This is a genomic window from Bacillus cereus group sp. MYBK108-1, from assembly GCF_051917185.1.
GTDB lineage: Bacteria > Bacillota > Bacilli > Bacillales > Bacillaceae_G > Bacillus_A > Bacillus_A cereus.
This window is the reverse complement of the sequence record NZ_JBQAHZ010000004.1, coordinates 1-57671: the sequence shown is the minus strand read 5'-3', so window position 1 is coordinate 57671 and position 57671 is coordinate 1. Positions and strand designations below refer to the sequence as shown.

Genomic DNA, 57671 nt, shown 5'->3' with positions numbered 1-57671 from the left:
TCTCCTCTCACTCTTCTTTACATTTTCATCTTACACAATGAAAATCTCTTTTTTCTTACCTCTTCCTTACAAATTCCTTACGTTCAAAATCTCTTTTATAATTGATTATTTTTTATTTTAATAACATTTAGTTGTATTAATTTGATAGGAATTTGACTTCACATAAAAGTTTATTTATTCCGAAAAATGAATTTAAATACAAATTTACTATTTAATATTCAACATCTCACCTATACATGTCCTAACATAAGTTTCTATCATCTATATGTATTATTTATTACAACAGCTTTCACGCTAAAAATAAGATATTTCAAAAAAGAGAAATATAGGTATCTCAACAAGAGATTACCAATATAAACAATGTGAAAATGTAAGAACCCCTGTATTACTGCTGATTTCCCTCTAACTAATACAGTTTCAAACATTAGACACAAATACTACATGTAATGTTGAATTTATTACCTATTCAAAATTCTGTTTGTTCATTTTTTCTTAAAATACAAAAATATTTAACTTATAAATATACAAGCTATAATAGGGACGTCTAGGGATAACCTATTAGCACCTTAGAAAATATCAACTTTCTAAAATTGAACAAGATGAAAAAATCACTCAAAGAAAGGTGTGTAATCAAAAAGAAAATTCATTAAAAATTCTTTAGTAGCAAAAGACATCGTATTAGCTATGCCTTAGCACTGTCTACAATGTTGACGAGGTTATTGAAGCGATATAAAGGGATGGAAGTCAGATGTCTCACGAATTAAAAGCAATAGTTTTAGGGGAATTCTGGACATACTTACAATTTTTTAATCCTTATTCACTTAAATACACTCATCTACAATCAAAAGATTTTGAAAACGTTAACAAACATTGGTTTTTAGATTCAATTAGAGAAGAACACACGATTTGAGGAACTTGTAGGAGATTCATTTTCCAGAACGACTTATATTCCTAAGACTTAAGAATAGGATACAAGGAGGATTTATTATATGAATGGGAATACTGCTAAAAAAATAGAATTGCAATCTGAAAATACTGTGATTACAAACGAGAAATATTTGGATCCTAAAAAGTGGCATAAGCAAGATACTACGTGGGCATTGAGCCTTTTTGGGACAGCAATTGGAGCAGGAGTACTCTTTTTACCAATTAATGCAGGTTCAGGTGGTTTATTATCATTATTACTCATTACATTACTTGCCTATCCAGTTATGTATTACTCACATAGAGCGCTTGCTAAAATGATATATGCTTCCAATTCTGCCGATGAGGGAATTACGGGTACAATAAGAGAGTATTTCGGAAATAAGGCGAGTATTATTTTTAACATCGTATACTTCGTCTCAATTTATACAATTGTCTTGATGTATTCAGTTGCACTTACAAATACTGCAAGTAGTTTTATTGTGAATCAATTACATATGAAAGAGCCCTCAAGAGCCATTTTATCGCTTGTCTTAGTGCTGGGTCTTATCGCTATACTAAATTTTGGTCAAGATATCACTGTAAAAATTATGAGCTTGCTAGTATACCCTTTCATAGCTTCTCTACTATTTATCGCAATATCTCTAATTCCTCAGTGGAACACATCAATGCTTAGTTTTTCAGATGTCTCTACTGCTTCAACCGGAACAGGTTATTTGGGAACGATATGGATGATACTACCTATCATAGTGTTTTCATTTAACCATTCTCCAATGATTTCGTCTTTTGTGATAAAACAAAGATCTACGTATGGCATAGAAGCAACTGATGCTAAATGTGCTCAAATACAAAAGATTTGTTATATCATGACGTTCGTTGTTGTTATGTTCTTCGTTTGGAGCAGCGCACTGAGTTTGACTCCAGATGATTTAAAAGTGGCAAAAGAGCAGAACTTATCAATCCTATCCTATCTCGCTAATGAACTTAATTCGCCAGTAATTACGATTGCAGCTCCTATTATTGCTTTTATGGCTATAACAAAGTCTTTCCTTGGTCATTATATAGGATCATATGAAGTAATGCGTGACATGATTATCAAATTTGGTAAAACACGTGGAAAAGATATAGAAGAAAAAACAGTTAAGACAGTAATTCTTACTTTTGTCGTATTAACATGCTGGTACGTTGCTTATGCAAATCCAAGTATTCTTGGGCTCATTGACGCTCTAAGCGGTCCATTAGTTGCTGCTATCTTATGTCTATTACCAATGTATGCGATCCGTAAAGTACCGGTATTAGCTCAATATAGAGGTAAAATGAGCAATGTATTTGTTATTATTGTAGGAGTACTTACAATCTTAGCAAGTATTAAATCTTTATTCTAACTTACTAGTTAATTATCGTTATTACAAATCAGAATAACAAATTATCAAAACGAAAAGAAGTTGACGAACGATGTGTACAAACATAAAAAATCTATATATATTCAAAACTTAATTTACGTTTGTCTATATTAATATACTAGGATTAACCAAGAAGCATCCAACAAATTATTATTAATCGCTACATTTTCTTTCATAGTATGTCAACGTATAAAAAGGCACTTTCTATAGTGTCTTTTTATACGTTATAAGATGAATACACTAACTACATACTTATAATTGGAGAGCTTTTGTGAATATCTTCTGTGAGTTGCTCTTTTTCTTTCCCCGTTTATTTCTTCTTTTGAAAAGGTACCACTATATGGACTAAATATCATAAAATGTTAATTTTCTTTTACTTGCCTATATATTCAATCGCCATCCAGCCATTTTTGGGTATGTTCGATAAAACGTTTTGTCGCTGGTAATGCGTGTTTAATTGAAGTAAGTGACAACCCAAGCGATCGTTTAGGTTTGTCTTCCAATTCCACAACCGTAACATTTTCGCATTGTCCTTGTAATGCGAGTTCAGACATGACACTGATTCCAAGCCCGTTCTCCACCATCGCGACAATCGCATGATCATCACCGGTTTCAAATTGGATATCGAGATGAACCCTAGCAGCTTCTAATACTTTCCTAACATCGTAACCACATGAAGAAGCAGGCATAATAAAAGGCTCTTTCTTGAGCTGATCGTACTGAATTATAGATTGTTTACTTAATGAGTGATTTTTAGGAAGGACACATAGCATTCGATCTTTTCTTAGTGGAATAGATTCTAGATGGCCCGACGACGGTAGTGACATAAAACCTAAGTCAATCACCCCTTGTTGAATCCACGTTTCAATCATTCCATAATCACCTTCCATTAATTTGATTTCAATTCGAGGGTATTCCAAGTGAAATCGATGAATGATTGCAGGCAACCAGTGAATAGAAACGCTTGTAAAGGTTCCGATGCGCAAGGTTCCTGCCACTATCCCATTAATCTCTGCAACAGTTTGCTTCAATCGCTCATTATGATTTACTACTTCACGAACATGCGTTAAAACACGCTCACCATTTTCTGTTAATCGAACGCCCGTTTTATTCCGGGATAACAGTTGAAAACCATACTCCAATTCAAGACTTCTAATCGCATGGCTGACACCTGACTGAGTCACATTCAGTGCTTCGGCCGCTCTTGATAAGTTCCCCATTTCAACCGTCTTCAGAAAGATTTCTAACTTAGTCAGACTCATCGATTCTCCTACTTTCTCATGTATGAATTTTGTTCAAGTATAACATTACATATATTCGTTTTACTAATACTTGAATCACAATTAAACTAAGTACATAAAAATTTTAAAGGAGAACTAAAAATGAAACCAATAAAGGCTAATCTTATGATCTTACTTGTTACAATGACCTGGGGTACTTCCTACCTTTTTATGAAAATCGGATTGGAAACTGTCCCTTCATTTTCTCTTGTTGCATTACGCTTTGGTATTGCTTTTTTGGTTTGTGCTGCTGTTTTTTTTAAACAATTTCATTCAATTCATTTTGTCACCTTAAAATACGGCTTTATTCTAGGATTTTTACTTTTCTTTGTATCTGCTTCAGTCATCTTAGGTTTAAAAACGACATCAGCTTCAAATGCTGGTTTTCTAGCCAGTTTGACCGTAATCTTTATCCCTTTATTATCTATCGTTCTGTTTAAGGATCGACTGAGCTACAGACTAATCATTAGTTCCCTTGTTGCAATGACTGGAATTGGTTTACTGACTTTGAATAATCAATTAACACTTAATTCTGGAGATTTACTCTGTATACTCGCTGCTCTCTTTTATGCTTTTCATATTATTGTCACCGGAAGGGCGGCTAAAGTGGCCAATACATTGCAGCTTGGAATTCTTCAGTTGGGATTTGCAGGAGGGTTTGGCGTACTCTCTGCCCTGATTTTCGAAGAGCCGCAACTTCCATCCACTAAAGAAAGTTGGATCGCTGTACTGGTATTAAGTATATTCTGCAGTGCTTTTGCCTACATCATTCAGGCGATGGCACAGAAATACACAACACCGACACATACAGGACTCATTTTTTCATTAGAACCTGTATTTTCTGCACTATTTGCATACCTGTTCATGAACGAAGTATTGTCACTCAAAGGGTATATTGGAGCATTACTTATTCTAAGCGGTGTTATACTTGCTGAGATAAAAGTAAAACGAAAATCTACATTATTGCTCTAAACCTAATCGTTCTTAACATAACAGAATCAGCAATTACTGTCTCTGGTTTATATATTATTAGGGCTTTATCAACATTGTTTACTAATATTTGGTCAAGAAGTCTTGTAGATCGTTCAAATAAAAAATGTCTCATGATAGCACTAGGTTTATTTTTTATACGAGCCCCCTCACCATCAATTTAAGAATTAAAAAAGAGGGGATTATCCCCCTCCTTTTTACGCTTGCTCCGACTGTCGGAATTATTTAATAAAACCACGATTCAACTTAGTTAACTTTTCATTGATGTTAAAAATTCTTACTCTAATATCTTTAACACCAGCTGTTTCAAGTCTGTTCTTGTGCATTTCCGCGTATTTTTCAGCATCTTGTTTTTCTTCAAATACATAAATGCCTCCAGCTTCTTTTGTTTCTTCATTCTCAGTCCATATTTTCCAGTGGAATCCTTCTTCTTCGTTAATACTATTTGCTAAATCCCAAAATCCTTTTTCCATTTCTTCACCAAAAGGACCTTCAAACGGAAAATCAACTTGTAATAAATATGCCATTTTCACTCACTCCTATTTTTAATATAAAATTCTTGCCATTCTTTTACTGATTATGATCCGAATGATCGTAATGTCTAAATTCGTATTGCTATTATTATTCAAGCACTAATTGGAGAATCCCCCTATTTGTAACATAATCACAAAACGATAGTAACTTGAACGCATAAAGTGAAAGTTTAATAGTTTTCAGTTATGTTTAAAAAATATGATACAAACTTGCCCCTAAACTAAGGACAAACAAAACAAGCGCAGGTATTGCTTTCTTAAAAGGATCTCTCGCTAATACAATTAGAGTTAATGCGGCTGCAAGCATCGTACCGCCTAATAACAATCCTGCCCATAAAGCTACTGTTGGAATCCAAATTCCTATCAACATTCCAATCGCTCCTACAATCTCAAAAGCTCCAGTTAAGAAATTAAAAAACGAAGGTAAACCAAATCGTTTGAATTCATCTGCCATTTTCCCCGATATAATTTTCGTTCCTGTCATTAAAAAGAACAGAAACAACACTACTTTTACAATATTGATGAAAATTAAAATAGTAATCACACCTTTCTTATTATTTGATAAAAACTCAGTATTGTTCAGGTAGTAGTCACTACCTTTACCCTATTTCCTGAGATTCCCCGTATGGAAGTCACTTCCATTTACATTACCCTTCTCAATATTAAAGGGCCAAAAATTATATATGCTATAGCATATATAATTTGAAAATTTGACTGGCACTAAGCAAAAAAATGAACCTGAATCAGATATGATACAAAATAAAGTTATCTTCCCATTCGTCCAAACAAAATTACATGCTATAGCACATATAATATCTAAAACAAAGTTTGTTCCTTATGAATAGCATAGCATCAATAAGGAACAAATATTAATAGTGTGTATCATACAATTTGTTTAATAACGATTGTAATACTTTAATTTCTTCCTCGCTCAAATTACTCGTAACAAAATGGTGAGCGTCTTTCACTACAGGCAAGATTGTTTTCTTTAATTCGTCACCTTTTTCAGTTAAAAAAAGGTTATGTGAACGCCTATCTTGGTCATTCAAAGCCTTCTTTACAATCCCTTTTCTCTCCATTGACTGTATCATTCTAACAACAGTAGTTTGATCTTTATCAATAGCTTCCGCCAACTCTTTTTGAGTAGTGCTCCTTTGGCTACAAAGAACACTAATGATCCCCCACTGCTCTGGCGTAACTCCATAAGGCTTTAATTTCTTCGTAAAATAATTGGTCATTTTCACATCAGTACGATGAACAAGATAGCCTATTAAATCATGTAAGTTCATATATCACCTCTATAAATTAAGATATAAAAGGATACAGCATACCAGTCAATCATTCACAATGAATGTATTTGTTTCACCACATATATGCTATGGCACATATATTAAAGTAGATTATTTTAATTGTCAAATGATTTACCTATTATTTTGCAAAAACAAAATCGCCTCCTTAGATTATAGAAGGAATGACTAATTTGACGTATCTCTCTGACGATTTCTCCCTTATCGTTTTATGATATTCTAATAACATTTGATAAAATATGGTATCGATAAATAGTCAAACACCTTTAAAGATACCTCGTCCAGTTCTTGCTGTTACAAGATAAACAGCATATAATCAGTTAACCACCCACATTAGTAACGAAAACATAAAGAAAAGGCATTCCAAATATGAAACACCTTCTTTCGTTTTATAAAACCATCCAACACGCTGAACTTTTCAATTTAATATAATCACTCGTTTAACTAAAGAAATTGATTACGTGCATAACGCTCTTCTCACTTTTCTTGCAAAATTTAGTGGATCATCAACGTCTTCGATATTAACGTAAATCAAATTTGGATCATCACATAACCACTCATTGTGTATAGACGAAACGATTATTCCTTGTTTAATAATTGTCGCCACAAATTCAGTGACTTCTTTTTGTAAGAGTGCTACTCGGCCTAGGCATAATGCCCGTCCAGTTTTATTGTCTCGTGATTCGAATGAAAAAGAAGTGGTTACTCTAAAACGTTTCCCCAAGATTGTTGCTCGTATTTCATCCCTGTTTATTGTTGCCACGCATTTCCCACCGGCGAATCCTTCTTGTCCACCTATGATTCTTGCAAACTGTTGACAAATTAATTCATCATTAAACGCCATACCTTTAATCATCCCCCCTTTTACTGTTAGGTTATGAATGAATACATAGGTCTGAAACGGTAATGAATCTAATCTATTAAAAAAATGATGGCAATCTACCGAGAGCTATTAGCTCAATTATTCTTGATTATTTAAATTAACTCGGCTATATATGTTAAGACATTTTTAAAGAGCATAAAAAAGACACCTTAAGGTGCCATTCTCCGATTTGAGAATCATATCTATGTATGGAGAAATTTAGAAAAGAGAAGATTCTAACTATAATTTATAGAACTCTTATGCCATGAATTACTTACATATTTCCTTATTTACCAGAAGAAGAATCTCAGTTACATTATTTTCTGAACAGTCTCGTTAAAGCCATCCCAAGAAATCCAATGCCCATTCCTATTAGCCATCCAGTTTGGGCATTACCTAACATAGATCCCACTCCTCCACCAAGAAACATACAGCCAACGAATACTAATCCTCCAATTCCCCAATTTGGCCGTTCCATAATTCAATCACATCCTTTCAATAAAACATATGCGATTAGCTCCCTCAACTTTCTTCTATAGGATAGTTCATTATTTTGCTTAGGTTTAGCGCTTCAAGGAATTCATAAGATGTGAAGCTTGAGCCATTTATATAGATTGTAGAAGTATGAAGATTTTCCACATTTTAAAATAGTAAAGTATAAACATGAAAAAACTCCAAACAAATTTTGTTCGGAGTTTTTTCAAATACGCGATATTTATTTAATCTTCATTATTGAGTTCTATTGTACCTGTTCTAGCACTAACTTTTAAAATATTTAACAGATTATCAGGTGTCTTGATTTCCACTTCATATTCAAATTTTGATTGTGCTAAGTTGTCATCTTCTAATTCGAATTCTTTTTTCACATTAATAATTTCTCCATTTGTATGAGCTAAAGAAATTTCACGAACTTGTTTCTCTGTGTAGTTTTCATTCTTTTTTGCATAATTGTAACCCATGCCATAATATCCACTAATAATAGCAATACCACTTACTAAAATAGCAATTACACTTATCATTATTTTCTTTTTATGTTTTAACATTTCCATCCACTCCTTAATGATTAATCCTCTATTCCAAATCTTGCTTCAAGTGCATTTTCTGCTTGTTCTAATTGATCTTCCAGTATATCGTGTTCTTTTTCTTGCGTTTGATATTGTTCAACAGTTATCGTTCCAGCGTGATAATCTGCTTCTAGCTGATTATCAGATAGATCTATCTTGTCATCCAATTGGTCAATTTCTTTTTTTGCTGCTAAGTACGTATTTAAGTTTTCTTCTTTTGCTCCAACTGGTTTCGTTTTATTTGCCTTTTCTACAATAGATGTGACTTCGTTTTTGAAATCTTGTGTTTGCTTCGTATCATTTGTAGCAGCTTGTGTTTTGTTTGGTTCTTGTTGTAGTTGAGCGACTTCTTTTTGTAATTTATCATTTTCCACTTTCAGTTGTTGTACTTCTGTATTGTTATCAACTTGAGTAGAACAAGCTGTTAAGAATAAACAGGACATTGCTCCAATCAGCATCCATTTTCCCATTCTGTTTTCCTCCCTTTACATGTGCACCTTATCCTTGCCTTTATATTACTGAACAAACATTAAAGGAAGATTAATGTACAAAAAAATAAAGTGAAGGCTTTTACAGGCAGTTAATCCCTACCTCCCTCCCTCGCATTCACCGAATTTTGAGGGAGGAGTCTTACTGCCCGTTAATGCGGGATAAAATGATATAATTAACTAGTTTCTAATCTTTCTTTAATGTTTTGGAATTATAGTGATACATATTAATAAGAAGAAAAGGAGAATGTTAATGCGAGTTCTTATCGTCGAAGATGAACAAGACTTACAAAATATATTGGTGAAACGATTAAATGCAGAACATTATAGTGTCGATGCATGTGGGAATGGAGAAGATGCCCTGGATTATATAAACATGGCTACCTACGATTTGATTGTCCTTGACATTATGATTCCCGGAATAGATGGTTTACGCGTATTACAAAGATTACGCGCGGACAATAATACAACTCCTGTCTTGCTTCTTACAGCTAAAGATACAATTGATGATCGTGTAACAGGACTCGACTTAGGTGCAGATGATTATTTAGTAAAGCCGTTTGCTTTTGATGAACTGTTAGCAAGAATTCGAGTGTTAATGCGAAGAAAAACAGGAAATACATCTAATGTGTTTGAAATCGCTGACCTAGTGGTAGATTGCAATATGCATAAAGTAACAAGAGGAGACCAAGTTATCACTCTTTCCAGTAAAGAATTTGCTATTTTAGAATATATGATTCGTAATAAAGAAGTTGTGCTGACACGAGATAAAATTGAGCAACATGTGTGGAATTACGACTATGACGGCGGATCGAATATTATTGATGTTTACGTCCGCTATCTTCGTAAAAAAATTGATAGCCAGTTTGAAACGAAGTTAATTCATACAGTACGAGGAACTGGTTACGTATTGCGAGTAGAATCATGAAAAGACTATCAATAAAAATGAGAGTAACTCTGTGGTATACGGGGCTAATTGTAATTATTATGGCACTCGTGTTAGCTTTTATTTTAACTTCTTCAGATAAAGTTTTGCTTTTTAATATGAAAGATCAATTGAAGAACACAGTAAAAGAAAGCATGGAAGATATCGAATATAAGCATGGGCAGTTAAAGATTGACGATGATTTTGAAACCTTAGAAGATGGAGTAAATATAAGCATTTATAGTAAACAAGGTGAGCTGTTGGTAGGACATAGTCCAACAAGCTTTAATAAAAAGATATCGCTTAAATCCGATGAAATACAAACCATTAAAGACGGCAATAAAGAATGGATAGTATATGATTTTCTCCATAATGCAGGCGGCGATGAGCAAGTCTGGGTTCGTGGAATAATGACTATGAACCAATTATCCTCAACGATGAATACGCTTATCGTGGTAACAATCATCTCATTCCCATTACTTATTCTTATTGCGGCATTCGGAGGATATTTTATTACGCAAAGGGCGTTTCGACCTGTGCAACAAATGAGTGATTCAGCCAGTAAAATTGGTGATGGTAAAGACCTTTCGAAGAGAATTAATTTACAAGGTTCACCGAAAGACGAAATGTATCATTTAGCACAAACCTTTGACAAAATGTTTGAGCGATTGGAGACATCATTCGAAAGTGAAAAACAATTTACATCTGACGCATCTCATGAATTAAGAACACCAACATCTGTTATTATTTCACAATGCGAATACGCATTATCGCAGAGGAATAACCCGAAAGAAATGGAAGAATCGTTAGAAGTAATTTTAAAGCAATCACGTAAAATGTCCGCTCTAATCTCACAACTCTTATTGTTAGCAAGAGCTGACCAAGGAAATCATAATACTTTCCAATTTGAATGTATCAATATGAGTGAATTAACGGAAATCGTTGTAGAAGAACTTTCATTAATGGTTCAAGAAAATTCGATTGAAATAACAACTAATATAGAGGAAGACCTATTTATTAAAGCCGATCAAACATTGATGATGCGTTTATTAATGAATTTACTAACGAATGCGATTGCTTATAGCAAAGCGAGTGGAACTGTGAATATGCAACTATTCCGTGATGAAACCAACATAATAGGTAAAGTCTCCGATAATGGCATCGGCATCAGCGAGCAACATATTACTAAAATATGGGACCGCTTCTATCGAGTTGATGCAGCACGCACATCTTCAAACATCGGAAACACAGGTTTAGGATTGTCGATGGTAAAATGGATTGTCGAACTACATGGAGGAGAAATTACGGTTGAAAGTAAATTAGGAGAAGGCAGTACTTTTACATTTAAACTACCAATTGAAAAAAGAGCATAATTTATACGTGTCTGTCGCTTCAGAATAAAGATTGATTCAAAGGCTCTCTACAATCCTTATGTAAAAATAACTGACGCATTTTAAACATCATCGATTTTATCATTTTGGACAACCTATTCTGTTAAATTAATATACATGCGAAAAAACTATCGAAATAAAACCCCAGAAATCCAATGGTCTCTGGGGCTTCATTATATATTTAGCTCTTTTTGCTTTTTGTTTTGTTTATGTCTATACAGTAACTTTCGACTTATTAGAGAAATCACTAATAAGGTCAGAATTAATAAGATAAGTTGCATAAATGATAAATCAAAATATTTAGCACCTGTAACGATTAAAAGTGTAGAAATCGTGCCTTTTACAACGAAAAAAATAATAACCCATAATCCGCCTTTTTTCCAGTTCATTTTATATTACCCTTTCCTGCGTTTAAATTCTTAAAAGATTTAATGATAGTTCTTAAATGTGAAAACTTAATAGAAATCTATTATATTAACAAAAAATTCATGTCTAATTAAATGCAACGATTCTATATTAAGTGAAAATGATATTCATTGTCAATTTTATTAACTATTTGAATACTTATTCTTAATCTCTTTCTACTTTGTTTCTTATAAGCAATACACTTTTGTATTCAAACAAAAACACCTCCATTACATTTGCACACTTAGTATGCGAATGCAAGAGGTGTTTTTTCATATACCATCAGGTAAGATTTTCTGCTTTGTTTATTTCTAGATACGTAGCTATTTTTTAGTACACAATTACTGGATCATACGTGTTCAAACTATCATAGACAGTTTTTGCAACATTAGGAAGAAGGTTCACACACCCACCTGATCCTCCTGTTAAATAAGCATTATTTCCCCAGTCTTTTCGCCAGCCGGCATCGTGGAATCCTTGACCGCTATTTGTGAATGGAACCCAGTAATCTACTTTAACTGCATAATCAGCTTTTCCTACTGCGTTACCTCTTAGCGTATATGGTGTTCGTTTATATAGGACGTACCACACACCTGGTGATGTATCTTCACCAGTACTATGTTTACCAGTTACTACATTTGTTGTAACAACTAATTTTCCATCTTTGTAAATCCAAATTTGTTGCTCTGCAATTGAAACTTCTGCATAAGTGTCTCCGATGCCATTATTCGATGTTGTTTTATAACCGATACCTTCCTTCTCCCAACCATTTCCGTGAATATTAGAAGCAGAAAGCGACTTTTCGCCTTTCTCAAAGGCTTGTTGAACTTGTTTAGTTTCTTTTTCAACATCTAGTGCCCAGCCGTATCCTTGTCCTTTTACTGATATGACTGAACCGGAATGAGTTTTAAATGAGAAATCTTTATTTAATGTTGATTTGGCATTATTAATTTCAGTAATTTTCTTCTTAATGTCACTCGCATCAATTGTAACTTTCATATCCTTTGACATAGAGGCATTTTGAATTAAATCTTTCGCTTTTAAAGGATAAACTTCATCCTGCACTTTATACTCAACAGACTGCCCAAGAAGATTCTGTAGTGCTTTCTCCTCTTTTTTGACAATCGGGTCGTCTTCTTTAATAGGTTTTATGTATGCAGACTTCAGATGAATTTCGCTTTTATATTTTTGCTTATCGTAATCTTTCAGTAGACTAGTAACATCATACTGTTTTCCTTCAACACTTTTCGAAATAACAATTTTCCCTTGTTCTAGCTTCGCCATAGCATCTTGAGGCGCTTTTAATTTCTCATTCATAGAGATGAGCTTTTCTTCTACAAGCTTTTTCATCGTTTCACTACGATACTGATCTGCCTTCTCTGGTAGCAATGAATAATTTTCTCCCTTTGAGGAAGGGAAAAATGTCCACTGACTTTTTAATAGTTTCTTAACTTGAGGCAAATCTTTTTCCGTAAGTTCCGTTTTTGTATCTTTTTCATCTAAAATTTGTTGTTGATCAACATAGACTTTGTTTGCTAGTCCAGATGTCTTTAATTTCTGTATTGCCTGATCAGCGCTCAGACCACCAACTTTTGTGTCATTAATTGTAACATTCGAATTGAAGTGAGTTGCCTGATAATAACTCATTCCCCCAATAAGAAGTGCAATTACACCAATACCCGCTGCGATAAACTTCCAATTTGTATAACGTTTGTTTGATCTTACTCGTTTTTGATCAATTTCTTCAACTGATTCATTTGTTGTATTGTTGTTCATCAATCTTTCCCCCGTATGCATTAACGTCAAACGATTTTCAACTAAAATCATAGACTAGTGTACCTTATTTTTCCTAAAATTTCATTATTTCCGACCACATTTTATCGCAATTTAATGATTTAATTTAGATTTTTTAATAGTACGATGCATTGAACAGTCACTTACAAGTAATAAATCATTCAAAAGTGTTGCTTCCTTATATCTATCAATCTAACAGAATAAGTTCCTCCCAAAACGCTGCAAACGAACTAAATTCTCATGAATAACAGTTTGTATTCATATTTGGATACTTCAACATATTTAATTGATAAACATGAAAATTCCCCTTTAAGAAAAATATAAAAAATCAGGCAGTATACTTGAATTGCTCTCCGCAAGAGAATATACTAATAAAGCAGGCTATGACGTTCCTTCCTTCTAACTTCTTTGGCGAAATAGGGATGTTACTTTCCTGCTAAACACATAGGCTATGACAATTCTTCCTTCTTTGTAGAATTTTCAAATTGTTTTAGAGTTGTCAATTTCCTATGAAAATAATTAGACTATAAAACCTCTTTCTTCTTTGGGATTGAATAAACTTTAGTTTATCAACCATTGATGTAGAGGTTTTCTTTTCTTAATTAACAAATTACCACTTAACAACTAAATGTTATACCCCTAATTTTTCACTAAAAAATAGCTTTATACCCTCAGTGCATTTCTCTACAATTAGTGTGTTTATGCATGTAAAAATAAAAATCTACCACTGAAAGGAGGACAGTCGGACTATTCCCCCTCTTTTATAAGGAGTGAATAATCGGCGTTCTCATGAAAAATTCTATTTATATAAGAAGAAGTTTGAAAGTAATTATAAAAAGAGAAGAAAATAAACTACCGAACATGTATTTAGCCACTGCTTTAAAAAACTTGGAAAGTTTAGGATTTACTTTTTCTGAGCCTTTAATAGAAGAGTTGCAAACACTTTCGGTTGGTGCATTCACATCGTTTTACAAAGAGTTGGTAAAACATTTAAAAGAAATGGTTGGTGCACATATTCAGTTTACTCCTATGTATCCAAACTTTCCGCAACAAATGATGGATTTAAGTGACGCTGATTTATACATCAATGCCGTTATTCATTATGTGACGTTGCGCCTACCTGTATCAAAAGTAGAAGAACGACTTCCTCTTTTAGATAGCGTTGATTTGAAAGTTATTGACTTAGGAAGTGAAGAAGATTTCAATCAAATGATTTCTCAATTGATTCGTGCAAACAGCTCTATTTCCTCAACTGATAAGACAGATGTAGAATGGGCTATTACACACACTGAAGATGTTTCCTGTTTTCTACCTAATGTAATTCCTCATAAGGAAAATATGTCTTTTATAATTGGGGTTTTATTAATAAACAGAAAAATATCAGCCGATGCTGCTGCAAAGTATTTTAAAACAGCAACTGATGTTCTTCGCCTTGCAGTTGCTTTATCTGAAGGCGATGTGAGTTTAGCATCCTCCGTTCGATTCAAGAAGTTTAACCGAGCAGAAAGACGCTTCCTTTTAGGATTGTTAGAGCAATGCGGAAACATTACCGAAGATATGCTTCGATACAAAAAACGTTGGATTCGTTTAGGTGAAATTCTTCATCCAGCAGAATATCATACTCGTTTCCCAAAAACCCACCGAGCATTTGAGATTCTTCGCAACAACATTAAAGTTGAAACATTTAATGGAAAAATAGAAGCAGCTTTGTTGAATCGTGATATCATGACAGCGAAAAATCTTTTAAAAACTCGCCCGGGGGAATTTGCCAGACGCTTGGATCATTTAATCCGTTTATGTAGTGATACATCAACAGATGTTTTCAATATTCTCGAAGAGTTTCTAAGTATAATAGGAGACGTTTCTACTCCTGTATTACTTCAACTCACGGCTCATTTTAAGCATCGAAATGATAAAAATGAATTTCGCACCTTTTTTCCAAAGGGAAATGTAGCAAAAGCTATAGGTATTGAAAATACACTTCCATTTATCTCAGAGGATATTTGTTTAATGATTGTAAAAATGTGTGAAGATACTTTAAAAAATCGCTTCGCAGAACTTCCAAGTCTCGGAAAAGTATTTTTGGATGAACAGTTAAAAAATCACTTAGTTCCCTTCTCTCAACGTTCAGCCAGCAAAGCGCTTCGCACATTATCTCGAGGAAGTAAAGTAGATTTGCCAGAAGGAGATACGATTCGTTTTTTCCTATGGTGGAAAGAAGGCTATGTGAATGGACAACATACAGGACGTGTTGACATTGATTTGTCTGCTGCAATGTACGACGAAGATTGGCAATACAAAGAACATGTATCCTTCACGAACTTACGTTCAAAAAATTTCAAAGCCTACCATAGCGGAGATATTACTTCTGCACCAAAGGGAGCATCTGAATTCATTGATTTCGATATTCCGTCTGTGCTGAAATATGGTGGACGCTATGTAGTTATGACTTTGCTTTCTTACACAGACCAACCATATAAAGATTTACCAGAATGCTTTACTGGTTGGATGGTTCGTCAATATCCTGGTTCAGGTGAAATATTTGAACCTTCTACTGTTCAAGATAAAGTGGATATTACTGCCGACACCCAAATCTCTATTCCAGTTATTTTAGACTTAAAGGAACGAAAATTGATTTGGACAGATTTGTCTCTTACAAGAGATCTAACTTATGATAATACCATCGAGGCTAATCAAAAAGGTATGATACTAGTTGGAAAGGCTTTAACTAATTTAGTTAAACCGAATTTATATGACTTGTTCCGATTACATATTGAAGCTAGAGGTGAACTCGTTCAAGAAATCGAAGAAGCAGAAAGCATTTTTTCTTTGGATAAAGGGATTACTCCTTTCGATATCGAAAAAATAATATCTGATTTTATTGCTGACCCACAAGACTAACTACATTACAAACATTGATAATGTGTGGAAAATATCCATGTATAATGTCTATGTGAAACAGGACCTGATAGATAAATATCAGGTCCTGTTTTTTATTTAGTAGATACTAAATAGTCCGGTTAATCACTATTCATCTAAATACACTATACTAATAAAGTGAAATTTATTCGAAAGAAATTCATTAGTTAATACGTAACTAATTAAGAAACATTCATATACCAGCCCAAACATCTTTTCCATATCGCCCTTCATCTTGCACACGATCCAACCAATTTCTTGCTTCTTGTTCACTGACTTCATGAATTTCTTGATATGCTTGACAAAGGGTATCTTCTACATCCGGAGCCATTTTACTTCCATCACCACATATATAAAGATGAGCTCCATTATCTAATAACGAAATTAAATTGATTCTATCTTGTTTTATTAAATGCTGTACATATGTTTTTGGATGTCCCTCTAGACGAGAAAAAGCTGTGTGTAAAGAGATTAATCCATCTCTTTCATCATTTTCTAATTCTGTACGATAGAGATAATCTTTTTCAGGATGACGACAACCAAAATATAGATGCGCTTGTCCTAAGTTCATACCTTTTTGCTTTTGAACACGACGCGCTTGCAAGAATCCACGGAATGGTGCAATTCCAGTACCTGGCCCAACCATAATAATTGGTGTTTCTGGATCTTTAGGTAATTCAAAGTTTGATTGTGGCGTTCGAATGAAACAGATAATCTCATCTTTATTATGACGCTGAGCTAAGTAATTAGAAGCGACTCCTTCATATGTCCCTTCCCCACTCCATGCAGGCGCATTAACAACACCGACCGTAATGCTCAGACGATTCTGTGCAACGAGTGGAGAGCTTGAAATAGAATAGTAACGCGGTTTGAGTGCAGGAAGAAGTTCTAAAAAGCGTTCAAATCGGATTTCACAAGCCTCATACTTTTCAAGAAGGTCCAACATTGAAATCCGTTTCTTTAATATTTGTTCATGGTAAACTCCTTCTTCTAATAATGCTTCCAATTCTTTTTTATGAGGAGGACATGCTGTGAATGTTACCATTTCTCGTATTTGTGCTCGAGTGGCAGCTTCTTGAACTTCAACACTATAACTAAGAAGGTCCAATAAACTAACAGGACTGTCTAAAGGTATGTGATTTATACTTCGTCCACTTGCACTCAGTATAACTTGATCCTTCCCATTTAATCCAAAACGTTTTAAAATTCGGTTGATATTTTTCTCGCTATTAACTGGCAACACTCCAAGGTGGTCTCCTTCTTTATATGTAGCGCCTTCTGGCAAAGATACCTCGATATGTCGTGTACTTCTATCACTGCTGGGTGATTGGAGTTCACGATTTTCTAGTATAGATGCATAAACTGCTTCATATGTTCGTGCAAGAGGAGACCCTCCAAGACGACTAACAAATTGTAGACTCAAAGTACTGCGCTCTTTTTCCATATTTTTGTTGAGCTCCAATCCAAATGCCTTCATCGCATCAGACCACATGTTTTGTTTCCATTGCTCAAGCTGTTCCTCGAAATCACCACTTGCATCTGCTTCTCCGCGTTTAGAAAATCTTGTTGCTCCTTTTTGAGCCATCTGCTCATCAATGTATCTTGGAATCCGTTGATAGGTACTAGCCCAATTATGATCTCCACAACCAAAAACTGCGTATTGAACACCTTTTAGCTCATCTGGTTTTAGTTCCTCCAACCATTGCACAAACTGCCCTGCATTACTTGGCGGTTTTCCATTATAAGAAGAAGTCACAATAAGTACCGCTCCTTCTTTTGGCAAACTTCCAATTCGATCGTTAAGAGCTACCACTTCCGTTTGAACCCCTTCTAAACTAGCTGTATCTGCTAATTCTCTTGCAATACCTTCTGCTACACCTGTATCCGAGCCGTACAGAACAAGAAGTGAAAGATTATCGGCCCCAATAATAGAAGGTGGCTTCTGAACGTGCTGCTTAATTTCATCGTTTTTAAGCTTGTCCTCTGTAGTTGTAAGAACAGTAGGATGACTAATAGTTTGTTTTCGGGGTAGAATCCTAATCTTAAAATCACCGGGCTTTAGCGTTAATGTTTGTTTTACGTCCAGCTGATAGTTTTGATAATCGATTAATTCAAAATGTTGAAGAAGCATTCCCATTACAAGAGTGGCTTCATGAAGTGCAAATTGCATACCGATACATGCTCTCTGGCCATTTCCAAATGGCTTATAAGCATGATGAGGAACCTTATCATGCTCTTCAAATCGTTCAGGTTGGAATTCTTCCACATTGTCTCCCCATGCATCTTTATCCCTATGCAGCTGTGGAATAAGAACAGAAATACGATCTTCTCCTTTCTTAATTGGGTATTTCCCACCAATCACTGTATCTTCTTTTGCATAGAGACTGAATGCTGGAGCGGTAGGCCATAGACGTAGCGATTCATTTAAAATCATCCGTATATACTTCAGTTTCATAACTTGTTGATATGTTGGAGTAGGATCTGTCAAAACACGGTCTACTTCTTCATAGGCTTTTTTCAATTTATCCGGATTCTTTAATAAAAAGTAAATTGCAAAAGATAACAATCCACTTGTTGTCTCATGACCAGCTATTAAAAAGGTAATAATTTGGAAACGAATGTTTTCATCATCTAATTTTTCACCAGTTTCCGGATCCTGCACATTTAACATACGGGAAAGTAAATCATTTTCTTCCTGATCTCCACTACTTTTACGTTCAGCAATAATATTATCTACTAAAGAAAACATAGATTGGATATCATGCTGAAATTGACGTTTCGTTCTCCACATGAGTTTGTCTTCTATATCCAGCCGCTGCAATTGGTGCATTGCCTCATCTAGAGCACGGGTCATACTAGTGATAAAAGGATGAGGGGTCTCACGATAAAAGCTATTAAATCGGTAATTAAAACCACATAGACCAATTGTATCTAACGTAAGACGAGTCATATCCTCCGGAACATCTACGTTTTCATTCGGATTAAGCCGTGCCCATTTTTGAACGAGTTGTACAGCAAGATCGACCATCATGGCATGGTAATCTTTCATTGCCCGTTGGCTAAATGTAGGCATCAAAATATTATGAGCTTTTTTCCAGTTAGGCTCGTGAGTCTCGCTAGTAAATAATCCGTCCCCAGCAAAGGCACGAACTTTTGCTAAAGCACCCTCTATACTTTTATCGAACCGTGTTTCGTCACAAACTTCTGCTACCAATTCATGTCCAGAAACGACAATGATGGTATCACTTAAAGTTTGAATTTGAAAAATGGGACCATACTCTTCCGCTATCTTGATAAAGGATAGGGTCGGTTTATCTTTATCGATTAATGGGAGATTACCCAGCGGTCCATATGTTTTCGGCTGAGGAATGGCAGATACTTTTTTTTCCATTAAAAACACCCTTTCAAAAAAGCATGAAATAAAGATATGTAATTGATTACCTTATTTTATCTTTTCCCTAACTATTCATGATTATGATATTGCGTATAAGCTTGGCAATTAGATTTATAACTTGTAGAAAAATACTAAATTAAAATGAAGCGAATAAATATAGTTGGAGCCTTTTAATGTTGGTATTAAAAGATAATCTAAACTTGTAATGTTTATGAGAAATTGCAAACGGATCTCATCTCTTGTATTTGTTCATAAAAATGATTATTTTGATTCATTTTCTTCTAAAACACCCCAAAATAGAGAAGTTGACGAGCTTAAGATTGTAGTATTTGAAAAATCAGTAGTTTAGTTAAACCAATACAATAAGCAATATACCGTGTTACTAATGAAAGAGGACCTGATATGAACATCAGGTCCTCTTCCACTATATAATTATGTCACTGCTTCTTTCAGTTCTTTTCCCATTTTAAATACCGGCGCCTTAGTAGCAAAAATTTGTATTTCTTTATAGTTTATCTAATCAGCAAACAACTTGTAGGAATCATTATCTAACGTTTTATTCTTCTCTACCGATTTAACTTCTCGACGGCTTCCGCACTTGTATCTACACGTTTAACGAAAAAAACTAATAGTAGTGCAACAACATTCATGCCAAGCGCTACATAGAATGAATATTGAATTCCGGATAATAAAGCCTTCTGAGTTACTATTGCCTTCGTAGTTTCTGTGAAGGTTGTTGGATCTATATGAGACATTAAACTTTCAGCTTTTGTTTTTGTTACAGAGTTCATAATCGTAACAAGAATAGCAGTACCAATCGAACCGGACACTTGTTGAGCCGTATTATTAACAGCTGTACCGTGCGGATTTAAGCGAGTTGGCAATTGATTAAGACCATTTGTCATAAGTGGCATCATAACCATCGCCATCCCAAACATCCGCAGTGTGTAGATAAGAATAATATGTGTGTGACTAGAGTCAATTTGCAGACTTGCCAACATATAAGTTGAAACAGCTGTAATGGAAAGCCCCACTATGCCAAGAATCCGAGGACCATATTTATCAAATAGTTTACCTGTAATTGGTGACATAATCCCCATTATAACCGCACCTGGAAGCATCATCAGCCCAGAGCTCAGCGGCGAAATACCACGGACGTTTTGTACATAAGCTGGTGTTAAAATCATACCCGAAAACATGGCCACCGCGTTAACAATTGCAATTACAGACGCAAGTGCAAACATTGGGTACTTGTAAACACGTAAATCCAATAACGGCTCATCCATTTTTAATTGACGAATAATGAAAGCAATTAGGGCAATAGCGCCTATGATTAAGGTTGTTAAGACAAATTTATTTGTCCAACCATCGGAGCTTGCAGAACTGAATCCATATAACAAACCGCCAAAACCGACAGAAGATAATAGTAATGAGAGATAATCAAGTTTTGCATTTTTGTTTTGTTTCATGACATTCTCAGATTTCCAAATCCCTAACAGTAAGCTAATGATTGCTAACGGTAAAATCATTTCAAACAGCAAACGCCAGTCATAATACTCTACAATATAACCTGATAGTGTCGGCCCAATTGCTGGAGCTGTAATCATAACTAGTCCAAAAATCCCCATTGCTGTTCCCCTTTTTTCTCTCGGAAAGCTTACTAGCATAATATTCATTAACAAAGGTCCCATAACTGAAGAGCCTGCCGCTTGAACCATCCGACCAGTAAGTAATAAACCAAAATTCGGTGCTACAGCCGCTAAGGCAGTACCAAGAATAAAAATCACCATAGATGTAATAAATAGGCTCCTATTTGAAAAACGCGTTATTAAAAATGCTGAGGCCGGAATTAATATACCACTTACAAGCATATACCCTGTAGAAAGCCACTGGATCGTTGAATAATCTTGAATGTTTAAATCTTTCATTATTGATGGCAAGGCTACATTTAAAAGGGAGTTATTTAGAAATGAAACAAATGCCCCAATAAAAAGGATTACAAGCATTACATATGGTGGTTTTCTTTTATGTAATGTTTCACTCATATATTTAATTGCCCCTTCATTATAAATTTCATTGATTCGTTTAAATCGTTTACATATTTGCACAAGAAAACATTACCCTTGCAGTATTTTGCCAAACTCTTCGAATGGATATTCTCTTTTTAGCAATTCCACTTGCTCAACATACCATTTTAAAATCTTTTTGTTGATGAAACCTTTATAAAAACGTTTGTTAACGGAATTTAAATTAGGCTGAAATACAAAAAGAAGCAACTGAAAATACCCTTCTAAAATAAATTGAAACTTTAAATCAATGGGAATTTTACAGGCAGTGAGAAAAATCAACAAGACCACGCACCCATTCCTTTAAATACAGGCTTGTAGATCTAGTTATGTAACCATCCCAAAAAAGGAATATTACATAGGCTAAGTCTAACATTACATTTTTAAAGTGAGGGGAATTAGCGTATGCACCAATATTGGTATTTGAAGTCACAGGGAAACGGGGAACAATATAATAACCAAATTTCATTATATTTACAGCCCGAAATAACTAAATCTGAGGTAATGAATGATTTGAAGCTTCCTGAGAATTGGAGTTACCGAGTCTATCCAGTTAGTTGGGATTCATCAGCCAATTATACGGGGTTCAATCCCCAACCTCCTCCCTTCTCTTTGGGGCAGCAGCCAATTAATTATGCAGGGATAATACCACAAGGTCACCCTGCTAATTGGACTCCATTACCAGGTCATGCAGGTTTTAATTTTCAAAAACCTCCCTTCCCCTGGGCGCAACCATTCAATCATACAGGGATGTTCGCACAAGGTCATCTTGCAGCTTTACTATCGCCGCCAGCCAAGCCTTTTCATTTCAATACCAATAACTCGGGTGTTTTTGGAAACCCTCCAGGATGGGGTGGTCCGTGGGCCCCAATAGGATGGGGAAATAACGGAGGTAACGGTCAGCTAGGACTGCTTGGAAACTTACTTACAGCAGGAAAAGGCACCATGAGTGGAATAGGAATGATCAGTAGTTTAATCGGGATGGGGAAGTTCTTCTTTTAGTTAATTAGAACAGGAGAATGTGGCTGTAGCTTTAATCAGCCACATTTAAGGACAGTAATCTCCCACCTAACTTCCTAGCATAGCATTCGCGGAAATTTTAGGTGGATATGTATTGTTACAAGTTACTGTTTTACTTTGAGTACTCCTTTACTTTCTTATCAAGTGCCTTACTATAAGCATCTTTGTTTTCCTGTGATAACTCATAAACTGCTTTTTTCCAATGCTCTCCGTCTACACCTGATAAAAATTCAGTACCTTTCATTGCAGCTTCTTGAATCTTCTGTTTATCTTCTTTACCAGCATCCTTAATTAACTTCGTTGCTTTTCTTGCCTCTGTTACCCCTTCTTGTATGGATTTGTGAATGTCTTTGTATGTATCAGGTACTTTTATGTGTTCCATATTATCTAAAATTTTATCTATCTCGTTTGATGTTTTTAAAACAGCTTTTGCTTTTGCTTTATCCTTTAAGGATTCTCCTAAGTTTAGTAATAGTTCATCCTTCTTAAATTGGAACTCTACCACTTGCTCACATATGTAGTACGGATACTGTTGTTCGGAAAGTATTGTTATTGCTTTACTAGTTTGCTCAGTCTTATGAGTAGAATCTTTATCTCCTACCTCGCATCCGACTAACAGCATAAATGGAACTGCTAACGTTACTAGTTTCTTTGCTCTCATTATGTATTCTCCTTGTGGAAAGTATTGTAAGTAATTAACATATCAAACTATAACATACATTACATTATGGTTCACTTCCATTACGCTTTTAAAATGTAAAATAAGAATACACCCCATAAGCCACAAATAAGATTAATAGAATAGAAATGCCGAGTACCGTATATATAATCCATTTTAAATTTGAATTCATATCATCCTCCTACCTCTCAATAATTCCAGTATATAACAAAAAAGCATTGGATACCCAATGCTTTTTACACTTACGCAAATAAAGAAGTATTCGCATATAAAGCTGGTGAACCACCTGAATGTACGAATAAAATATTGTCTTCCTTATTAAAATTACCTTTTCTAATTAAGTCGATTAATCCCGCTACTGCCTTACCTGTATACACTGGATCAAGTAAAATACCTTCTGTTTTCGCAAGTAACTGAACTGCCTCTACCATTTCCGGCGTTGGTAACGCATAGCCTGGTCCTACATATTCATCAAAGCACGTAACAGCGTCGCGCGAGATAAAGTTTGGAATACCAACATGTGCTGAAGTTTCATCTACAAGTTTTGCTACTTTCTCTTCTTGCTCAGCTTTTCCTCTACTTACATTAATCCCGATTACAGGAATATGGCTTTGTGTTCCAGAAAAACCAGTAATTAAACCAGCATGCATACCGCCGCTACCACTTACACAAACAACTGAACTGAAATCAATTCCTTGCTCAAATGATTGCGCCATAATTTCTTGCGCACAAGCAACGTATCCCATAGCGCCTGTAGGGTTTGATCCACCAACTGGAATTACATATGGTGTATTTCCTTTTTCACTTACTTCTTTTGCTACTTTATGCATTTCTTCCATCAGGTCTGCTCCGTTCGGTACAACAATGACGTTTTCAGCACCTAATAAGTGATATAAGAAATAGTTTCCGTTAAAGTCTCTCTTCTCTTCTGGCTCAAGCCCTTCCTCTAATACAAGAATACATTTCATTTTTTCTTTTACCGCAGCAGCAAGTGTCAGGCGGCAATGATTTGACTGAATACCACCAGCTGTAATTAACGTATCTGCACCATTTTCCTGTGCATCTGCAACTAGAAATTCTAACTTTCTCGTCTTATTGCCACCGGCTGTTAAACCAAGTAAATCATCTCGTTTAAAATAAATAGTCGGACCACCAAGTGCTTCAGAAAAGTTGTTTAACTTTTCAATTGGTGTATATGATTCTGTATATTTTTTTCTCGGGAATTTAGCTAAATTCATTGTAACGCTCCTTTTGTACTTCTTTCACAATATATGTAACGTTACTATTATTACACGTAAAAATGGTGAAGTCATCTTTCTCGGTTAAAAATGTATTAGAATTTCATTTTGATAAGTAAAACCGTATTAATGCTTTTAACTTAATTATGGTACATGAAATTTATATCAACGATTTTTTAAATATATCGTTCATTACTTACAATATATCAACGATTTTTCAAATATATCGATCGTAACTTGCAGTATATCAACGATTTTCTTAATATATCGATCTATCGACAAAAAACGACAGACAGGCAACCCCTTTCTCATCAACAAAAAAAGAGCCCACACATTCAAATGCAGACTCCCTCCAATCACTTATTTACCGAAAAACGAAGTAACTGCGTTAATCCCGCCTCTAAATTCATTTCACCTTTATGGCGTACGTATACAGTTTTATCTCCATCAAATTTCGGAGGATTTGCTTTACTATACGTATGCCACTCATTCGTTCCTTCTATAGAATACTCCATATATTCATTTGCACCGACAATTATATTTTTACGATCATCTGCCGTTACATTTGGTGCCATCTGCGCAATTTTTGAATCACTAATTAATAACTTCCTTATATCCTTATCACGTTTGTAATCGTAAGCTGTCACAATTACATCGTTACCATATGCTTTCACTTGTAACCCTTGTTTAAATGAATAGCCATCTGGAGCAGTTTTCTCTCCTCCATTTGGTCCTGCTGACATCCAGCCTGTTTCAATCCCGCCCGTATTTACAACAGTGAAACCTTTTTCATCTCCGCCTTTAATTTTCTTTTTACCAGCCCAGTCAGGTAAGTTTAAATCCCAATGCGTATGACTCGTGAAGAAAACAACTTGCGGATAGTCTTTTAATATATCGTACAATTTATCGACGTTTAAATAATCTTGTAAGTACGGCGATTGCCTTGATCCAGATACTGTATCAGGTAAAACGTGATGAGAGAAAATGAAGATTGGCTTATTTTTATCTTTTTGACTGTACTCTTCTAAATTTTGTTTTAACCAACCTAATTGCTCATCACTCATATATACTTCGTCCCACATTTTTGAATCGTGGTATTTCATATATTTTTCCGTTCCTAAAAATAGAAGCGGATAACCGTCTAATTCTTTTTTATGATATACCTTTTCTTGTCCACTAAATTTCAGATAGCGGTTAAATAAAGTTTCCTCATTTACACCATTTGGCCATGTACTTTGAGAGAGTTTTCCATCTGCTGTCCATTTACCAGCATAAAACTCATGATTCCCAACAGTAGACCATACATTTTCTGGATGCTTATTTTTATTTAACACACGCTTTACATCATCATATTGTGACTGTTGTCCAGTCGGCGTTATATCCCCATTCATAATAAGCGCTCTAGAAAGTGGCGTCACTTTGTTCATATCTTTTAGCACATGATCAAAATCCCCTAAATCCCCTTGAATATCACTAATAACATTAAAAGTTGTAGCTGATTTTCGGGCTTGCTCTTTCCCTTCCGCATGCACTGAAAACGTCGGTAATAATGCCGCCATAACTGCTAACGAAGCAACTGTCTTTTTCATACAAATTCTCCCCCTAATAATAGAATGTACAAACTGACATGTTCTGCTTTCTCTTAGGTGCTTGTCCAATTCACATTATAGGGGGTGATTGTAAAGATTAATGGAATAAAAAATTAAGTGTTTTTTAAGAGATTTTGTCTTTTTTACATACTCCATAGCGCTACCTTTTCAAGTATCCTATTAATATTAAATGAATGTAAAGTTACACGATAAATCTCTTGGTTTGGTATGTTGTATTTTAATCTATTTTACACTCTCTCAATAAAGCGCTTTACCCCTTCAAATTTTCTTCATTTAATCTGAATAACTCTTGTAAAATAAAATGTCCATTTTTTCTTATCAGTACATCATCAAACCAAATTTCACCACCTCCATACCCTGGTTTTTGAATGTTTACTAAATCCCAATGTATCGATATTCCCGTTGTCTGCATCATATAATAAATCTCGCATATTATTCATGGATGTAGTATATAAGGATTAAAAACTAGAGCATACTCTACAACTAGATAGATTTATTAAATGAAATAATTTTCCTACAGGGCGAAAAAATATTTTACACTGAATTTTCTGTTTATTTACCCCTTTAAGTTATATAATTAAGTAGTAATATACTTCACAAAAAAAGGATGGTGCCATGTATATGCAAAAGGAAGAATGGGTTCAAAGATTAAAAGAGGGTCGATATTATGTAACTTCTTATGAAAGTATCATGAAAAAGATACACAAACGTCCTAGCCGTATACCTGGGATATTAATTGCATTCGTATTATTGATGATCTTACCAGGAGGATTATTTAGTTATAATGATACAAGTAGTATGTTTATTATGTGGTTTTTTTTAATTGTATTTGTTGCTGCGTGGCCATCTATAATACACGTGTTTAGAAAATTTACTGCTTCTAAATATGACCCTCAAATTCAAGAATATGATCAAAAATTTCAAAGTAGTATACCAATCCCAATTAAGTATTTTTCAGTCAAAAAAATTGATGCATGTATAGTAGCGCTAGAAAGCGGAGCAGCAGATGATTTAAAAGAAGCTTTAGCAATCTGGCAAGTTACTAAAACAAGTACAGTGCAGCATACTTTGTTAGAAGAACAAAATACTCTTTTGAAACAGCAAATACGTACAACAAAACAGGCTGCAAATGCGGCAAGGGATGCGGCAGATGCTGTAGATCAACTCCGCCGTTAGTAATAGAAAACATAAAAAAAGATTCCTTCTGACAGTAGCACTCTACCATACTTTCTAACTCAGGACTTTTCACGTTGGTTAAAAGTCCTGAATCCGGTTATATCATTAGAAAAAAGACACAGAGATTCCTCTCCATGCCCACAAATCATCTACCTCTTCACCGCATGCACATAATGTACCGTCTCGAAAGCTTTCAAATAATCATTTCTTCCGGCAAAATATAATGTATTTATATCCTCTGGTGATAAATGCTCATAAATGAGTAAGCCCGCCTTCTCTAACAGTGCTTCCATTTCAGCATAAGAATAACATGATTTCATCGGTTCTCCGCCTACCGCAGCCATTTTCACCATATTTTCAACTCGATTGGACAGTCCCTTTTCTGTAAACAAGTTTTCATCAGGATAATCAAAAACGATAGAACTACCTGCCGGAACCATCTCGAATAAACATTCTAATAAACTAGCAAGTTCCTCTTTCGTTAAATAGTACGTAACACCTAAAAGGCTAAAGAAAGTCTTTTTATGTTCAAATCCTTCATTGCTTAACTGTTCATAGGAAAATCCTTTCGTAAAATCCATTGAAACAAAATGAAGGTTTTTTGGAACTTCAAGTTCTGTTTCTTTTATTCTTTCCTTCTTAAACACCTGCGTAGAAGGATGATCCACTTCAAATATTTCTATTTTATTTTCCAATTCTCGGTGTCTAAAACTGAACGTATCTAAGCCTGCACCGAGTATGACGTATTGTTTCGCTCCTAATGTAATTTCATGTAGTAATACTCTTTCACAATATGCAGCACGTGCTAAAGGTGTTGGTGATAATTGCACTTGTGTAATCCATTTTAATATTTCTTGTGGATTATCTTGAAACTGCTGTGCAATGTCTGTATTGAAGAAATGTATTCCTTGAACCATATTCGTTTCAATATTAATTCGTTCTTTTGGCGAAATGAACTCTTTAGCTACATAATCATCAAAGATTTTCGGATTATCAAATTCACTATGATATGCCCTGCTGAAAGCTGATACTAACGACGTTACACTTGCTTCACCTTGTTTCACGCACATACACTCTCCTTCATTTTCACAACAAAAATAGGGTTCCCCTGGCCAGGAGAACCCTATTATACACCTTATTTTTATATTGGTAAATTATAGCATAAATAAGTTTTTTTGTCAAGTTTTCAGCCTACTACGCTCCAACAATTTGGGTAATCTCTAGCAGGAAGATTTCGATCTACACCGAATATTCCAGTTTATAACAATACAAATGGAGGGCGTCATGAAAAGATTAGTCATCATTACAGTAGGAAAAACACACAGTAGAAAAACTACATTTGCAAGAGCATTAGAAAAAGAGTTACCCCACTCTTTCGTTATGGATCAAGATAATCAAGCTGAATTTATTAACACGCATTACGAAAAATTACAGCCGGCTAAAGGCCCTAATACATTTAAGCACTGTCTTTCTAAATTCATTGTTGATTATGCGAAAGAACATACAAATTTACACCTTATTATTTGTAATTCCAATCGCAGTAAAAACGGAAGATTCTATTTACTAAACGAATTATTTCCACAGAATGAATATGTACGCATATTAGTTCATTTTGACATTCCAGATGATGTACTTTACGAAAGAGTGGCTCGAAGCACGCGAAGTACGAATATTTTTAGAGGTGGATATTCTAGTTTCAAAGAAGTACTTGATCGACAACAAACTGAATCACTTCACGATGATGTGGTAGATCCTGTAGAAAACGAGGCTGATTATTTGTTTGTTATTCGCAATAATAAAGATGTAAGCTTTACTATAGAAGAAATTGTTCATCTAGCTAAAGGTTTATCCCCTACCCCAAATAAGAGATTATAAAAATTACATAATCATAGATTATTATGCAAATCCTTCCTCTAAGCGCCTAACATAGTATATAATAATAAGATAATCTACTTCTATATGCTCATTTTTACACAAAACAGTTCATGCATATGAAAGAAAAGAGGTACAAAAATATGAAAACAAAACAAACAATCGCTGCGTCTACACTAGCTTTAGCAATGATTGCTGGCGCGAACCCTGCTCATGCGGAAGTAAATGATGCTACTCCTCAGCAAAGTACGGGAGATCGATTAGCTGAAATTAAGCAACATAAACAAGAGTTAGATGCGAAATTGCAGCAACACAAAGAAAACGTGGATCAAACATTAAATGAACTTAACAAGGTTAAGGAAAATGTTGATACGAAGGTGAATGAACTACATGAACGTAAACAAGTTGCTGATGAAAAAATTAACGAGATTAAACAACATAAACAAGAGTTAGATGCAAAACTTCAGCAAGACAAACAAATCGCCGAAGATAAAATTGCTGAAATTAAAGAGCATAAAAAACAAGTAGAAGATAAAGTTGCTGAAGTAAAAGAGCATAAACAAAATATCGATAACAAAGTGAATGAGATTAAAGAACATAAACAAACTGTCGATGAAAAAGTGAATGAAATGAAGCAACATAAAGAGAACATTGATCAAAAGGTTAATGAACTTAAGGAAGTTAAAAAACAAGTAGATGAAAAATTAGCTGAGTTAAAGAAAGCGAAACAAACTGCTGAAGACAAACTCGCTGAACTAAAAGAAAACAAGCCGAATACTGGTAACACCTTAGAGGAACTTAAGAAAATTAAAGGCAATTTAGACAGTCTTTCCGCTAACTTAGAACTAGCTAAACAAGATGTAAAAAACAAACTAGCTGAATTACAAAAGGCTAGAGAAGATTTACTAAATAAAATTAACGAAATTAAACAATCGAAACAAACTGTTTCAGACGATTTAACAAAGAAAAAACAAGACTTAGATATTAAAATCAACGACTTTAAGCATACTGAGAAAAAAATTGACGACAAATTAGCTGAGTTACATACAACGAAGCAAAATGTTGATAACAAGATTAATGAAGTATCACAGTCTAAACAAACGCAAGCAGATAATGGTACTAAAAACAATAACGCTAAAGAACTTCCTAACGCTGGTAGCGAGCAATCAAACAATATGGCTCTAGGAATGCTATCTGTATTAGGCGGGATTTTATTACTTACTCGTAATAAAATTAAAACGTTATTCTCTAAATAAATCCATTAAAAAAAGGAAAACCGCACATACATGTACGGTTTTCCTTTTTTTATATTAACTGTCCATCTCGAAGCGTCAATATACGATCACATACATCAAGCATTCTTTCATCATGTGTAATCATAATTGCTGCTTTTTGGCTCTCTTTCACTTCACGTTTCATCATTTCAACAACTTCACGTGCGCGTTTTGAGTCTAAGCTTGCCGTTGGCTCATCCGCTAATATTAAATCTGGGTTGTTCATGAACGCACGAGCGATTGCTACCCTTTGTTTTTCCCCGCCAGATAGTTGATTTGGATAATGATTCTTTCTTTCTCCTAATCCAAATGCCGCTAATAAATGATCTGCACGCTTTTCGGATTCTTGTTTATTTTCTTTTTTTAGCTTTGCAATATAAAGCAATTGTTCTTTCACATTTAAATATGGAACAAGGTTTGCAAACTGGAAAATGAAGCCGATTTTTTTCAAACGAATATCTGTCATTTCCTTTTCTGATAACTGTGTAATATTTTGCTCACGAATGTAAATATCCCCTTTTGACGGTGATAATAATGCACCCGCGATTGATAATAACGTACTTTTCCCTGATCCAGAAGGACCGACGATTCCGATAAACTCTCCAGCTTTCACATCAAGCGACATCGGATGAAGGGCTGTTACTTCCGTATTCCCTTCTCCGTACACTTTACTTACTTTGTCTAATTTCAATAATGAAGTCATTACATCCCGCCTCCAATTGCTTCTAATGCATCAACTTTTAATACTTGGTATAACGAAATAAGTGTTCCTAAAATACTAATTACGATAAAGATTGCTGCGTATTGTGCAATCATCGGTGTTGTTAATAAGAACGGCATACCCGCTGGTAAAATTTGTTTTAATCCTTGTACAAGAACGATACTAATTACCATCGCAACGACTGATAAGAATAACGCCTGTACGACTAAACTATTTGCTAAATACGAGTTCTTCGTACCAATTGCTTTTAACACACCTAATTGCTGTGTTTTTTGTAGTGTAATAACATAGAAGAATACACCGATTAATAACGCAGCGATCACAAGTAAGAACGCAATGATCATCGTTAATGTTCCTTGCTCTTCTTTAAATCCTGGAATACTTTGCAGTACTTCTTTTTTATCGATAACGTGAGCATTTTTAATTTCTTTATCTGTGTTAAGTGCAATTGCACTATAATCTTTTTGGTTTGGTTGTGAAATAGATCCCCATACGTCTTCATTTACATAAACGACTGGTGTATGGCTAAACATTTGATCTTTCGTAAATCCGACGATTGTAAATTCTTTCTTTGAAACAGGATCGATAATTGTATCTCCAATATCGATTCCCTTCTCTTTAATCGATTCATCAGCAACCATCTCGTTGTTTGCTGTACCTAATTTCTCACCTTTTACAATGTTCGGTTCTAAAAATGAATCTCGTTCGCTTGAGAAAATAGCGATATCAACCTTTTTCGAACTATCTTTCTTTTCATATGTTGAAACTTTCACACGAAACGGAACTGCCTCTTTCTCACCTACTTGACTTACTACGTTATCTACATCGTCTTTCTTAATTTGTGAACGAAGTAATTTATTTTCCGCATCATCTGCTAAAACGAACTTATTTGCCTCCATATTTTGAATCGATGAAGCATTATCATATGATAATCCATTTGCTAATCCTGAAATAACAAGGACTAAAAATGATAATAACACCATAATCAATCCGATTAATCCGTATCTTAATTTTGATTGTTTTAATTCACGCAGAGCTAAAAACATTTCGCTCGCTCCTTCCTCTTTCTTTCTATGCACTTATCATAAAAAAGAAATATGAACGGAATATGAACAGAAGATTACAGAGGAAAGATTAAATTTTCAGAAAGTATTGAAAATAAATAGAATCCTTGATACAATTCAGTCAAATAATATTGACCGAGTAATTTTATTCAAGGAGTTGATCATTTTGAAGCCCATGTTCACACTAACTACCTATAGCCAACTAAAAGCAATGAGCGATCCACTACGTGTCGAAATGATGATGCGTCTATGTGAACGTCCTTATACAGGACAACTACTATCTGAAAAATTCGGCATTCCAAGGGCGAAAATTCATTATCATTTAAAAGAATTAGAGAAAAATGGCTTTATAGAAATCGTATATACAGAAGAAAAAAATGGCATCGTTCAAAAATTTTATCAATCTGTCGCTAGAGGCTTTACCCCTGCTGCCGAACTATTACCTCATTTAGAAATAGTAAGTGAATCAGGTCGCCAAATCTTTTTACAAATGACGGAAAGAACGAAAAGTCATATTCTTGCTGCACCCGAAGAAGCTTTTACATTAAGAAAAGAAAGTGAAGACCCGGCTGAGTGGAATTACGTTTCATCTTGCTGGGAGTTTGATGCTACGCCAGAACAATTTCAAGTGTGGGTGAAAAAATTTCATCAATTGATGGCTGAATTAAATGAAATCGCAAAAGACGCGGATAAAGATCCAAATAGTAAATCTTATTACATTTCTACTACTGCACTTCAAATCGCAGAGAGAACAATGCAGCAATTTGTTAAAGAAGAAGAAAAATCGTAATACGATTTTTTTTTACATAAACGGTCAAATTTATTTTACCGAATAAATTTCTTATAAAGGAGTAGATTAAATGGACATATTGAAAAACCGGAATTTCCTCTTATTATTTTTAGGGAGAATTTTTACAAACATAGGAGATAGCTTGTACTACGTAGCAGCAATGTGGCTCGTATATAAGCTAAGTGGTAATCCTTTTTATTCTGGATTGGCTGGTTTCCTTACGTTACTACCTTCTGCATTACAATTTCTTACCGGCCCATTCGTTGATAGATGGCCAATTAAAAACACCCTCGTCATCACACAAGTTTTGCAATGCATTCTTATATTAATCATTCCTATTACACACTACTTCGACCTATTAACAGTCCAACTACTACTCATCATCATGCCCATCGTAGCCTTTATCGAACAATTCGCCTATCCTGCACAGTCAAAAGCTTTACCACTTCTACTGCATAAAACACAATTATTAAAAGGAAATTCACTCTTCTCATTTGCATATCAAGGCATTGATTTAATTTGTACAACTCTTTCTGGAATATTAGTAGCACTATTTGGCGCCATTACTTTATATGTAATCGACTCCTTTACATTCGCGATTACTGCCCTTTTGTTCTTTTCATTAAAAATGCCAAAACAAACTGAAGCAGACACAACACTTTCAACTAAACAATATTTTACTGATTTAAAAGAAGGGTTTTCAATCGTATTTCGTTCCTTAATGGGCGTCTTCTTAATCGGTTCCGTTGTCGCTAATTTTTCAATCGGTATGACGATGGCCATACTCCCTTCTTTCGCTGATTCTTTAGGCGGTGTAAAATTATATGGTTTCTTTTTAGCCGCTATATCCGCCGGTTGTTTAATTGGAGCACTATTCAGTTCATGGGTTGGTAAACATAATGTTGGCCGTGTCTCCATTATTAGCTTTGCAACTGGCGCTTTCTTTTGGTTTCTCTCTACAGTTGTACCGTTTCAATGGTTATCCATTTTTTTATTCGGCTTAGCTTGGATACCAATTGGTGCGACCAACATATTATTTGCGACTATTGGTCAAATTGTAATTCCAAATCAATATCTTGGGCGTATCAATTCAGTCACACGAAGCATGGGCACAATTGCTATGCCACTCGGCTCTTTAATTGGCGGATACACTGCGAATGTATATAGTAGCCAACTCATTTTCGCGCTTGCTAGCATTGGGATTTTATTCATTTCCCTCGTATGGCTACTTCATCCGAAATTACGGGCTTTTCCAAAAGCTGATGAAATTACAGCGGATACTTTTGAGCTTCGGTTTAAGGAAGAACGCGGGAAAGGTGCGGCTTTATAGCAACCAAACATAACCCCGTTCTAAATTGGGGACGGGGTTAAAAATATAATAATAAAGTCGTTTGAATATCTAAAATTTATTCAACAATAGCACCAACTAAAAGGTTCCGTTAACGCTTTGATGGCCATGCCCCCTGCATTTTCCTTAATTGAATAATTTGGCCTGTATGATAAGCATCATGAAGCATGATGTCCAGTAATTTACCTTCAAGTGAATTTTGTTCAAGCTCTCTTTCAGAAATTGCACTTAATACCTGTCTTAAATTACGCTGAGCATTTTCAGAGCGTTCAACGACTTCCTTCCATTCCGTATCATTATTAGATTGCTTAGTCAGATAAAAGGTGTCATTACCGTCAAGATTATGTGTCCATTCACGTCCTTCCAAGTTTGCAGCAAGTCTTTCTTTGTAATAAGTGAGATGATTAACATTCTCCCAAATGGTATTCGTTGTCTCTCCAGCTGGTTTCCACATAGCCTGTTCAGCTGTAAGTCCTTCTATAGCATGTTTAAACGGTGCATACCAACTCTCTTTATCGAATGTTGAATCTAGTTTATTTAATAACAAGTCAATTCGTTTCAAAGTAATTTCCTCCCTACACAGTTCAAGTTTTAATACACTTCCTCTAACTCTGTAGAGATTCTACATTTTTAAATAAACTTCCTCCTAATCCCACTCCATAAACTCATCCGATTATGCAATTAAAATGACTCATATTTTTTCATTTTACACGTATACTAGCGACAAAAAAAGAAGAGGCTGTTCCCAAACAGCCTCTTTCATCTATTTAGGAAGTTCAACCCGAACAGTCGTCCCTTCCCCTTTCGTGCTATATACCGAAACGGTCCCTTTATGCAGTTCAACAATCTTCTGCACGATTGATAATCCTAAACCGCTACCTTCTACGTTTCTTGCCCTTGCTGTATCTACTTTGTAAAAACGGTCAAAAATACGATCCATTTCTTCTTTTTCCATACCGATTCCGTTGTCTGATATAGAAATTATAACGCTAGACTCTAACTCTTCCACGAAAAACTCAATCGTTCCACCATCGTTTGAAAACTTAATGCTATTCGTGAAAATGTTACTCCATACTTGATGAAGTAAGTTTTCATCACCTTGTATTGTAATGTCTGGTACATCAAATTCAACGGCGATATCTTTCTCACGCCATTTCCATTCGAGCATAAAAATAACGTCTTTAATTTGCTTCTGCAAATTGAATTCTTTTATTTGTAGAACTTTCTCCTCCTTATCTAATGAAGCGAGCGTAAGTAACTGTTTACATAAACTAGACATTCGCTTACTTTCGCCCTCAATAATTTGTAAGTAATGATTTCTTTCTTCCTCACTCATCTTTTCTGTTTGCAACGTTTTTGAAAAACCTTGTATGGAAGAAAGCGGCGACTGGAATTCATGTGAAACGTTCGAAACAAATTCTTGTCTCATTTCATCTAATTCTTTAATACTTTTCGTCATCTTTTGGAAGCTTGTAGATAACGTTCCTATTTCATCTTTTCGTTTTACGTCTAATTCAATTTTATATTCCCCACTCGCAATTTTTTGCGTAGCCTTCGTAAATTTACGGATTGGGCGAACGATATAACCTGCTGCAATCGCTATAAAGATAATGCTTAATAGTACGATAAACCCAAGTAATACCGCTAAGAAAATTCGCATTTCGCCAAATTGGTTCTGAATGTCGGGGCGAATAAATAACGCGTACTGTTTATCACCGTGCTTTACCGGTACACCGACACTATTTATTAATTCATTATCGAAAAAACCGGTAATAAATAGGCGAGTCGGATATGTAGAAACACCATTAAATGTTTCACCTTGCAATACTTTATGGACTGTATCATCACTTATCGTCGTCTTACGAAACGCATTGCCGATACGCTTTCCATTCTTTTGATCATCGACAATATAAATTTCATACCCTAACTTTGCAATAGAATGCAAATACGTCTCTTGATTTTCTTCACTTTGCTTTTCATATAACGATTTAACTTCTTCCGCATACTTTAAAATCTTTTCACTATTATACGGTTTTAACTTCACTTGATAATATACGTTCGTTAATAAAAAGCCGATAATACTACTAAGTAGCATAATGCCGACCGTCATAAATACAAATCTAGAATATAGTGATTTCATCTTATTTCAACTCCAACTTATACCCGAGGCCGCGCACCGTTGTAATTTGAAAATCATCCGTTCGTTTTGAGAAACGATCTCGTAGTCGCTTCACATGAACATCAACTGTTCGTTCATCTCCTTCAAAATCCATTCCCCATACTAATTCAATTAATTCTTCTCTTGAAAATGTTCTCCCAGGATAACTAGCTAGTTGTGATAATAATTCAAATTCCTTTAAAGGAAGTAAAATCGTCTGGCCGTTACACTTTACTTCAACACCTTTACGATCAATTGTCGTTCCATGGAGTGTAATTATGTCAGCGCTCAGCATTTGATAACGGCGTAATAAAGCTTTCATACGGAAAATGACTTCAGCTGGTTCAAATGGTTTTACAATATAATCGTCCGTACCAGAAATGAATCCTTTCTCTTTATCGACTAACTGATCTTTCGCCGTTAATAAAATAACAGGTATATCATGATACTTCCGTATTTCTTCACATAACGTATAACCATCAACGAAAGGCATCATAATGTCTACGATCGCAAGATGAATATTTTCCTTCTCTAATACTTCTTGCGCTACCTTTCCATCTTCCGCCTCAAAAACTTTAAATCCCTCTTTTTGTAAATGATAATGCAATAACTCTCTAATATGTTTATCGTCATCAGCTAATAAAATATGTATCATCTTCATTAAACCCTCTCTCGTTCATCCTTCTACATCACTACATTAAGAAACAATTAGATTTTTTGCAAGAAAAAGAAAAGGATTCCTTAGAAGATACTCTTGTTATCATTGTGGTCAGCTGCTTTATTACTCTTATAACTTGGTGATGTTGTACTCTGGTGTACGAATAAGTGATCTATTACTTTTTTAGTAAGTGGCATAAAGAAATTCAGTAATAGCCCACCTAAACAAACAGTTAATATAGTCCCAACACCAATTGGTCCATGTAAAATCGTTGCCATTATTAAGAATATAAGGTAAATACATGTTCGTGCTATAAAGATATTCGTTCTAGTTAATTCTTGTATGATTAAAGTTAATCGGTCAATTGGAATGGGAGCAAAATTTGTTTGTAAATATATTGCAGTTCCTAATCCTGTAATAACTAATCCGATTCCAAAATAAATCATTTTACTGTACCATATTTCAGGTGTAATTAAATTGCGTAATAAAAATAGCCACACATCAATACCAATACCCGTTATGAATGCTGTTAACAACCCTAGTACCTCTGGTTTTTTTCTTTTTAATATCGAATTACAATATATTAATAATAAAGCTATTATTATTTCCCAGCTTCCCACAGTAAGCCCCACATTTAAAGAAAGTCCTACTAAAAGTGCATCAAAAGGTGAAGTGCCAAAATCTGATTGTATTGTGAAAGAAATACCAAGGGTTAATATTAAAATTCCTAATACATAAAAAACATACTTCATTTTAATCAACCTCTTCATCGTTATTTTTGTTGCATTTACAATAAAAATATTTTATATTAAATGTAATTTCAAATTGTTGCATTTGCAATAAAAATAAAAGATAAGGAGTTCATTATGAAAGAAATTCTTCGTGAAATTGGCATGATTGCAAGGGCATTAGATTCTATTAGTAATATAGAATTTAAAGAATATGAGCTTACAAAAGGTCAGTATTTGTACCTTGTGCGAATATGTGAAAACCCAGGAATCATTCAAGAAAAGCTATCTGAGATGATAAAAGTAGATCGTACAACCGCAGCCCGTGCTATCAAAAAGCTTGAACTCAATGGATTTATCGAAAAGAAAGAAGATGAATCTAACAAGAAAATCAAAAAACTTTTCCCAACAGAAAAAGGGAAAAACGTCTATCCTTTTATTAAAAGAGAAAACGATTATTCAAATACTGTTGCATTAGAGGGATTTTCGGAAACAGAAGCGGAAACTATTTCTAACCTTCTTCAAAGAGTAAGAAAAAATATAGAAAAAGATTGGGAATTTGTAAAAAAGGGAAATAAGAGAAATTATTGATTATATAAAGGAGCGAACTATTCAAATGACTACACATACAGAAAAGTGCACCCTTAAAGATATACACAGACTTCAAGAAATTAGTTATGAAACATTTAATGAGACTTTTAAACATCAGAATTCACCCGAAAATATGCATCATTATTTGGAAAAGGCATTTAACTTAAAGCAATTAGAAAAAGAATTATCCAATATCTCTTCTCAATTCTTTTTTGTCTACTTTAACGATGAAATTGCTGGATATTTAAAGGTCAATATTGATGATGCTCAGTCTGAAGAAATGGGCAATGAATCACTTGAAGTAGAGAGAATTTATATAAAGAGCTCCTTTCAAAAACATGGTCTTGGTAAATATCTACTAAATAATGCTATTGAAATTGCAATAGAACATAATAAAAAGAATATTTGGCTAGGCGTATGGGAGAAAAATGAAAATGCTATTGCTTTTTATAAGAACTTAGGTTTTGTACAAGCTGGCTCTCATTCCTTTTACATGGGCGATGACGAACAAGTTGACCTTATAATGATCAAAACACTCATATAACTTTTTTTGAAAGGTGGGCTATTATGTATATTCCAAAGTATTTTAAAGTCACAAATCTTGATGAAATTTGGGATTTTGTTCAAAAAAACTCTTTTGGAACAATCGTCACAACAAAAAAAGAAAAACCAATCGCAACTCATTTGCCCTTTGAATTAACTAAACAAGGTGATGACTATTTTATTACTGGACATATGGCTTATGGGAATCCTCAGTGGAGAACATTTGAAACTTGTGAAGACGTTCTTGTAATATTTCAAGGACCACACTCTTACATCTCTTCTTCTTGGTATGAACATGAAGAAGTTCCAACATGGAATTATCAAGCTGTCCATATATATGGTAAAGCAAGTATTTTAGATAAAGAGGAATTAATAGATGAATTAACAACAATGCTGAAAAAATATGAAGAGCATCGTGAAAATCCAGTATTATGGGATAAACTTTCCCCTACTCTCTTAGAAAATGAACTGAAAGGTATAGTTGGATTTAAGGTTAAGGTGGGAGACATCCAGGCTGCATATAAATTAAGTCAAAATCGAAATGAGACGGATTATATTAACATTATTGAGAAATTGTACGATGAAGAAAATCCAGATGCAAAACAAATGGCGGAACTCATGGGGAGTAGATTAAAAAATCGCATATAACCCATTGTTATTCAACTCTCACATTTTAAAATTAAAGAACAGACTGGAGCGCTTTATCGGCGGTTTTCTTTAGAACGTAAAAGATTGAACTGAAAGTGACTGGCGTTTAATTAAAAAAGAATCTATTTTGAAAACAGATGATTCAAAATAGATTCTCACGTTTTAGTATTAAGATTATTTTAATCAAAAACAATTTTTAAGCCTTCGAAATATCAACAAATCCTTCTCCGAATACGTCACGAACATCGTGTATAGCGATGAAGGCAGCCGGATCTGTAGTTTGAACAATCCGCTTTAGCTTCACTACTTCTTGCTTATTAATAACAACATAAAGAATTTCCTTCGGCGTTTTCGTGTAATAGCCATGCCCTGAATATACAGTAACCCCTCTGCCCATTAAAGTAGTCACCTTCCCGGCAATTTCATCTGGTTTATCAGAAATAATCGTAATGGCCTTTTTCGGATTTAAACCTTCAATTACAAATTCCATTACTTTCGTTCCTACATATAACATAATAATTGTCAGCATCAGTTTTTCTGCACCAATGATGAAATAAGATGAAAACGCAACGATTAAATCGAAGAACAGTAGACCATAGCTAATACTCCAGCCTAAGTATTTATGTGTCATCCTCGCTAAAATCGTAGTACCTGCAGTTGTTCCACCAACGCGAATGATGAGACCAATACCACACCCGATAAATATTCCACCGAAAATGGCATTTACGAGCATTTCATCAGAAGCAATTGTCCATCCTTCTGTTAAATGAAGAAATAGTGAGTTCGTAACTACAGCGATAATCGTATAAATTGTTGTAATCTTATTTAAAAATTTATAACCGACTATTAACAAAATCGCATTTAAAATTAAGTTCACTAAACCTGGTGACCACTCAAATAAATAGTACGTAATAATCGTGATACCTGTTACCCCGCCCTCACCAAACTCATTCGGAATAACAAATAAATTGACACCTAACGCAAAAAGAAATGCACCGATAATAATAAAAATAATGTCTGTCGTTCTTTTTTTCATACAGTACCTCACTTCTTATGTAAATATTTATTCTGCCATAAACTCTCACTATTATATCGTGGAATATTCAAATCGAACAGTGGTTTGTTTTTATTTTAATATAAGATAAAAAATCAACATTATTTATTATGTACTGCAAATAAAGTTTTGATTTCACCCGTAATTTACTCTTAAAAAGAAATGCTAAACATTGACTTGCACAAATTTCAAATAAAAAAGTACCCATCTCATTGTCATACGCAATGAGATGGGTACTGCATGATACATTTAGTTTTCACATGTATTGTTTGGAGAAAATTGCAAATAACGACCTATACTCGCCTTATTAAGACCAAATCCATACATCATCATTATTTTCAGCGTTCGTCTTTGCTTCATGAACTTTTTCAATATGATCAACTGTGTTCCAGTTAATAGAAATACCACCCCAGCCCACATACTCCATATCAATTTTCACTTTCTCACCCACATTAAATACTTGTCCCTTTGTTAAGAAAACATCAATAATATCTTTCTTCCCATTTAGCGATGGATACTCAACTACAACATATTTAGTAGCACCGTCTCCCTCATCTTCCATCGTTCCTACTTTTGATACTTCTCCAATTACATAATTAGGTGAGCCATCTTCTTTCATGTGCATACCTAACTTGTTTGTTGTATTTTCAACTGCAGTTGCAACCATATATTCTGTAAAATTACGCATCATAGATCCAGTAGCTTTTACTTCATCTCCTACTTTCACGTTTGAAAGTGAATCAATATACACACTAACAGGTTCCTCATATTGCTTAGATTTTACAACAATTACACCGTTATCTACTTCTACTACTCGTCCTTCTAACGTCGAGAAGTTCGATTCAATAGAAGCTGCACTTGCTTTTGTTAGTTCTAATCCTGGTACATTTGTTCCTGATAATGCTGCGATCCCTAAAGCACCTGCTAAAATTATTTTTTTCATACCCATATGTAACATCTCCATTCATGATGATTTTATTTTTTTGATTGGTATCGACCAACCTGTAATCATTATAGTTACAGGTTGTGAAAATAACAACCGTTTTCCTCATGCAATGATGCATACTGTGATTTTCAAATATAAATTTTAACAAAAAATGTTTGTAGATTATTCCTATATTCAGCACTAATACTAAATTCTCAAATTACAGCAGGTGAACTTATTGGAGGCGGAGAAACTAATGTCATGTACAATGTTCTTCAACTCTACGGTTTGTATAGCCGTAGTTCATTACATTATGTAAGAGCGGGATTCATATGTTAATAAAACCAAAGAGGTTACAAGCAGGAGATATCGCGGCGACAGTAAGTCCTTCATGGGGAGGCGCAGGTGATTCTGAAATAAGATGGCGATATGAGCAAGGAGTTAAAAGATTAGAAGAAGTTTTCGGTCTTACTGTTATTCCAATGCCAAATAGTTTAAAAGGTAGCGAATTCATTTATAACAACCCACAGGCTCGTGCAGAAGACTTAATGACAGCATTTCAAGATACACGCGTGAAAGCAATTATCGCGAATGTTGGCGGTGAAGATAGCATCCGGTTACTTCCCTATATAGATTTTAATGTGATACGCGAAAATCCGAAAATTTTTATGGGTTACTCTGACGTTACTATTTCACATTTATTTTGTCATAAAGCAGGCCTTTCCTCTTTATATGGTCCAGCAATTTTGACCGATTTTGCCGAAAATGTAGAGATGGATCCATACACAATTGAAATGGTAAATCGTACTCTCTTTTCAAATGAAACGATTGGCGAGATTCAACCAGCTCATGAATGGACAAGTGAGCATTTAGAATGGATTACAATAAATAAAGATACAAGACGTACGATGCAGCAAAACAATGGATATGAGCTACTTCAAGGCTCTACCACTGTACAGGGGCGCTTAATTGGTGGATGTATTGAAGTATTGGAATTTGCAAAAGGAACGGAACTTTGGCCTGAGAAAAAACATTGGGAGAATAGTATTCTCTTCTTTGAAACTTCTGAAGATCATCCAGAACCAAGTTATATAAAATATTGGTTACGAAATTATGCAGCACAAGGCATTCTACAAAAAGCAAAAGGAATCATTTTTGGTAAACCGAAAGACGAAAAGTATTATGAAGAATATAAACACGAAATACTGAAAGCTATGAAGGAACATAATTTAGAAGCTTTGCCGATTCTTTATAATTTAAATTTTGGCCATACTGAACCGAAGTTTATTTTACCTTACGGTGCAATGGCAGAAATTGATTGTGAGAATGGATCTTTCTCTATTTTGGAGAGTGGTGTGGAATAAAGTGAAACTTTAATCAGTGAGTGTTCCATTCACATTGCTATCAAGCTAACATTTTGAAGTTCTCCCAGAACGAAAATTTATTCTTTTCATAGGTATTCAAGGATGTAAAACAAATTTTGTTTTTTGCATATCTTCTACAGTTTCTTTTTGTAGTATTTGGTTATTTTTAAATTTACCATCATTCAATTGAGCAATCATGAAATTGGCTACATCAATCCCTGTAGAAAACATACTCCCTTGTGGCATATCGGTTGGTCTAGTTTGATAAAATGGAATGGCATTACCTTTAGCATCATATCCTGTTGCAAGTTTTTCTTTAATAAAATTAGTCATAACAAAACTGCTATTATGCATTTCTAAAGGGTAAAAAAACATTTTTGGCCATAAACCTCAGCATAGTCATCAACAAAAACTGGTTTGCTTTCTTTTTCCTTAACATTTGTTTTGATTTTAGTTCGAACGGTATCCTCTCTAAAATCACTCTCAAATAAAAACCATAGTAAATCTATTAGATGAATTCCCAAATCTCCCAAGGCTCCACTAGTTCTATTACTTTGAAAATCATCTCGCCAAGTAAACGAAGTTCTCCTAAAAGCGCTATTTTTTTCAAAATGCAATCTTATTACTACCATTTCCCCTAATTCTTCATTTTGAATTAATTGCTTTAAAGCCTTAACATAGGATAAGTAGCGATAGTTAACCCCCATTGAAGCGACTAGATTAGTATTTTTTGCTATTGTCATCATGTACTTTGCTTCCTCACAAGAAATCACCATAGGCTTTTCACATAAAACATGGTTGTTTTTTAATAATGCTTGAACAGCTTGAGATTTATGACAAAAATTCGGAGAAGATATTATTACCTCATCAACTACTTCTAGTAACTCTTCATAGCTATTAAAAACCTTCCCACCAAAATCCCCTACCAATTTATCGGCATTCTCAGAATTAACATCATACACTCCAACTAATTTACAATTATCAATAGTTGATAATGCTCTAGAATGAGCTCTTGCAATACTTCCTGCACCTATAATCCAAATATTCATTATATGAACATCCCCTTTTAATTAATAATGTGCTTTAAAGTATTTAAAATTCCAATCGAGTATTCACCTTGAGCTAGCATTGAGTGTGTTTTTTTGGCCTCTTCTGTTGCATTTTCTACTAAATAGCCATGCCTTACAGCTTGTAGCATCCTTAAATCATTCCCACTATCTCCAAAAGCAATTGCTTTTGTTTTATCTAGTTCGTACTTGTCTAAAATAAATTTCACTATCTCATCTTTACCTGTTCCAAGTGGAATAAAATCTACATCATAGCAATTTTCTGGATCACCAGCTAATGGATTACATTTGTTAATATTAACTCCAACTTGGAATATCTCTCCGATTTCTCCTATCTTTTCTAAATTCTTTGCATCAATAAATTCATTTTGCTCTTCATAATAAAAATTAAATTTGTACTTAGAACTTCCTAATTGTGTCTGAGGTCTTAAAAAAATTTCATATTTTGATTCTAGCAATTTAATAATTCTTTCAATCTTCGAAGAATCAAAACCACCCTCTATAATTCTCTCTTCCCAAATTTGATCATCTATAGTAGTCCCGTTGCTATCAAAGTACGTTATTTCTGTACCTAATCCACTCGCCACAAAATGAGGAAAATACTGTATACCACCCTTTTTCATTTTTTCAACAATTGATTCTAAACTACTTCCCGTTACCCAACCAATTACTAAATCCCCTTTACTTCCTTGTTCATACAAATACTTTTCTAACAATTTCATATTGCTTCTTTTAGAATCATCCATGTTATGAGGATAATAAGTTTCATCAAAATCACAGAACACTACATATTTAGGCTTTTTAACCAGTGGTAGTCTTTCAAAATTTAAAGACTTTAAAACTTCATTATTTATTGACATTGAATAATCCCTCCAAAACGAAATTTTGCTCTTCTAACATCATATTTGGATGTAAAGGTAGATGTAATATTTCTTTATGAACTTGCTCTATATTTAACAGATTATTTCCCTTTACCCACTTGGTATTTTGCATATGAGATAATACTGGATAATAAATATCTGTTTCAATGTTATACAATTGGTACAATTTATTTTTCAACTCGTCTCTTCTTCCATTTTCAATTCTAATCGGAAAAAGGTGCCAGACATTATCTTCTGTCATCATAGGTAGCTTTATTAATTCTCTATCCTCTAAATCCTTCAACTCACGAATATATCGTTGAGCTAAATACGCTCTTTTTAAATTGTTGCATGATAAATACTTAATCCTTTCCAAACCAATAGCTGCTTGCAAATTATCAATTTTAGAATTGAATCCAAAGTCTAATACCTTTTTATTTTTTTATCAATTTCAAATCCATGATAACTATATTGATTACAACGTATTGCAAGATTTTCATTATTAGTAACTATTGCACCAGCTTTACCACATACACCAAAATTCTTGTATGGATTAAAACTAAGGACAATAATATCTCCATATTCTCCAAGATTTGAAGAACCAATAGCTTGACATGCTTCTTCAATAACTCTTAATTGATATATATCCGCGATTTCACAAATTTTTTTCATTTCACACTGCTTACCATACAAATGCACAGGTAAAATGCATTTAGTTTTTTTGGTGATAGCTTCTTCTATTTTAGATGGATCAATACAATAACTCTTCTGATCTATATCTGCAAATATAGGTTTTGCTCCGACCGCTAACACAACATTTTCAGTAGTAGCAAAACTATTAGCTGGCATAATTACTTCATCTCCCGGCTGAATACCAATAGATAACAATGACACCATAAGGGCATCTGTACCACTGCTTGTTGCAATTACAGACTTTTTATTTAAATAACTTCCGATTACTTCTTCTAGTTTTTTTGAAAATGGTCCACTTGTGAATTGACCTGTCGGTAAAATATTTTTTAAAACTGCTATAATTTTTTCAACCTCATCTTGAGAAATCAACCGATTAACTGGCATAAATTATATTTTCTGTATATTTTTCTGCTATAATTGAACATATCTTTTTCTATATCAATATCCATTTTCAATTTGTTTTCCCTAAATAATTTCTCTTTCATCTTGTGATTCGGTAATATATTACTAATTTCAAATTCTTTTTCTTTTGTCCCCCCCCTGTAAGCACTTTAATAAAGCTAAATTGGCTTTACTATGTCAAGAAATTATAGTAAGAGTTTTCACGTTAAATTACCTCTAAGAAATTATTTTGAAAATCATGAGTAGACTATATTTTATGTTATCGATTACATGTCAACATATTTTTTACGGAGGGTTTCTCTATGGTAACAATTAATGAAATAGCTAAATTATGTAATGTATCAAATGCTACTGTTTCAAGAGTTCTAAATAATCATCCTTATGTAAATTCAGAAAAACGTGAGAAAATAATAAAAGTAATGAAAGAATTCAACTATACTCCTAGTTCTTTAGCTAGGAATCTTAGGGTAAATAAGACACAAACCATTGCTCTATCAATTCCAAATATAGATCATCCCTTTTTCGGGAAATTAGCTAGAGAAATTTCTAAAGAATTATTAAAACACAATTACAAATTGCTAATTTATCAGACTTTTTATGAGAAAAAAATAGAGCTTGAATTACTTTCATTACTAAAGAATAAAGCTGTAGATGGTGTAATTCTCGCATCTCTAGAAAATAGTTGGGAAAATATAGAGCATTATTTAGCTTATGGGCCTATAATACTTTGTAATGAGTATGAGGAAAATGCACCTATTCCGATAATTTGTTACGATGAATTTGAAGCGGGATACAAAGCTGTTAAACATTTAATAAGCAAAGGTTATAAAAAAATTGGCTTTTGTTTTGACTCTCTTAATAGTCAAGCACAATTAAAACGCCAACAAGGTTATCTGCATGCCTTAAAAGAAAAACAATTACCATTCAATAAAAATTGGCTATTTGGAGATGCAATTACTATTAATGATGGATTTAAAATTTTTGAGAAGCTAGATAAATTTAAAGATAAACCTACTGCATTATTTACTGGAAATGATCAAGTTGCTGCTGGAGTCATTAAAGGAGCTACTATTAGGGGGTATTCTATCCCAACTGACTTAGCTGTTTGTGGTTATGATAATCAATTAATTTGTACAGTTACAACCCCAACAATTAGTACTATTGATATTCCAATTGTTGAACTGAGTAAACGTACCGTTAACGAGATACTACTATATATAAATACAGATGAATCTATTAAACGTAAAATTATTGAATACCCTACAAACTTAATTATTCGTGAATCTACATAATTAAATTAAAGTTTTTGCTTAAACTGATGTGATTAATAAAAAGAGGTCGTAAATAATAATGCGTCCTCTTTTTATCATTTTAGGTATTAAATTCTACGTACATTCGACATAAATTGATTAGTTTTTATGAATTTTATTGAAAAAATTGTAAAACGCCTCCATTTCCCCTTCTATTTTGCTATGATAGTTACAATTAAATAGGATTAAGATATTTCTATAGGATGGGGGAGTATATAGTGAGTGTTTCAGTAAAGGGAAATGAGCAATTAACCTCTCTATTGAACGACTGGTATCGATCTATGCTATCTCAACAAGTTGTAAAAGCTACTAATCTAAAAAAGAAAATTGATGAAAAAATTACTAAGTTAAGCATTGAGTCAAATCAAGAACGTCAGGATCAAAATTTGTTACTATATTACTCACTACTTGAATTTCGTTACACAGTCTTAACAGATAGCCTCGGTATTCAACAAAATAGTTTTGATGCTATTAGTGATTATGATATGCCTACAGACCATTTTCTACACTTCTACTATCACTTTTTCAAATCCATTCATTCCACTTTTATATCAAGTTTTACTGAGGCAGAGGAACATTATAAACTGGCAGAAAAGATACTAGTAAACATTCCAGATGAGATTGAACATGCTGAATTCTACTATAGAATTGCTACTTTTTATCATCATACCTATAACATGCTCACTGCTATCGAATACGCAAATAAATCGAGAGCAATCTTTTCGAAGTATGAAGGTTATGAAGTAAAAACAGCCTTTTGTAATAGTTTGTTAGGGGGTTGCTGTATCTATTTAAAGCAGTACGAACAGGCAGAAGAATATCTACATTGTGCAATTGAATTACTACAGAAGAATAAGGAAGAAGATTCCTTGTTATACGTAAAAAGTACTATGGGGTGGCTGTATTCTGATCAAAGTATGTCTACGTTAGCTATTCGTCACCTTTCAGAAGTAACAGAAAAAATCCCTACACACTTCAAAGCTATCTTCCTACAGGCTAAGGAACATTATAAATTAGGAGAACAATTAGCAGCTAGCAAACTCATTGATAGGGGATTACAGATCTGCAGAGGAATTCATAACGAAGAATACTCACACCACTTCTCTATTTTAAAAAGATTAAATGAAAATATTCCACTGGAAGAATTAGAAAAAATCATTCAAGAAGGAATCTTATACTTTGAACAAGAAGAATTATGGGAATATGTTGTCGAATACGCCGAATTATTTGCCACAAAATGTAGACAATTAGAGAACCACCAAAAGGTAAGTGATTATTTCCATATTTGTTATCAAGCAAGACGAAAATCAATTGAAAAAGGAGTGTTAAAATAATGAAAAAAATCAGCCTATTATTATCGGGTATTGCTTTTATTGGGATTCTAACGGTGGGAATTTCTCCACTTTCTAAAGCGGATCAGTTTGCTACTCATGGACATTACCCTGTTCCTACATATAGTGTTGGCGATCATGGTGGTGCACCACAACAAACTTAATATAAGTGTATGTAAAGACCCTTCATTTGAAGGGTCTTTACATATCAAAATATGTATTGTTCTTTTTGGCTACGCCAAATCAAAATTCTTCTCTCGCCTATCACCCTGCACTCTCTTAAGGCAGGATCATTCTTTCGGAAAATCCGTTAAATAATAGAAATAGACTAACTATTATATTTATCAACTCTTTATATGCAATATTACATGCGAAGTGCCTTAAATATTTTGTTATACTATGTATGTGGATTTTTCATCCAAAAATCCTCTCAAACGCATATTTATGTATATGCCACCCTAATTGATGAAAGTGAGAAGAATGTTTATCATTTTTCTCACTTTTTTTATTTAAATTATGTGCTTGTACTTATTCTTTAGTTATTTTAAATAATAAAAGCTCAAAAAGAGAATTCACTTTTCAAATCCAACCTATCGAATCAATTATTGTCTAATAATACCACACCATCTTTATCAACTCATTTTAGAATATTTGAACAATAATTTTATATACAAGCTCTGCATAAATTATTCATTTTCCTTTATATAAGGCCTGCATTTTTACTTCTGATAAATTATCAAATATTGAATTATTATACACAAATCAAAAAACACAAGGTATTTTGTAGAATTTTGTCTATCAATATGTATGTACACCCTTATGTAGTGGATATAGACTGTGAGGTGTAAGGAGGTACCTTACAAAATAATGAAAAGGAGATTATAAAATGATTAGATTAACAAAAGTCTCAAAGTTAGTATTTACAACATTAATTGTGGGAAGTAGTTTAAGCTTCTTTGTGTCGTCACACAGTGTACAGGCTGACACCTTAGATCATAATTACCAAGACACTCAAAAATTCATACCACCTTCTAGTGCTAGGCAAACATTGGAACAAAAAAACAATATTGTTCCAGAATCAAAAGTTATTAAAAACCATTATGTAAAATATTCTAAAGCACATTTCCAAACTAAAGAAAGTATACCAAAAGAGATTTATTATTCTTCAGAAGGCTTTAAAGGCTATATACAAGCAAGTACCGTTTGGGATATGGGAGATCATTTCGCAACACTATATTCCGGAACCGTTATTCGATGTTAGACTTTTAATCCCTTCTCTCCTAATGCTTATAATGAACAATAGCTCACTACCAATACTGTAATAGCTATTGTTCAAAAAATAAACCACAAAATCTTTTGATTTCATGGTTTATCAAATATAAAGATAATGCTAAATATATACTCTAACATTACCTTCCCCAAAGTTAATTATAGAGTATTTTCTCAAAAAAGACACTCTTGTAGTGTCTTTTTTATATTATTTTGATTTATTCCCATCTTACTTTTGTTAAACTCATATATGTAATAATGCATATTTTTTTGATTGCATATTATGATATGCTCTCATTGTGAGCTGATACATAATTTCTTTAGATTGGAAAACTAAAACCTCGTTTACCCAATTTTCGGGCGCCTTATGGCGTCTTTTTTTTGCTATTGAAGTAAAAAAATAGGACCGTAATATCATTGTTAAAAAAATTGTATACTTCAACAAGAATTCCACCTACTAACCCTTATTTTTTGCGGTTATTTATTTGTTTCAACATAATAATTTTTCATCTCGTATATGCAATAGACAATGATAGCTAAACTCCAACTGACACCATAGTAATCATGTGTGTAGAAGTCATAGCCTGCCTTAATACCTTTTTCCATTACAACTAACGTAAATCCTAACGCCACCCACTTGTTAATTTTCATCTTAATATACGTTATCGCTATAATTATTAAAAATAAAATATTTGTAAGGTAGTTTATCATTAGCTCATATTTTTGAATGTATACTGCCATTATACAAGCAACGATATTACTCGCAATGCCCAAGGCAACCACGGTTCTCCAAATCCTGTCCGAAATTCCCACTCCTGATTCAGTCCCTTCCTTAATCACATTCTTTTCCTTAATTCGTTCCTACACCCTATTCAAGGTATGCTGTATTATTCTTGTCTGATGAATATCTCATTATCTTTTCATATAGAGCAAACAAAATTTCCACTCATAATTTTTTCTTTCTTAGGCAAACTAATTTTAAGCCGTTTGAACTAGCGGCTTCACTCTTCTGGTAATGGGGTAGTAAATTTATAGTAATTGACTAACTCATTCAGTCCATTGGCACTGGCAGGCGACAAAATTGTTGTCTGCCATTTTCATGTATACTTTTTCTTATTCCATTCCAAACCATATGTTTGCTGTACTGCTTTTGAAAAGAACGGTATTTGATTTTTGAATAAGTAAAAAAGATACAGCTCAGCCCACTTTTGGAATAGGACTTTTTCTTTTTACATATACTATTTTTGAGCCTTTTTACCAATACGTGTCCTATTGGTGTCTTGAATTCCTCCTAAAGGGGCGGCAGATACGACTGCATGCCCTTTTTATTTATACTGCTTTTCTATACCAATAAAACAGTTAAAAAATAAAAATGCACTATCACATATTTTTTCCAGTTCAGATTATGTTAAATTTTCTTAAGTTGTTTATTTCATAGTTGAATTATGATTTCATATCTAATTCAGCAATATGTGAGCTGTATCCCAAAAGAAAAGACACTCAAAAGGTGTCTTTTCTTCTTTTAATTTAAAAAACATTTTTCTTTTTTAAAGATTTTCTGTCTTGTTCTTAATTTTGTCAAAATCCTCATATAGCTATCAAAAACATATATGCTATTATGTTTTTAAGAAACTATATGTTCCCTTAACCCTGTATTTTTACAGGGTCTTTGTTTATTTTATTTACTTTCATTAGTTTATAAGAGTTAATACACATCCCATTTCAATTAAAATCGTTTAAATGTTAGTTAGTATTTGAAATGATAAATCTATTAGCTTTTTTGACAATGGTAATCTAATACTAGATTCCTAAATGTATACTACACTAAACATCAGTTAATACTATACATATAGTGTTAACTATCTTAATTGAATATTAGTAATAGTAAGTATAAATATTATCAATTTACTATATATTACATTTATGTAAAAATAGATGTATGTTAAGCTTTTTCAAAATCTTTCCCCTAATAAAGATTTGAAGTAGCATTTCATGATTCTCCTTACTGTTAATATGCCTTGAAAAAGAACCCAATAGGGTTCTTTTTCTTCTCATTACATCCTCAATAATTACTTATTTAAAATACAAAAAGAACTGACAATTTGAACTGTCCCCCAAATCATGGACACTTAAAAAAGCCCCATGATTCGGGATTTTTGTGTATTTTTATCAAAAAGGTTCTTTATCCAAACATGTAGAATTAGCACATATACAGTTTTTTATAAATGAAGAGGTGATTGTGTTGAAGTATTTAACAAAATCAAAAAACTCATCAGCAGGTCTGAGAGGGTATTTTGAATCCTATCCGTTAACTTCATTTTTCGTGATGGCATATTTATTCTCATGGGTTGTATTAATTCCATTTATCTTATCCCAATGGGGTATTTTCCCTAAAACAAAAGCATTTCATATTTTCTTTTTTGCCAATGCATTTGCAGGCCCTATGTTAGCAGCATATATCATGTTTCGAACTCTTGAAGGCAAAGAGTCATGGAAAAAAGTTAGAAAAAGCATTCTAACTACTAAGATCGGTTTGAAGTGGTACTTGTTTACTCTCATCGTTATCCCAACTACAATGTTTCTGGGGATGGTTATAGTAAATGGAGAGATACCAACTTTCCGTGACCTTAATTTTGAATTTTTTATAACCTATCTCTTCTCTTTTGTAGCAATTTTCTTTCTCGGTGGGCCTTTACCCGAGGAAATCGGATGGCGTGGTTTCGCTCTGCCTCGATTACAATTGAAATTTGGACCGTTAAAAGCTACATTACTACTTAGTGTTTTGTGGACTTTTTGGCATCTTCCACATTTCTTAACAGCTGCACAAAGGGGTGGCCCGGGTTCTGACCTTTCTCTCCTATATATTCATTTGCCAATTTTTATTTTACTATGTTTGCCAATCTCAATCATTCTTACTTGGGTCTATAACTGCAACCACGGTAACTTATTTATAATCATGCTAATTCATGCGAGTGTAAATACGTTTAGTTTAGCACAAACTCATTCCACCAACCCTGTTTTAAAAAATACGGATATATTTGTAGTGATAGGATTGGGATTTGTCGCTTTACTTATTCTTATTTTCACACGAGGTAATCTGGGGTATAAACAAACTTTTAATGAAGTAGAGTTCAGTAACAATAAAAATATAAGTAAATAGAAACAAAAATCATAGAATAATAGGTTGATGACAATAGTGTACCGCCACACTGCTAACAAGTTAACAATCATTTTCTTCTTCAAAAAACGCGCTTCTTTTTTCAACCTGAAATACAATTGTTTGCAAAGAGATTCTCCGGATATTTGGTATCATATACCTTGGATAAATTAGATAGAAAAATAGGGTCTTTTCAACAGGAAAATAATTTATAGTGGAAAGAATATATTTATATTGATTATAATAATGTGTTTTGAATTGTACATTTAAGGAGGCGTTGTCGATGAGAAAATATTTCTATTTGATTGGGCAAAAAAACAAGAGGATAATGTATCACTAGCACATAAACTACGTGCTTCCTCTTCAATATTGGAAGGAGAGTATCAGATTGAATAAGATTTATTTAAAGGCTATTGACAAAAATAATTGGGAAGAAGCAATTAAACTTTCGGTTAAAGAAGAACAACAAACATTTATAGCATCCAACCTTTATTCTATCGCAGAAGTTCAATTTCTAGATAATTTCTATACAAAAGGTATTTACCTTGAAGAAAAAATGATTGGATTTACTATGTTTGGGATAGATCCTGAGGATAATAATTATTGGATTTATAGACTTATGATTGATGAAAATTTTCAAGGAAAAGGTATAGGTAAACAAGCTATATATCTGGTAATTGATGAGATAAGAAGAAATAATAACGCAAACATTTCTAGAATAATGATTGGATATGCCCCTGAAAACCTTACAGCTAAATTTGCATATAAAAAAGCAGGATTTACTGAAACTGAATTATCATCTTGGGGTGAACAGTTAGCTAAGTATTCCTTATAAGCAATTGAATTCTGTACATTCACTTTTAGACTAATTAAAGAAAAGAGTTTGATAGTATAGTAATATAGATAGGAAATGATTAAACTTTTTTATAAAAGAATAAACCAACTGAGAATATTAAGAGCGTGTTTTGATTTACCTTTTTCAAAACACACTCTTTTATTCCGAGATATCATATTAAAAGAAAAGAACAAATATCGGGAATTATATACTCCCTCCTGAGGCTAATTCGGTTTTATTAGCTTGATAATGTTGTAGCTATACCCCTTGAACTGACAAATTATGAGTGAATGTCATTTTTCACCTTCTATTCTAACTAACAAGTCGTGAAATTCGTTTCTTCTTCCATGAAAGTTTATAATATCCATATTGCAAAAGTAAACTTACAATAAATGCAGCTGGATATCCAATCCATATTCCTTTTATACCAAGATTTGTATGATAAGAAAGGTAATAAGCAACTGGGACTTCTACAAGCCATATTGATACGACACCAATTATAGTGGGCCATAATACAGTTCCACTTGCTCGCATTGTCGCACCAATAATTTGAGCATGACCGAAAATTAAGTAACTCCAAAGCGTAATCATTACCAAACTATGTGCAATTTCGATTGTATTCGGACTCGTTAAGAATAACGATAAGATTTCTCTTGAAAACAAGTAAATAAAAGCGATTAATATACCACCAATTATATAGTTCATAACGATTCCAGCACGAATAACTTCCTGTAATCGATTAAATTGCTTTGCACCAATGGATTGCGCAGCGAAAATGGATACTGTAATTCCGAGACTGACTGCAGGCATCTGAACATAACTTGCAACCTGGTTTACAACCCCATATGCAGCAGTCGCATCCGAACCGAAACGATTCACAAATGCGATTACCGCAATCTCAGATAATGAAACAAGAATCATATTAATACTGGCTGGAATTCCAAGGCGTAATAATAGTTTTAACAAACCCCAATCCATACGAAGATATTTCCGTACTGTCTCATCTAATTGCAATGGATGATTCTTCTTCTTTAAATAAATAATCATAACAATAAATGTTATAATGGTTGAGATAACAGAAGCATAAGCAGCTCCGTACACACCAATTTTTGGTATTCCTAGCCAACCAAAAATTAGAATAGGTAATAGCATTATATTTAAGACTGTACTAACAATTAAGAAATAAAACGGTGTCTTAGAATCTCCTGTACCCCTAATAAACGTTGTATAGGAGAAATATAGAAATAAAACTGGCATAGAAATAAATAAAATACGTGCATAATGCACACTCATATCAATTATATTTTCTGGCGTACCCATAAGACGCATAATGTTCAGAGCAAATACATTTCCCACTATTGCCAAAATAACTCCTATTATAAAGGTAAATGTCAACGTCGTACCAACAATGGCTTTTAAACGTTCTTCATTACGGGCACCAAATGCCTGACCAATTAAAATCGAACTACCTGACCCAATTCCAATTACAAACGAAACCAGTAAGAAGAATAATGGAAAAAATGCTGAAATGGCAGCTAATTCATTCACACCAATCCATCGCCCTACTACCACCATACCAAATAATTGTCCAACTGATTGTAATATGTTACTTAAAAGCAAGGGAACTAGAAACATAGACATTGATTTCCATGTTGCTTTCTCTTCCTTTTGTTGATTTTTTAATCTTTTACTTTCTTGAATACTATCTATCGATGATTTCATATTTGATTTCCCCTTTTATTTGGAGGATTTATATCATTTTGAGAATAATACGTTAAAAGTGAAAAAAATTTCAAGTTAACGTTATAATCTTATCTACATATTTCCCCCCTACGTAATAATGATTTTTGAGAATTTGTTTGTCATTCTTTTTTCTACACTTCTCCCTTTTGATTTACTCTTCAACATGTGCAACAGTTGGATTAATTTTCCTTGACCCGTTTATTTTAATAAAATTATTTATATTATTAAATGTAATAAACAATTAATAAATAAAATTGGTATAAAAAATGATTTTTGTAATTAACAAAGGTCATTTTTTATTTTTAAATATTGTAATTACTTAATAGTAGTTTATTTAAGAGTTACAAAATAAATATTCTTCCCTTGATTTGGTCTTCGTTATAGCGGTTAACATAGATTATTGCTCTTTTATATTATATATTTTTTAATAATTTGTCTAAAATATAACTAACCGGTTTTAGAACAAATTGGTTACCGAGTAGTTAGCTTTTGCTAACTGCTTTTTATTAATTAAGTATGTTCCAAAATGATGAATTCCTAACTATTAGGTTAGCTCGTGCTATCTACAAAAGGAGTTTGACGTTTTACTTAAATACTACAAAGATACTCTACTCATATATTTTTCAATAAAAAAAGAGAGATATATAATCTCCCCTTCTAATCCATAAACTATATAATTAGCAAGTGAATCCTCCACCAAATTGTTGTTCAGCCATTGCCACTAGACGTTTTGTGATTTCACCACCAACAGATCGGTTTGAACGAACTATTGCGTCTGCACCAAGTTGTACACCAAACTCTTGTGCGATTTTTCATATTTCATTTGATTGATTGCACTTTCAGCACCACGAACTAATAATTCGTTACGGCTTCCACTATTATTGTTTGCCATCATTACGTATACTCGTTAATTTTCATGTCTATACTGTTTAGAGAAGGTATTCCATGCCATTCGGATTGCCCTCCAGCACATGATAAGTTTATAACCGTTCCTATAATTAGGAACGGTCTTATTTCATTCAACTATCCTTTTTAGTTACAGTAACTGTTTTTTTAATAAGCATTACTACACAGTTTCTTCTGTTCAAGATAAATTTTCACTAAAATCATTCAAATTCTCTTCACTATTTAATACATATGTTTCATATAATAGTCTTTAATATTCATTCATACGATTAAACCATAGTCTTTTATTTTTATAACTTTTACACTTAATTCTAATACACCCTTATTTGCATGATTAGAATGTGCAGCTTCATGTTGTCCAAAATAGCTTGTATTCTGCTCCATCTAAATAAATTAAAAGTTATAGCATGTATTTTTAGCTAGGGGTAACGATAACATTTCAGAAACCTCATGCTAAGCAAATTCGGATAAGAAAAGTGTCTCTGTTACACCCTGTACCAGAGACAAACTATTTACTTTTTCTTGATAACTAAACTTTTCACAAAGAAAGAATTTAAACAATTTATAGAATTAATACTTGAGAAAAAATAGGAGCAGCCTATCGTGACAGACTCCTCCTGAAATACACCCCTTGTATACATATAGGAAATGAATTTATTTTACCAATAATGAATATTCACCATTTTTATCATCAAACTTATAAACATTCAAATAATATTTCCCTGGTTTCGCTACGAATTTCCCCTTTATAGTATTTCCTTCATCTTCACCACAAGCTACGTAATTTTGCATGTCTGATTCATGATAAAGTACCCATGTCATCCCAATATTTTGTTCATTTACCACAGAAATATCTACTTCTTTTGGATCTGTAACATTAAACGTATAAACA

Annotated in this window: 50 protein-coding genes and 6 pseudogenes; 22 read left to right on the top strand and 34 right to left on the bottom strand. The window is 33.7% G+C overall.

Translation table 11 applies throughout. The features are described 5' to 3' along the window. Nucleotides 1-989 precede the first annotated feature (989 nt). Nucleotides 990-2309 (top strand): aromatic amino acid transport family protein, encoded by a 1320-nt coding sequence (locus ACTFSL_RS08615; RefSeq protein ID WP_063547880.1) that lies wholly within the window; start codon nt 990-992, stop codon nt 2307-2309. 407 nt (nt 2310-2716) lie between these two features. Here ACTFSL_RS08615 and ACTFSL_RS08610 read toward each other — a convergent pair whose 3' ends face one another. Beyond that, a complete protein-coding gene (locus ACTFSL_RS08610; protein ID WP_265939562.1) occupies nt 2717-3589 on the bottom strand; it encodes a LysR family transcriptional regulator in 873 nt (290 codons plus the stop codon). Between the two features lie 120 nt (nt 3590-3709). On the opposite strand from ACTFSL_RS08610, the gene ACTFSL_RS08605 reads away from it, so the two are divergent. Together ACTFSL_RS08605 and ACTFSL_RS08600 are read left to right on the top strand one after the other, a co-directional pair. Next, nucleotides 3710-4579 carry a DMT family transporter gene (locus ACTFSL_RS08605; protein WP_098276699.1) on the top strand — a complete coding sequence of 290 codons (870 nt, stop codon included), beginning with the start codon at nt 3710-3712 and terminating at the stop codon, nt 4577-4579. Beyond that, nucleotides 4561-4731: pseudogene (locus ACTFSL_RS08600) on the top strand (MFS transporter); the annotation flags it as partial. The gene ACTFSL_RS08605 and the pseudogene ACTFSL_RS08600, both read left to right, overlap by 19 nt. 87 nt (nt 4732-4818) lie before the next feature. Here ACTFSL_RS08600 and ACTFSL_RS08595 read toward each other — a convergent pair. From ACTFSL_RS08595 to ACTFSL_RS08565, 7 genes are all read right to left on the bottom strand, one after another. Then, on the bottom strand, nt 4819-5124 hold the full coding sequence (locus ACTFSL_RS08595) for a monooxygenase (protein ID WP_098772155.1): 306 nt from the start codon (nt 5122-5124) through the stop codon (nt 4819-4821). A 196-nt stretch (nt 5125-5320) separates the two neighbouring features. Next, complete coding sequence (locus ACTFSL_RS08590; protein ID WP_440041603.1) at nt 5321-5671, bottom strand: DoxX family protein; 351 nt, start codon at nt 5669-5671, stop codon at nt 5321-5323. Nucleotides 5672-5999: 328 nt separating this feature from the next. After that, nucleotides 6000-6419, bottom strand: coding sequence for a MarR family winged helix-turn-helix transcriptional regulator (locus ACTFSL_RS08585; RefSeq protein ID WP_001048563.1), 420 nt, complete (start codon nt 6417-6419; stop codon nt 6000-6002). A gap of 475 nt (nt 6420-6894) precedes the next feature. After that, the gene (locus ACTFSL_RS08580; RefSeq protein WP_000589730.1) at nt 6895-7293 is read right to left on the bottom strand and encodes a DUF1259 domain-containing protein; all 399 of its coding nucleotides are present in this window, start codon (nt 7291-7293) and stop codon (nt 6895-6897) included. 322 nt (nt 7294-7615) lie between these two features. After that, entirely contained in the window at nt 7616-7777 is a 162-nt protein-coding gene (locus tag ACTFSL_RS08575) for a hypothetical protein (protein ID WP_000441009.1), read from the bottom strand. 241 nt (nt 7778-8018) lie between these two features. After that, nucleotides 8019-8342, bottom strand: coding sequence for a PepSY domain-containing protein (locus tag ACTFSL_RS08570; protein ID WP_440041510.1), 324 nt, complete (start codon nt 8340-8342; stop codon nt 8019-8021). A gap of 20 nt (nt 8343-8362) precedes the next feature. Then, complete coding sequence (locus ACTFSL_RS08565) at nt 8363-8833, bottom strand: hypothetical protein (RefSeq protein WP_440041509.1); 471 nt, start codon at nt 8831-8833, stop codon at nt 8363-8365. Nucleotides 8834-9104: 271 nt separating this feature from the next. Here ACTFSL_RS08565 and ACTFSL_RS08560 point away from each other — a divergent pair, with 271 nt between their 5' ends. Continuing rightward, nucleotides 9105-9779, top strand: a complete 675-nt coding sequence (locus ACTFSL_RS08560; protein WP_135277243.1) for a response regulator transcription factor — start codon at nt 9105-9107, stop codon at nt 9777-9779. Next, nucleotides 9776-11149, top strand: a complete 1374-nt coding sequence (locus ACTFSL_RS08555; protein ID WP_025686867.1) for a sensor histidine kinase — start codon at nt 9776-9778, stop codon at nt 11147-11149. The genes ACTFSL_RS08560 and ACTFSL_RS08555 overlap by 4 nt, the downstream gene beginning before the upstream one ends. Before the next feature lie 191 nt (nt 11150-11340). Here ACTFSL_RS08555 and ACTFSL_RS08550 read toward each other — a convergent pair whose 3' ends face one another. After that, nucleotides 11341-11556 carry a hypothetical protein gene (locus ACTFSL_RS08550; protein ID WP_001104104.1) on the bottom strand — a complete coding sequence of 72 codons (216 nt, stop codon included), beginning with the start codon at nt 11554-11556 and terminating at the stop codon, nt 11341-11343. A 346-nt stretch (nt 11557-11902) separates the two neighbouring features. Beyond that, nucleotides 11903-13348 (bottom strand): L,D-transpeptidase family protein, encoded by a 1446-nt coding sequence (locus ACTFSL_RS08545; RefSeq protein ID WP_135277241.1) that lies wholly within the window; start codon nt 13346-13348, stop codon nt 11903-11905. A gap of 807 nt (nt 13349-14155) precedes the next feature. Between ACTFSL_RS08545 and ACTFSL_RS08540 the strand changes: the two genes are divergently transcribed. Next, nucleotides 14156-16267, top strand: coding sequence for a TerD family protein (locus tag ACTFSL_RS08540; RefSeq protein ID WP_135277239.1), 2112 nt, complete (start codon nt 14156-14158; stop codon nt 16265-16267). Between the two features lie 211 nt (nt 16268-16478). Here ACTFSL_RS08540 and cypD read toward each other — a convergent pair whose 3' ends face one another. The 3 genes from cypD to ACTFSL_RS08525 form a co-directional block, all read right to left on the bottom strand. After that, nucleotides 16479-19676 (bottom strand): bifunctional P-450/NADPH--P450 reductase, encoded by a 3198-nt coding sequence (cypD, locus tag ACTFSL_RS08535; RefSeq protein WP_135277237.1) that lies wholly within the window; start codon nt 19674-19676, stop codon nt 16479-16481. Between the two features lie 569 nt (nt 19677-20245). Further along, the gene (locus ACTFSL_RS08530; protein ID WP_135277235.1) at nt 20246-21724 is read right to left on the bottom strand and encodes a DHA2 family efflux MFS transporter permease subunit; all 1479 of its coding nucleotides are present in this window, start codon (nt 21722-21724) and stop codon (nt 20246-20248) included. A 72-nt stretch (nt 21725-21796) separates the two neighbouring features. After that, the gene (locus ACTFSL_RS08525) at nt 21797-22036 is read right to left on the bottom strand and encodes a hypothetical protein (protein WP_000243463.1); all 240 of its coding nucleotides are present in this window, start codon (nt 22034-22036) and stop codon (nt 21797-21799) included. Nucleotides 22037-22150: 114 nt separating this feature from the next. Here ACTFSL_RS08525 and ACTFSL_RS08520 point away from each other — a divergent pair, with 114 nt between their 5' ends. Continuing rightward, the gene (locus ACTFSL_RS08520) at nt 22151-22747 is read left to right on the top strand and encodes a hypothetical protein (RefSeq protein ID WP_440041508.1); all 597 of its coding nucleotides are present in this window, start codon (nt 22151-22153) and stop codon (nt 22745-22747) included. A 130-nt stretch (nt 22748-22877) separates the two neighbouring features. On the opposite strand, the gene ACTFSL_RS08515 is transcribed toward ACTFSL_RS08520, so the two are convergent. The 4 genes and pseudogenes from ACTFSL_RS08515 to ACTFSL_RS08500 form a co-directional block, all read right to left on the bottom strand. Further along, nucleotides 22878-23426: a hypothetical protein gene (locus tag ACTFSL_RS08515; protein ID WP_121868451.1), complete on the bottom strand. Its 549-nt coding sequence runs from the start codon at nt 23424-23426 to the stop codon at nt 22878-22880. Nucleotides 23427-23686: 260 nt separating this feature from the next. Continuing rightward, a complete protein-coding gene (locus tag ACTFSL_RS08510; RefSeq protein ID WP_001046615.1) occupies nt 23687-24682 on the bottom strand; it encodes a D-cysteine desulfhydrase in 996 nt (331 codons plus the stop codon). Nucleotides 24683-25038: 356 nt separating this feature from the next. Next, a complete protein-coding gene (locus ACTFSL_RS08505; protein WP_440041507.1) occupies nt 25039-26271 on the bottom strand; it encodes a DUF4073 domain-containing protein in 1233 nt (410 codons plus the stop codon). 271 nt (nt 26272-26542) lie between these two features. Next, a pseudogene (locus tag ACTFSL_RS08500) lies at nt 26543-26770 on the bottom strand (aminopeptidase); the annotation flags it as partial. Nucleotides 26771-26907: 137 nt separating this feature from the next. On the opposite strand from ACTFSL_RS08500, the gene ACTFSL_RS08495 reads away from it, so the two are divergent. Next, nucleotides 26908-27468 (top strand): hypothetical protein, encoded by a 561-nt coding sequence (locus tag ACTFSL_RS08495; RefSeq protein WP_440041506.1) that lies wholly within the window; start codon nt 26908-26910, stop codon nt 27466-27468. A 149-nt stretch (nt 27469-27617) separates the two neighbouring features. On the opposite strand, the gene ACTFSL_RS08490 is transcribed toward ACTFSL_RS08495, so the two are convergent. Then, nucleotides 27618-28538, bottom strand: coding sequence for a class I SAM-dependent methyltransferase (locus tag ACTFSL_RS08490; RefSeq protein WP_440041505.1), 921 nt, complete (start codon nt 28536-28538; stop codon nt 27618-27620). A 214-nt stretch (nt 28539-28752) separates the two neighbouring features. On the opposite strand from ACTFSL_RS08490, the gene ACTFSL_RS08485 reads away from it, so the two are divergent. Continuing rightward, nucleotides 28753-29343, top strand: a complete 591-nt coding sequence (locus tag ACTFSL_RS08485; protein ID WP_440041504.1) for an ATP-binding protein — start codon at nt 28753-28755, stop codon at nt 29341-29343. A 140-nt stretch (nt 29344-29483) separates the two neighbouring features. Further along, the gene (locus ACTFSL_RS08480; protein WP_440041502.1) at nt 29484-30596 is read left to right on the top strand and encodes an LPXTG cell wall anchor domain-containing protein; all 1113 of its coding nucleotides are present in this window, start codon (nt 29484-29486) and stop codon (nt 30594-30596) included. A gap of 49 nt (nt 30597-30645) precedes the next feature. Here the strand turns inward: ACTFSL_RS08480 and ACTFSL_RS08475 are convergent, their stop codons facing one another. Together ACTFSL_RS08475 and ACTFSL_RS08470 are read right to left on the bottom strand one after the other, a co-directional pair. Next, nucleotides 30646-31317, bottom strand: a complete 672-nt coding sequence (locus tag ACTFSL_RS08475) for an ABC transporter ATP-binding protein (protein ID WP_053564001.1) — start codon at nt 31315-31317, stop codon at nt 30646-30648. Next, complete coding sequence (locus ACTFSL_RS08470) at nt 31317-32381, bottom strand: ABC transporter permease (RefSeq protein WP_440041501.1); 1065 nt, start codon at nt 32379-32381, stop codon at nt 31317-31319. The genes ACTFSL_RS08475 and ACTFSL_RS08470 overlap by 1 nt, the downstream gene beginning before the upstream one ends. 184 nt (nt 32382-32565) lie before the next feature. Between ACTFSL_RS08470 and ACTFSL_RS08465 the strand changes: the two genes are divergently transcribed. Continuing rightward, on the top strand, nt 32566-33189 hold the full coding sequence (locus tag ACTFSL_RS08465; RefSeq protein WP_048538247.1) for an ArsR/SmtB family transcription factor: 624 nt from the start codon (nt 32566-32568) through the stop codon (nt 33187-33189). Between the two features lie 70 nt (nt 33190-33259). Continuing rightward, entirely contained in the window at nt 33260-34519 is a 1260-nt protein-coding gene (locus ACTFSL_RS08460) for an MFS transporter (RefSeq protein WP_440041499.1), read from the top strand. 109 nt (nt 34520-34628) lie between these two features. Here the strand turns inward: ACTFSL_RS08460 and ACTFSL_RS08455 are convergent, their stop codons facing one another. From ACTFSL_RS08455 to ACTFSL_RS08440, 4 genes are all read right to left on the bottom strand, one after another. Next, nucleotides 34629-35099: a DinB family protein gene (locus ACTFSL_RS08455; protein WP_000820996.1), complete on the bottom strand. Its 471-nt coding sequence runs from the start codon at nt 35097-35099 to the stop codon at nt 34629-34631. A 201-nt stretch (nt 35100-35300) separates the two neighbouring features. After that, nucleotides 35301-36677, bottom strand: coding sequence for a sensor histidine kinase (locus tag ACTFSL_RS08450; RefSeq protein WP_438882621.1), 1377 nt, complete (start codon nt 36675-36677; stop codon nt 35301-35303). A 1-nt stretch (nt 36678) separates the two neighbouring features. Next, nucleotides 36679-37356: a response regulator transcription factor gene (locus ACTFSL_RS08445; protein ID WP_000781966.1), complete on the bottom strand. Its 678-nt coding sequence runs from the start codon at nt 37354-37356 to the stop codon at nt 36679-36681. A gap of 80 nt (nt 37357-37436) precedes the next feature. Beyond that, on the bottom strand, nt 37437-38105 hold the full coding sequence (locus ACTFSL_RS08440) for a YczE/YyaS/YitT family protein (RefSeq protein WP_086396818.1): 669 nt from the start codon (nt 38103-38105) through the stop codon (nt 37437-37439). Between the two features lie 114 nt (nt 38106-38219). Here ACTFSL_RS08440 and ACTFSL_RS08435 point away from each other — a divergent pair, with 114 nt between their 5' ends. Genes ACTFSL_RS08435 through paiB form a run of 3 tightly spaced genes read left to right on the top strand, consistent with a single transcriptional unit; the run spans nt 38220 to nt 39863 of the window. Continuing rightward, on the top strand, nt 38220-38672 hold the full coding sequence (locus ACTFSL_RS08435) for a MarR family winged helix-turn-helix transcriptional regulator (protein ID WP_326263613.1): 453 nt from the start codon (nt 38220-38222) through the stop codon (nt 38670-38672). A 25-nt stretch (nt 38673-38697) separates the two neighbouring features. Then, nucleotides 38698-39216 carry a GNAT family N-acetyltransferase gene (locus tag ACTFSL_RS08430; RefSeq protein WP_153581400.1) on the top strand — a complete coding sequence of 173 codons (519 nt, stop codon included), beginning with the start codon at nt 38698-38700 and terminating at the stop codon, nt 39214-39216. 23 nt (nt 39217-39239) lie between these two features. Beyond that, complete coding sequence (gene paiB, locus ACTFSL_RS08425) at nt 39240-39863, top strand: protease synthase/sporulation negative transcriptional regulator PaiB (protein ID WP_103622163.1); 624 nt, start codon at nt 39240-39242, stop codon at nt 39861-39863. Nucleotides 39864-40059: 196 nt separating this feature from the next. Here paiB and ACTFSL_RS08420 read toward each other — a convergent pair whose 3' ends face one another. Both ACTFSL_RS08420 and ACTFSL_RS08415 read right to left on the bottom strand, forming a co-directional pair. Beyond that, entirely contained in the window at nt 40060-40899 is an 840-nt protein-coding gene (locus ACTFSL_RS08420) for a YitT family protein (protein ID WP_000747497.1), read from the bottom strand. A 325-nt stretch (nt 40900-41224) separates the two neighbouring features. Then, nucleotides 41225-41866 carry an ATP F0F1 synthase subunit alpha gene (locus tag ACTFSL_RS08415; protein ID WP_061457452.1) on the bottom strand — a complete coding sequence of 214 codons (642 nt, stop codon included), beginning with the start codon at nt 41864-41866 and terminating at the stop codon, nt 41225-41227. 308 nt (nt 41867-42174) lie between these two features. Between ACTFSL_RS08415 and ACTFSL_RS08410 the strand changes: the two genes are divergently transcribed. Beyond that, entirely contained in the window at nt 42175-43206 is a 1032-nt protein-coding gene (locus tag ACTFSL_RS08410; protein WP_061457453.1) for a S66 family peptidase, read from the top strand. Between the two features lie 99 nt (nt 43207-43305). Here the strand turns inward: ACTFSL_RS08410 and ACTFSL_RS08405 are convergent. From ACTFSL_RS08405 to ACTFSL_RS08390, 4 genes and pseudogenes are all read right to left on the bottom strand, one after another. Next, nucleotides 43306-43597 (bottom strand): annotated as a pseudogene (locus tag ACTFSL_RS08405) (serine hydrolase); the annotation flags it as partial. Next, nucleotides 43584-44255, bottom strand: a pseudogene (locus ACTFSL_RS08400) (Gfo/Idh/MocA family protein); the annotation flags it as partial. The pseudogenes ACTFSL_RS08400 and ACTFSL_RS08405, both read right to left, overlap by 14 nt. Nucleotides 44256-44272: 17 nt before the next feature. After that, complete coding sequence (locus ACTFSL_RS08395) at nt 44273-45133, bottom strand: HAD-IIB family hydrolase (RefSeq protein ID WP_061457455.1); 861 nt, start codon at nt 45131-45133, stop codon at nt 44273-44275. Further along, nucleotides 45120-46432, bottom strand: a pseudogene (locus ACTFSL_RS08390) (DegT/DnrJ/EryC1/StrS aminotransferase family protein). Before ACTFSL_RS08390 ends, ACTFSL_RS08395 begins: the two are co-directional and overlap by 14 nt. 98 nt (nt 46433-46530) lie before the next feature. Between ACTFSL_RS08390 and ACTFSL_RS08385 the strand changes: the two are divergent. From ACTFSL_RS08385 to ACTFSL_RS08370, 4 genes are all read left to right on the top strand, one after another. Continuing rightward, nucleotides 46531-47520 carry a LacI family DNA-binding transcriptional regulator gene (locus ACTFSL_RS08385; protein WP_000256370.1) on the top strand — a complete coding sequence of 330 codons (990 nt, stop codon included), beginning with the start codon at nt 46531-46533 and terminating at the stop codon, nt 47518-47520. 236 nt (nt 47521-47756) lie between these two features. Further along, on the top strand, nt 47757-48872 hold the full coding sequence (locus ACTFSL_RS08380) for a tetratricopeptide repeat protein (RefSeq protein ID WP_440041497.1): 1116 nt from the start codon (nt 47757-47759) through the stop codon (nt 48870-48872). After that, nucleotides 48872-49033, top strand: coding sequence for a hypothetical protein (locus ACTFSL_RS08375; RefSeq protein WP_000724102.1), 162 nt, complete (start codon nt 48872-48874; stop codon nt 49031-49033). Before ACTFSL_RS08380 ends, ACTFSL_RS08375 begins: the two co-directional genes overlap by 1 nt. Before the next feature lie 722 nt (nt 49034-49755). Continuing rightward, nucleotides 49756-50130 carry a hypothetical protein gene (locus ACTFSL_RS08370; RefSeq protein WP_000620456.1) on the top strand — a complete coding sequence of 125 codons (375 nt, stop codon included), beginning with the start codon at nt 49756-49758 and terminating at the stop codon, nt 50128-50130. Nucleotides 50131-50615: 485 nt separating this feature from the next. Here the strand turns inward: ACTFSL_RS08370 and ACTFSL_RS08365 are convergent, their stop codons facing one another. Next, nucleotides 50616-50951: a hypothetical protein gene (locus tag ACTFSL_RS08365; RefSeq protein WP_031312250.1), complete on the bottom strand. Its 336-nt coding sequence runs from the start codon at nt 50949-50951 to the stop codon at nt 50616-50618. A gap of 1429 nt (nt 50952-52380) precedes the next feature. Between ACTFSL_RS08365 and ACTFSL_RS08360 the strand changes: the two genes are divergently transcribed. Together ACTFSL_RS08360 and ACTFSL_RS08355 are read left to right on the top strand one after the other, a co-directional pair. Beyond that, on the top strand, nt 52381-53298 hold the full coding sequence (locus ACTFSL_RS08360) for a CPBP family intramembrane glutamic endopeptidase (protein WP_061457460.1): 918 nt from the start codon (nt 52381-52383) through the stop codon (nt 53296-53298). 385 nt (nt 53299-53683) lie between these two features. Next, nucleotides 53684-54130, top strand: a complete 447-nt coding sequence (locus ACTFSL_RS08355) for a GNAT family N-acetyltransferase (protein WP_001034039.1) — start codon at nt 53684-53686, stop codon at nt 54128-54130. A gap of 312 nt (nt 54131-54442) precedes the next feature. Here ACTFSL_RS08355 and ACTFSL_RS08350 read toward each other — a convergent pair whose 3' ends face one another. The 3 genes and pseudogenes from ACTFSL_RS08350 to ACTFSL_RS08340 form a co-directional block, all read right to left on the bottom strand. Next, a complete protein-coding gene (locus ACTFSL_RS08350) occupies nt 54443-55771 on the bottom strand; it encodes an MATE family efflux transporter (RefSeq protein ID WP_400154827.1) in 1329 nt (442 codons plus the stop codon). 779 nt (nt 55772-56550) lie between these two features. Next, nucleotides 56551-56765: pseudogene (locus ACTFSL_RS08345) on the bottom strand (small, acid-soluble spore protein, alpha/beta type). Nucleotides 56766-57433: 668 nt separating this feature from the next. Further along, on the bottom strand, nt 57434-57671 hold a 238-nt coding region (locus ACTFSL_RS08340; RefSeq protein WP_440041496.1), incomplete at its 5' end, for a PPC domain-containing protein.

Bases quoted from the DNA above. Each gene is read 5' to 3' on its own strand.
- ACTFSL_RS08615 (WP_063547880.1), top strand. From the start codon at position 990: ATGAATGGGAATACTGCTAAAAAAATAGAATTGCAATCTGAAAATACT.
- ACTFSL_RS08610 (WP_265939562.1), bottom strand. From the start codon at position 3,589: ATGAGTCTGACTAAGTTAGAAATCTTTCTGAAGACGGTTGAAATGGGG.
- ACTFSL_RS08605 (WP_098276699.1), top strand. From the start codon at position 3,710: ATGAAACCAATAAAGGCTAATCTTATGATCTTACTTGTTACAATGACC.
- ACTFSL_RS08595 (WP_098772155.1), bottom strand. From the start codon at position 5,124: ATGGCATATTTATTACAAGTTGATTTTCCGTTTGAAGGTCCTTTTGGT.
- ACTFSL_RS08585 (WP_001048563.1), bottom strand. From the start codon at position 6,419: ATGAACTTACATGATTTAATAGGCTATCTTGTTCATCGTACTGATGTG.
- ACTFSL_RS08580 (WP_000589730.1), bottom strand. From the start codon at position 7,293: ATGATTAAAGGTATGGCGTTTAATGATGAATTAATTTGTCAACAGTTT.
- ACTFSL_RS08575 (WP_000441009.1), bottom strand. From the start codon at position 7,777: ATGGAACGGCCAAATTGGGGAATTGGAGGATTAGTATTCGTTGGCTGT.
- ACTFSL_RS08570 (WP_440041510.1), bottom strand. From the start codon at position 8,342: ATGTTAAAACATAAAAAGAAAATAATGATAAGTGTAATTGCTATTTTA.
- ACTFSL_RS08565 (WP_440041509.1), bottom strand. From the start codon at position 8,833: ATGGGAAAATGGATGCTGATTGGAGCAATGTCCTGTTTATTCTTAACA.
- ACTFSL_RS08560 (WP_135277243.1), top strand. From the start codon at position 9,105: ATGCGAGTTCTTATCGTCGAAGATGAACAAGACTTACAAAATATATTG.
- ACTFSL_RS08555 (WP_025686867.1), top strand. From the start codon at position 9,776: ATGAAAAGACTATCAATAAAAATGAGAGTAACTCTGTGGTATACGGGG.
- ACTFSL_RS08550 (WP_001104104.1), bottom strand. From the start codon at position 11,556: ATGAACTGGAAAAAAGGCGGATTATGGGTTATTATTTTTTTCGTTGTA.
- ACTFSL_RS08545 (WP_135277241.1), bottom strand. From the start codon at position 13,348: ATGAACAACAATACAACAAATGAATCAGTTGAAGAAATTGATCAAAAA.
- ACTFSL_RS08540 (WP_135277239.1), top strand. From the start codon at position 14,156: ATGAAAAATTCTATTTATATAAGAAGAAGTTTGAAAGTAATTATAAAA.
- cypD (WP_135277237.1), bottom strand. From the start codon at position 19,676: ATGGAAAAAAAAGTATCTGCCATTCCTCAGCCGAAAACATATGGACCG.
- ACTFSL_RS08530 (WP_135277235.1), bottom strand. From the start codon at position 21,724: ATGAGTGAAACATTACATAAAAGAAAACCACCATATGTAATGCTTGTA.
- ACTFSL_RS08520 (WP_440041508.1), top strand. From the start codon at position 22,151: ATGCACCAATATTGGTATTTGAAGTCACAGGGAAACGGGGAACAATAT.
- ACTFSL_RS08515 (WP_121868451.1), bottom strand. From the start codon at position 23,426: ATGAGAGCAAAGAAACTAGTAACGTTAGCAGTTCCATTTATGCTGTTA.
- ACTFSL_RS08510 (WP_001046615.1), bottom strand. From the start codon at position 24,682: ATGAATTTAGCTAAATTCCCGAGAAAAAAATATACAGAATCATATACA.
- ACTFSL_RS08505 (WP_440041507.1), bottom strand. From the start codon at position 26,271: ATGAAAAAGACAGTTGCTTCGTTAGCAGTTATGGCGGCATTATTACCG.
- ACTFSL_RS08495 (WP_440041506.1), top strand. From the start codon at position 26,908: ATGTATATGCAAAAGGAAGAATGGGTTCAAAGATTAAAAGAGGGTCGA.
- ACTFSL_RS08490 (WP_440041505.1), bottom strand. From the start codon at position 28,538: ATGTGCGTGAAACAAGGTGAAGCAAGTGTAACGTCGTTAGTATCAGCT.
- ACTFSL_RS08485 (WP_440041504.1), top strand. From the start codon at position 28,753: ATGAAAAGATTAGTCATCATTACAGTAGGAAAAACACACAGTAGAAAA.
- ACTFSL_RS08480 (WP_440041502.1), top strand. From the start codon at position 29,484: ATGAAAACAAAACAAACAATCGCTGCGTCTACACTAGCTTTAGCAATG.
- ACTFSL_RS08475 (WP_053564001.1), bottom strand. From the start codon at position 31,317: ATGACTTCATTATTGAAATTAGACAAAGTAAGTAAAGTGTACGGAGAA.
- ACTFSL_RS08470 (WP_440041501.1), bottom strand. From the start codon at position 32,381: ATGTTTTTAGCTCTGCGTGAATTAAAACAATCAAAATTAAGATACGGA.
- ACTFSL_RS08460 (WP_440041499.1), top strand. From the start codon at position 33,260: ATGGACATATTGAAAAACCGGAATTTCCTCTTATTATTTTTAGGGAGA.
- ACTFSL_RS08450 (WP_438882621.1), bottom strand. From the start codon at position 36,677: ATGAAATCACTATATTCTAGATTTGTATTTATGACGGTCGGCATTATG.
- ACTFSL_RS08445 (WP_000781966.1), bottom strand. From the start codon at position 37,356: ATGAAGATGATACATATTTTATTAGCTGATGACGATAAACATATTAGA.
- ACTFSL_RS08440 (WP_086396818.1), bottom strand. From the start codon at position 38,105: ATGAAGTATGTTTTTTATGTATTAGGAATTTTAATATTAACCCTTGGT.
- ACTFSL_RS08435 (WP_326263613.1), top strand. From the start codon at position 38,220: ATGAAAGAAATTCTTCGTGAAATTGGCATGATTGCAAGGGCATTAGAT.
- ACTFSL_RS08430 (WP_153581400.1), top strand. From the start codon at position 38,698: ATGACTACACATACAGAAAAGTGCACCCTTAAAGATATACACAGACTT.
- paiB (WP_103622163.1), top strand. From the start codon at position 39,240: ATGTATATTCCAAAGTATTTTAAAGTCACAAATCTTGATGAAATTTGG.
- ACTFSL_RS08420 (WP_000747497.1), bottom strand. From the start codon at position 40,899: ATGAAAAAAAGAACGACAGACATTATTTTTATTATTATCGGTGCATTT.
- ACTFSL_RS08415 (WP_061457452.1), bottom strand. From the start codon at position 41,866: ATGGGTATGAAAAAAATAATTTTAGCAGGTGCTTTAGGGATCGCAGCA.
- ACTFSL_RS08410 (WP_061457453.1), top strand. From the start codon at position 42,175: ATGTTAATAAAACCAAAGAGGTTACAAGCAGGAGATATCGCGGCGACA.
- ACTFSL_RS08395 (WP_061457455.1), bottom strand. From the start codon at position 45,133: ATGTCAATAAATAATGAAGTTTTAAAGTCTTTAAATTTTGAAAGACTA.
- ACTFSL_RS08385 (WP_000256370.1), top strand. From the start codon at position 46,531: ATGGTAACAATTAATGAAATAGCTAAATTATGTAATGTATCAAATGCT.
- ACTFSL_RS08375 (WP_000724102.1), top strand. From the start codon at position 48,872: ATGAAAAAAATCAGCCTATTATTATCGGGTATTGCTTTTATTGGGATT.
- ACTFSL_RS08370 (WP_000620456.1), top strand. From the start codon at position 49,756: ATGATTAGATTAACAAAAGTCTCAAAGTTAGTATTTACAACATTAATT.
- ACTFSL_RS08350 (WP_400154827.1), bottom strand. From the start codon at position 55,771: ATGTCTATGTTTCTAGTTCCCTTGCTTTTAAGTAACATATTACAATCA.